This window comes from Intrasporangium sp. Soil_C_50 (assembly GCF_057656595.1).
In genome coordinates, this window is the sequence record NZ_JBDGKB010000014.1 from 1 (window position 1) to 54,650 (window position 54,650).

The window sequence follows — 54,650 nt, forward strand, 5'->3', positions numbered from 1 at the left end:
GGGGGGCGGGGCGGGCGGGGGCTGGCGGACCTCAGAGGGTGAAGGCGTCGCGGAAGCGCTTCAGGGCGAGCTCGGGGTCGCCCGACGCCCACGCCTCGAGGCCGACGGTGCCGCGGTAGCCCATGCCGGCGAGGGCCCGCGCGACCGCCGGGTAGGCGATCTCGCCGGTGCCGGGCTCGCAGCGCCCGGGCACGTCGGCGACCTGGATCTCACCGATCCACGGCAGGGCCCGGCGGCACAGCTCGATGAGGTTTCCTTCGCCGATCTGCGCGTGGTAGAGGTCGAGCATGAGCCGCAGGTGCGGGCTGTCGACGGCCTCGACGAGCGCCAGGCAGTCGGCGGCGCGGGCGAACGGCGTACCGGGGTGGTCGACCTCGGTGTTGAGGTTCTCGAGGACGAACTGCACGCCCTCGCGCTCGCCGAGCTCGGCGATGCGTCCCAGGGTGTCTCGTGCCTGCAGCCACATCGCGCCGGTCACCTCGTGGGCCGGGCGCACCGGCAGGCCCTTGTCGTCGAGACCAGTGCCGTGGAGGTTGAGCCTCGGGATGCCGAGACGCTTCGCGACGGGCACCGACTGGGCGGCCGTGGCGAGCAGCTCGTCGGCCCCCTCCGGGTCGGCAAGACGTCCACGGACGTACCCGGTCATGGAGGAGTACACGACGCCCTCGTCGCGGAGAGCCTCCAGCGCGTCGAGGTCGTGACGCGTCCAGTCCCAGATCTCGACGGCGAAGCCGAGCTCGTGGATGCGGCGCACCCGCTCGACGACGGGCAGGTCGAGGAAGACCATCTCCGAGCTGACGGCCAGGGTGAACGGGCTGTCCCCGGGACCCGCACCAGCCCCGACGCCGGTGGGGCCGCTCATGCGACGCCTTCGCGGTCGGCGTCACGTACCCGGACGGTGCCGCCGGTCTCGACGGCCTCGATGCAGGCCAGGGCGATGCGCAGCGCAGCGCGGGCGTCGTGGCCGCCGACGACCGTCGGCGATCCGGCCCGCGCGGCGGTGCAGAAGGCGGCGAGCTCGGCGGCGTAGGCGTCGGAGAAGAGGTCGGTGTCCATGCGGGCCGTCGGCGCCGCGACGCCGTCGGCCGTCCACAGCGACGTGGTCAGGTGCGCCGGGCTGCCCGCCTGCACCATGCCGGCAGAGCCGAAGACCTCCCCCCGGACGTCGTAGCCGTAGGCGGCCGAGAAGCTCGCCTCGGCGACGCCGATGGCGCCGTTGTCGTAGCGGATCGTCACGACGGCGGTGTCGAGCAGGCCGGCCGCCTTGTACGCGGGGGCGACGAGCGCGTCGGCCATGGCGCTCACCTCGACGGCGCGCGCACCGGCGTTGAACCAGTTGAGGGCGTCGAAGTCGTGGATGAGGGTCTGGGTGAAGATGGTCCACGGCGGAACGGCGCCCGGGTTCGCCAGACCGGGGTCGCGGGTGACCGAGCGCAGCAGCTGCGGGGTGCCGACGCGTCCGGCGGCGACGGCGTCGTGCGCGGCGGCGAAGTCGCGGGCGAAGCGGCGGTTGAACCCGACCTGCAGCGGGACGCCGGCCTGCTCGACGGCGGCGATGGCACGGTCGGCGTCGGCGAGGGTCATCGCCATCGGCTTCTCGACGAAGACGGCCTTGCCGGCGCGGGCGGCCGCGACGACGAGGTCGGCATGGGCCGTGCTGGCGCAGGTGATGGCGACGGCCTCGACGCGCGGGTCGTCGATGAGGGCCTGGGGGTCGGTGAGCCACTCGACGCCGAGGTCCTCGCCGAGGCGCCGGGCGGACGCCTCGAACGGGTCGGCGACGGCGACGAGCGCGGCCTCGGGAAGGCGACGGGCGAGGGTGGTGGCGTGGTGGGTGCCGATGCGACCGGCACCGATGAGGCCGATGCGGACGGGGTCTGGGGCGGTCATGGGCGAGCTCCTTTGCCTCTCTACTAGAGCGCTCTAGTTCGATGGTGAGGCCGCCGCCCGCTCCGCGTCAAGAGACCGACGCAGAATCCGCTGGAGCGCTCTACACTTCGAACGCATGGCGACCGGACGCGTGACCATGGAGGACGTCGCGGCTCGCGCCGGGGTGTCGCGGGCGCTCGTGTCGATCGTCTTCCGCGGCGTCGCCGGGGCCTCCGACGAGACGCGCGCCCGTGTGCTCGCAGCGGCCGCCGACCTCGACTACCGGCCCGACACGCGCGCCAGCCGCCTCGGCCGGGGCCGGACACGCATGCTCGGCGTGACGTTCGCCGTCGGGCACGCCTTCCACGGCGAGGTGCTCCGCAGCCTCTACAGCGAGGCGGACGCGGTGGGCTACGAAGTGGTCCTCAGCGGCGTCACGCCCGACCGGTCCGACAGCGACGCCGTCGACACCCTGCTCGCCGAACGCTGCGAGGGCCTCGTCCTCGTGGGCAGCGACCTCTCGACGGGCGCCATGGCCCGGCTCGCCGAGCGGCTGCCGGTCGTCAGCGTGCTGCGGCCGGCACGCGCGTCGGGCGTCGGGGTGGTGCGCACCGACGACGCCCTCGGGATGCGCCTCGCGGTCGAGCACCTGCGCAGCCTCGGGCACGGGCGGATCGGCCTGCTCGACGGCGGTCGCGCCCCGGGCGCCGCGGAACGACGCCAGGGCTACCGGCGCGGCATGCGCTCGGCGCCGGGGCTGCACGCGCTCGTGATGCCCGGCGGACTCACCGAGCTCGACGGCGCCGCGGCCGCGCGGGCCTTCCTCGCGATGAACGCGCCTCGCCCGACAGCGGTCGTGGCCTTCAACGACCGCTGCGCGCTGGGGTTCGTCGACGTCGTGCGGCAGGCGGGGGTGCAGGTGCCCGCGGACGTGTCGGTGGTGGGCTTCGACGACATCGAGCAGGCCGGCTACCCGCACGTCGCGTTGACGACGGTGCGCCAGGACGCGGCCCGGCTCGGCGCCGAGGCCGTGCGCGCCGTGACCGGCCGGCTCGACGACGCCGGGGCCGCCAAGGCCGCCGAGGCCGCGGAGACGACCGGCGCGGTCATCGAGCCCGAGCTGGTCGTCCGCTCGAGCACGGCACCTCCGAGCGCTGGCCGCGCGGCCGCCCGACCGAAATCCTGACGCGCCCGACCACAGCCGTCTGGCACTTTGGGACCCATGCCGACCTACACGTCCTACGACGGGACCGAGCTCGCCTACCGCGTCGAGGGGTCGGGCGAGCCCCTCGTCGTGTGGCCGGGCGGTCCGGCCCGCGACGCCGCCTACCTGGGCGACCTCGGCGGGCTCGCAGATGCGGCCGGACGCTCGCTCGTGATCCCCGATCCCCGCGGCACCGGCGCGTCGCCGCGTCCGACCGACCCGACCGGCTACGCCGCCACCCGGCTCGCCGACGACCTCGAGGCCCTGCGGACGCACCTGGGGCTCGACACCATGGACCTGCTCGGACACTCGGCCGGCGGCTCGGTCGCCGAGCTCTTCGCCGCCCGCCAACCCGGACGCCTGCGCCGGCTCGTGCTCGTCACCCCCGGCACCGCCGCGCTGGGGCTCGACATCACGGACGACGAATGGGAGGCGCGGGTCGAGCTGCGCGCCGCAGAGCCGTGGTTCGCCGGCGCGAAGGTCGCGCTCGAGGCCGACGACGGCACGCCCGCCACCCGGCAGGCGATGTCGCCCCTCCTCTACGGCGCATGGACCGACGCAGCGCGCCGCCACGCGGCGTCAGACGAGGGTCAGCGCAACCGCGAGGGCACGCGCGCCTTCTGGTCCGAGCAGCCCGACCCGGAGCAGACGCGCCGGGCCATCGGCGCGGTGACAGCACCGGTGCGCGTCATCGTCGGCGAGCTCGACCTCATGCCGGGGCCGGCGCTCGGCGAGCAGCTCGCGGCGCTCTTCGCCGACGGGCGGTGCCTCGTGCAGCCGGGGGCCGGCCACTTTCCTTGGGTCGACGACCCGGGCCTGTTCGCTCGGCTCGTCGTCGAGGCACTCTCGGACTGAGGGTCAGGCCGTGGGGGCGGGGTCGCGGCCCTGCCACGTGCAGACGCACGCCTCGTTGCCCTCGGGGTCGGCGAGGATCCAGAAGGCGGGGGCGCGCGAGTCCGACACGAGCCGGCCACCCGCGGCAAGGGCTCGCGCGATGCGCCCGGCCGCCTCGTCGTGCGCCACCGTGACGTCGAGGTGGATCCGATTGCGTTGCGGCCGTGGCTCGTCCAACTGCTGGAACCACACGGCGGGTCCGAGCCGGAGCGGGTCCTGAACGTCGTCGCGACGGATGACGTCCCACCCGAGCACGGCATCCCAGAACGGACGGACGGCGTCGATGTCCATGGCGTCGATGGCGATCTCGAGGACGGTCAGCGACCCCGGCTCGGACCTGAGCCCCAGCTCGGCGACGACGGCGTCGACGGCCCGGCCCAGCGTGACGTCGGCGTCGGTGACGCCACCGCCGGGACGCGTCGAGAGGGCAAGATGGACGACCGGGGCGCGCAGGTCGACGTCGAGCTGGCGGTCGTGTGCGGCCGTCAGGGCGCCGACCCGGGCGACGAACTCGTAGGCGGCTGCGACGTCGGCGGCGCGGACCGTCAGGTGCATCCGCTGCAGCAGGAACCGCCACGTGGGCAGGGCGTCGGAGGCGGCCTGCCGGGTCAGCGTGTCGGTCATGCCAGCACGCTAGCGCTGCGCGGGGACCGGACCGCTGGTGCGGCGCACCTCGAGGTGCGGCTCGAGGACGATCTCGACCGCGTCGGACCGCCGCCCGTCGAGGCGCTGCGTGGCCGCCTGTACCGCGGCCACGCCCATCGGCCGGGTGGTCTGGCTGTCGGCGGGTTCAAGGGGTCGGCCGGTAGGCGGTCGGCCGCCCGCCGCGCCACCGGTGCGCCTCTTTCGGCGCACTCCGGCGGCGTCACCGTCGCCGCGTGCGGGCCGGCCGATCCCGATGTTTGGTCGTCAGGTCGCGCCCCGCCGGTGCTACGTCCGTCGGGCGATGGTGAGCCCGTCGAACGCGGTGAGGATCATGGCTTCGACGCGGTCATCGGAGGCCACCAGGTCGTTGAAGGCGCGCAGCGCGGTGGTGTTCGTGTCCGTCGCCTCCGGGTCGGTGATCCGGCCGCTCCAGAGGACGTTGTCGGCCAGGAGCAGACCCCCGGGCCGGACCCGCGGTACGAGCTCTGCCCAGTACTCGGCGTACGCCGGCTTGTCGGCATCGATGAACACGAGGTCGATGTCTGGGGTCGAGGGGAGGGCCCGCAGGGTCTCGAGCGCCGGCGCGATCCTGAGCTCGATCCGGCCAGCGAGGCCGGCCGCGGTCCAGGCCCGTTGCCCGATCTCCGTCCATTCGGCGCTGACGTCGCAGCACAGCAGTGAGCCTCCATCCACCAGGCCCCGAGCGATGCACATGCTCGAGTAGCCGGTGAAGGTGCCCACCTCGACCGCTCGGCGCGCGCCGATCAGCCGGGCGAGCATCGTGAGCAGCTGGCCCTGGTCGTCACCGATCTGCATGCCTGCCACGTCGCCGAGCTCTGCCGTCTCCGCCTGGAGCCCACGCACCACGGAGTCGGGCCGCCGGCTTCCGTGAGTCACGGCATAGGAGCGGATCTCGTCGGTCACCGGGAAGCTGCGCATTCTCGGACGCTACGCCTCGAGCCATGCGCGGCGGGCAGGTTCACGGATCGACTGCCCGGTGCTCCCGAGGAGCGCGCCACGGTCCCGGCTGCCGTGCTGTCCGCGTCGTGCGCTCAGGCGTCGACCCGGGGGTCCGGCAGGACATCGCGCCACGAGTGCCGCGGCGCGTAGCCGAGCAGGTCACGAGCCTTGTCGATGGAGTAGAAGGTCTCGTTGCGCCCCATCGGCCGCCGCAGCGGCACCTCGCCGTAGAAGCGCTGGCGCACCTCGTCGGTCGTCGCCGCGACGGACATGTCCGCGTTGGCGACGTTGAAGACCTCGTAGCCGAGCCCGTCGACCTCCAGACACCGCTGCACCATCCGGCCGAGGTCGCGAGCATCGATGTAGGCGAAGATGTTGCGCCGCCGCAGCGACGGGTCCTCGAGGAACGCTGGGAACAGCTCGGCGTACTCGTGCGGCTCGATGACGTTGTTGATCCGCAGCCCGTAGACGTCGGCGCCGGTACGGGCCTGGAACGAGCGCGCCGTCACCTCGTTCGCGACCTTCGACATCGCGTACGAGTCCTCCGGCACCGTCGGGTGGTCCTCGTCCACCGGCACGTAGAGCGGTCGCCGCTCGCCCTGCGCGAAGCAGATGCCGTAGGTCGTCTCGGACGAGGCGAAGACGACCTTGCGGATCCCGAGCCGGGTCGCCGCCTCGAGCACGTTGTACGTGCTGAGGACGTTCGACGCGTAGGTCTTCGCGTCCGCCGCGAGCAGGATCCGCGGGATCGCGGCGAAGTGCACGACGGCGTCGTAGGGCGGCTTGGTCGCCAGGTCCAGCTCGTCGAAGCGTGCCAGTCCGGCCAGGGCCGAGTACGTCTCGCCGATGTCGGTGAGGTCGACCGTGAGGTCGTCGACGCCCGGGTGCCCGAGCGGGACGAGGTCGGCGTTGGTGACCCGGTGGCCCTGGCCGGCGAGGAATGGCGCAACGTGCCTGCCGGCCTTGCCGCTGCCTCCGGTGAAGAAGATGCGCATGCCCCGATCCAACCACCGCCGTCGTCACGCGCCAGGCGCCCGGCGACCGCCCGACGACCCGCAGGACCCGGTCGCCCCGTGCGAGATGATGTCCCGTATGGAGGGACCTGCGGCCGCGCACCACCCCGACGCAGCCCACACAGCCGCGGTCGGGCCGGCCGCAGACCCCGGCCGCGAGACCGAGACAAGGGCCCTCCTCGCCGAGCTGGGCACCGCCATGATCGCGACCGGCCAGCCGGTGCAGGAGATCGAGGAGGAGCTCGCCGAGGTGAGCGCCCGGCTCGGGTACCCCGAGGTGCAGTCCGCGGTGGGACCCACCGGCCTCATGCTCACCCTCACGCCCGGCGGCCCCACCACCTACCGCTCCGCCCCGGCGGGGCTGCGCCTGCACCAGGCGGCGAGCGTGCGCCTCATCCGCCACCAGCTCCTCCACGACGAGCTGACCATCCCCCGGGCCCGCGCCGACCTCGCCGCCACCGCGAAGCGGCCCGTCCAACAGCCGCCATGGCTCGTCGCGCTCGCCTGGCCAGTGCTCGCCGTCGGCATCGCGCTCATCCTCCAACCCGGATGGGCCAACGTCGCCGCCGCAGCGGTCGGCGCCCTCATCGTGCTCGCGCTCGTCCAGCTCGCCGGGCGCTTCGAGGTGGTCATGGCACTGCTGCCGACCCTCGCCGCCTTCGCCGTGTCGCTCGCCGTCTTCGGTGCCGCGAACGCCGGCCTGCTCGAGGGCCCGCTGCGCACCGTGCTCCCGCCGCTGGCCGTCCTGCTCCCCGGTGCCCTCGTCGTCAACGGCATGTCGGAGCTCGCCGCCGGGCACATGCAGGCCGGCTCCGCCCGACTCGTCTACGGGCTCGCCCAGCTCGGCCTCTTCGCCCTCGGGCTCCTCATGGCCACCGCCCTGCTCCGGGTGCCCACCTCGACCCTCGTCAACCTCCGCGTGGAGGAGATCGGGTGGGTCGGCGCCCCCGTCGGGCTGCTGCTCGTCGGCGCGAGCATCTGTCTCATGGAGGGCGTGCCGCTACGGCTGCAGGGCTGGGTGCTGCTCGTGCTGAGCCTCGCCTTCGGCGCGCAGGTCGCCGGGCAGGAGATCGGCTCAGTCGCCCTCGGCGGCTTCCTCGGTGCCATCGCCGCGAGCCTCGGAGCGAGCGTCGTCGAGCTCCGTCGCCCCCGGCTGCCCCGACTGGTCCTCTTCCTCCCCGCCTTCTGGCTGCTCGTGCCGGGCAGCCTCGGCCTCGTCGGCGTCACCGAGCTCGCAGCCGGCCGCGAGTCCGTCACCGACGTGGCCCTCGGCCTGCTCGGCGTGGCCATCGCGATCTCCCTGGGCCTGCTCGTCGGATCCTCGGTCGGGCGCGCCCTGCGCGGACGCTTCGCCGCCCCCGTCGAGCCTGCGGCCATCCGGCACCCCTGACGCTGCGCAGGCACCGAGCTGAACCGAGGCCAGACGGCTCACGGCAGGTCGCCCGTTCGAGTGCACCGGACCACCGGTGGGTACGCACCTGCCTGTCCTGTCGCACCATGACAGAGCGCCGTCGTCGGCCGAACGTTCCGATCGGACCGCGGGGCGCGCCAGGACCCGCGGCCCGTAGGCTCGTGGGGCCAACTGGCACCTGAACCAGCATGCCGAGGAGGCACCGTGTCTCAGACTTCATCGCGGATCCGGACGATCCTGCCCCCGTCGAGCCGTACGGCCCTGGGAGCGACCGTGGCCGGTGGCCTGCTGACCGCGCTGGCGTCGGCTCCCGAGCGGCTCGGCCGGCTCCTTCGCGACCGCTATCCGATGGTGGCCGTGACAGGCATGACGGGCGTCGGCAAGAGCCAGCTCGTCGACCGGCTGACGCGCCGCGCCACCGACGACGCCCTGGCCGAGGTGGGTTCGGCGGTGATGGAGCGCCGGACGCGCCGCGGCTCCAAGCTCCACGGCTTCCGCTTCCTCGTCGTTCCGGGCGACAACGCGGCCACCCGCCTCGGCGCACTCGACGAGGTCTTCCACGACGAGCCGGTCGACGGAGTCATCCACGTCGTCGCCAACGGCTACGCCACGCCCCGACGCGCTGCGGGCACGACGGGTGCAGCCACCGCGACGCGCGAGGAGCAGCTGGCCGCCGAGCTCGAGGACTGGACGATCACCTCGCACCGGATCGCCTCGATGGCCGTGCGCCGCAACAAGCCGATCTGGCTGGTCATCGCCGTGACGAAGACCGACCTCTACCCCGACGAGCTCGACGAGGTCGTGCGCTACTACTCCCCCGGCAGCGGCTCGCCGTTCGCCGCCAAGATCGACGCGCTGCGCGCCCTCGCCGGCGGCGCCAAGCTGTCGATCGACGTGCTCGCCGTCTCCAGCCAGGGCGGCGACCGCAAGGCGCCGATCTCCGAGAAGCGCGCCACCGCCATGGTCGACGCCCTGGCCGACCGGCTGGGTCGGCTCAGCGGCCACGCCTGAGGACCTCTCCGGGCCCCTGGACATCCGGACCATCGGTCGGCGGTGGGTCAAGATGGGACGGTGGAGCCACCCCATGACCCCATCCGCGTCCTCATCGTCGACGACCACACCCTCTACCGCCGTGGACTGCGGATTGTGCTGGACGTCGAGGACGACATCGAGGTGGTGGGCGAGGCAGCCGACGGCGTCGCGGCGGTAGCCCAGGCGGAGGCATCCTTGCCCGACGTCGTCGTCATGGATGTCGGCATGCCCAAGCGGAACGGCATCGACGCCTGCCGCCTCGTCAAGCAGCGCGTCCCGTCCGCGCGCATCCTCATGCTCACCGGCTCCGACGACGAGGCCGACCTCTTCGAAGCCGTTCGCGCCGGCGCCACCGGATACCTCCTCAAGAGCGTGACCGACGAGATCGCTGACGGCATCCGCGGCATCTTCCACGGCCAGTCCCAGCTGTCACCCGCGATGGCGACCAAGCTGCTCGAGGAGTTCTCTGCGCTGAGCCGACCCCCGTCGGCGTCGAGCGCCGACCTGGGGCTCGAGCAGCCGCGGCTCACCGAGCGGGAGCTGGAGATCCTCGAGCTCGTCGTGCGAGGCCGGCTCAACAGCGAGATCGCCGACGAGCTGAGCATCTCGGTGAACACCGTGCGCAACCACATCCGGAACATCCTCGACAAGCTTCAGATGCACTCGCGTCTGGAAGCGGCGATGTACGCCATACGCCAACGGCTCATCGACCCCGGCGAGTGAGCCCTCGCCCTCGCGGACCAGCCGACGGCGTCGGGTAGCCGTGCCTCTCGCGGCTCGGCCGTCCTCGCGGGGCGACGTGCCGTCCAAGCCCGCGTCCTTCTTGGCGAAGCTCGGTGGGCCCAGCCGCATCACCACGACCGTGCCGACCCGAACCGTCGCCGCATCGGACGCGCTGATGCGAAGGCCGTTCGGATGGGACGCTGGACGTGTCCTTCTCGTTGGTGCAGCACCGGCCGAGCACCGGCTGCCCAGCATCAGCAGTGTCGGGTGCAGGAAGGGGCGCCGTGACCTCGACAGGGTGGGCCCTCGTGACGCTGCTCGCGCTCGCAGTCGGGCTGGCTGTCGCCGCGTCCACGCTGGTGCCCTGGCGGGTGCCACGCCCGAGCGCCGCCGCCCGAGCGGCGGCGCTGAGCGACGTTCCCGCAGACGTGGTCACCAGCGGCCGGGCGCTGCACGCTGCACTGCGCCCGAGCACCTACGGTTCCCTGCTGGCCGGACTGGCGGCGGCACTGCTGCTCGGTCTCACCCCGGCTGGTGCCCACGTCGTCACGTGGGTGGCCCAGCCGTTCGGCGGGCACTGGCTGGCCGAGGCCGTGCTCGGCGGCCTGGTCGTCCTGATGCTGCTGTGGTCGGCCTCCCTACCGTTTACCGCGTGGCGCCACCGCGTGCTGCGCGCCGCCGGACTGTCCACCCAGAACTGGCGCGGCTGGGCGGTGGACCTGCTCAGGAGCGGCGCGGTCGGCATCGTGACCGGCGCGGTCGTGCTCGCCGGGTTCTACGCGGTGACCCGGTGGACGCCGGATTGGTGGTGGGCGTTCGGCGCAGCCGGTGCCGCCGCCCTGGTCGTCCTGCTGTCCTTCGTCTTCCCGGTCCTCTTCGAGCCGGTGTTCAACCACTTCACCCCGATGCCGGCAGGGCCGCTGCGTGACGAGCTGGTCAGACTGGCGGCCCGGGACCACAGGCCGGTGCAAGACGTGCTGGTCGCCGACGCGTCCCGCCGGACCACCGCGCTCAACGCGTACGTGTCAGGCTTCGGCGCCACCCGACGCATCGTCGTCTACGACACCTTGCTGCGCGAGGCGTCTCCCGGTGAGGTGCGCAGCGTCATCGCCCATGAGCTGGGCCATGCCACAGACCGCGACCCTGAGGTGGGCACGCTGCTCGGGGCGCTCGGCGGGGCAGCGTCGGTCGTGGCGCTCTACCTGATGGGCCACTGGGAGGCCTTGCTCCGCCGAGCCGGAGTGGACGACATCGGGTCACCGAGGGCGATCGGCCTGGTCCTCGCCGTGGGGGCGCTGACCGGCCTGGTCACCGGGCCCCTCCAGGGCCTCGTCTCCCGCCGGGTCGAGGCCCGGGCCGACCGGCATGCGCTCCGGCTCACCGACGATCCTGCGGAGTTCGCGGCGATGCAGCTACGCCTCGCCACCGTCAACATCGCCGATGTCCACCCGCCCCGCATCGAGTACGCGCTGTTCGCCACGCATCCCGACACCGTGGAACGCCTGGCCGCAGCACGGGAGGCGACATGAGCCGCGAAGCCCCCGCGTCGGGGGGGGCTTCGCGTGTGCCTCACCTGCCTCTCGCGGTCAGACGATGAGCAGCACCGCAGCGATCACTGCTCCAGCCAGGCTCAGCGCGCCGAGCACGAAGCTCGTCACTGCGCCTGCGGTCCAGTGCCCGGACTGGTCGCGAACGCTGGCTCCGAACATGCCGAAGCCGGCGGTGAGCAGTGCTCCGCCCGCGATCCAGCTGCTGAGGTACCAGGCCTCGCTCAGGTCCGCCAGGATCCAGCTGGCCGGCGCGAAGTACACGTATGCACCGAACGCCGCTACCAGGGCCCCGATGACCAGGAGCGTGTAGTCGACCGTGCGGTTGCGGAACAAGCGGGGAAGAACCTGCTCGGTCTCCGCACGTTGCTTCTCAAGGAGCTGCGACATTGTCGTCACCTCCTTCCTGATCTCACCTTCAGGATGGATATCGGGACGCGCCCCCGTAAGAGGCTTTGGTCCGTGACCCACGCGGCACCCCGCGAACGGCTTGGAACGCAAAGCCGCGGCGCGGCGCCAGGACCCCGCGATACTGGGATGCATGGGGACGGAGACTCCCGGTCTGGATGACCTGAGGCGTCGTGTCGACGAGATCAGCTCAGAGCTGGCCTTGGCCCGTGCCGACATCGCGATGCTGCGGGAGAGCAGCGGGCGAGCCGTCCTTCGCCTCGACGCGGGCGAGGTCGAGGCCGACCGGAGCCGGGGGCAGGCCGATGTGGATCGTGACCGGATCCAGGTTCTCGAGGACCGCGCGGTCATCGACCGTGAGCTCTTGGCAGAGATGAGACGAGAAGGCGTGCTGCTGGAAGGGGAGAACCGGAACCTGCACGAGGCCCTCCAGACGGCGCGCGCCATCGGCGCCGCGGTGGGAATCGTGATGGCGCGACGGGGCATCAACGAGGTCGAGGCCTTCGGGGTGCTGCGGATGGCGAGCCACTCGCGTAACCGCACCCTTCGGGTCATCGCTGAGGAGATCGTCGCAGCCGGAGACGTGAGCTCGTTGCCCGAGCCCTGACCGGCGCCGATTCCAGCTCCTGGCAGCGGGCCGAGGTGGCTCGCGCGCCCACGGGCTCCGGCGGAAGGCTCACGACGATGTCGGAGGAGGGCCCGTCCGCGGTGGTCGCGATCTCCCAACCGAGTGCCGCACGAGTCCGAGCACCGGTCGGTTCTCGGCCAGGACGGTCGCGGTGAAGTGGGTGATGCCCGCGGCGGCCGCGAGCCGGGCGAAGCACCGGCCCGGCCTAGGCGATGGCCGTACCGGCGATGTGGGTGTTGAACGGCAGGAACGGCGAGCGGATCCGGTAGTCGCTGAGGTCGACGCCGGTGAAGCCGGCAGCCCGGATCACACCTTCCAGATCCCTTTCGCAGGAGCAGCCTTCGAAGATCCACGCCCACGGTCGACGCAGGGTCCGCTGGGCCCAGCGCGTGGGCGTGTTCCGCCTCGCCGCGACGTGCTCGGCGAAGCTGAAACGACCACCCGGTCGCAGGATCCGGCGGACCTCGGCGAGGACGGTCTCCGGGTCACGGACGGTGCACAGGACCAGGCTGGAGATGACGGCATCGGCGCTCGCGTCGGGCAGGTCGATCTGCTCGCCGACGACGGTGCGGATCTCGAGGTCGAGGTTCCGGGACCGAGCCGCGCGCCGGAGCCGCGCGTGCATGTGGGGGTTGGGTTCGATGGCGATCAGGTGGCCGCCGGCGGGCAGGTAGCGCAGGTTCGCGCCGACTCCCGCCCCCAGCTCGACCACGGTCGGCGGGAGGTCGGCAAAGGCGATGGACTTGTGGCTGTGCATGAGCCGGTTGATGTAGCCGCCCATGACCCAGAAGAACGCCGAGTTGAACCGTCCGCGTACCGGGTGGTCGTCGAACTCGTGCGGCTTCCCGGGCTGCTCGGAGGCGCGGATGGATGTGGTTGTCAGAGTGGCGTCTTGCCCCGGGTGAGTTGTCATGCATCGAGCGTGCCGGGTGCGCGGAGACGTCGTCAGCAGTGGAAATACCGCAGTTCGGAGGTCAGCCGGTGCCGTTCGACGCGACGTACCAGGCTGCGATCTGTGCACGTGAGCGGAACCCGAGCCGCGCGCGGATCCGTTCGACGTGCGACTCTGCGGAGCGCTCGCTGATCACGAGCTCTTCGGCAATCTGCCGGTTCGACCAGCCGAGCGCCACCAGCCCGGCCACCTGCGTCTGGCGCGCGGTCAACGCCGGCGGCGTCCCGAGGCCGAGGGGCGGCAGTCCCAGGCCGCGACGCATCGCGTTGAGCACGGAGTGCGTGTCGCCGGCGAAGGGGATGTGCGTCCGGCCGGCCAGCACGGTCAGCGTCGCACCGTCGATGCCGCGGGCCAGTCGCTCGCCTTCCGCGATCGGCACCGCCCGATCGTCCTGGCGGTGGATGACCGAGGTGGGTGCCGTGATCCGACGGAGATCGTCGGCGACGTCGATGTCGTAGCACGCTGCCAACAGCCGGTGAGCCCAGGCAGCGGACGCCGAATCTCGTTGGTAGCGCGAGAACATGGCGCGGAACCCGGCGTCCGCATCAGGGGCGAAGATCTCCGTCAGCACCTCCGATGCGAACCCCCAGTGCTGGTCGACCAGGCCGAGCACGTGCTCCCGCACGGCCGGATCCGCCACACCGTCACCGTCGACCCACCCGCCGTAGAGGACGAGGCGAGTCACCGACGTCGGGTGCCGGGCGGCCCACCTCACCGCGAGTGGCGCGCCGAAGGAGGCGCCGACCAGGTCGAAGCGGGTGACACCGACGGCAGTCGCAACGGCGTGCAGGACCTCCAGCTCGAGCTCGACGACGTCCGTGCGGGAGGTCGTCCCGGACAGGCCGCAGCCCGGTCGGTCGTATCGCACGAGCGTCCGACCATCAGCCAGGCCCTCGTAGAACTGGCGCTCGGCCGGCAGCGCCCACCCCAGCTCGAGGTGGGACACCCATCCCGGCACGTAGATCGCCACCGGGCCCCTGCCGGCGACGGCGAACCGTATCGCTGTGCCGTCCTCGAGCGTGGTCGAGCCGAGCCGCTGCTCCACGAGCGACATTCTCCAGCGCGCGGACGAGCGACGGAAGGAGCGCCGCCGGCCCAGGACCACCCGGGGTGTCGACGGGGACGGGACCATCGCGCGCCGAGCCGGAGGCAGGCGGAGGTCCGCGACCGGAGCCGTCTGCAGGGCTGCTACGGGGTGGACTGCCAGGTGGGCGCGACGTCCCGGTGGTACGACCTGCCGGCCAGCCTGCTGAGCAGGAAGGTCACCGGCGCCGGGATCGCCGAGCGAAAGTAGGAACGCTCCGCCTCGGGCATCCCGTCCTGCACCCAGGCCATGAACTGGCCCGACTCGGCAAGGGACGGGGGCCGCAGCTGCTTCTCGACGACCTTCCACTCGGGCGTCTCGAGGTGGGGCAGCAGGAGGGGCTCGAGGTCGTTCTCCTCGTGGTGCAGGTGGCGCTCGACGACCTCGTTCGCCCGCACGATGACTTCCCTGGCGGCATGGGCGTCGCCCGCCGACCCGGTCGAGCCGTAGGTGTCCATCGCGGTCTGCGCAGCGGCGAGTGCATCAGCCATGGCCTGGTGCTCCGTCTCCATGACCTCGACCAGCTCCTGGGCCCCTTCCACCCTGGCCAGGAACGGGAACACGTGCGTGTCCTCGCCCTCGTGGTGGTGCTTGAGCTGGTCGTGCAGGTTGGCGTAGGCCACCTGCAGCTGCTGGGCGCGGACCCGGTCCCCGTCGGGCGCGGTGGCGAGGGCACCCTCGAGGCGGGAGAGGTCGCGCCGCACCGCCGCGTGGATGACGCGGTTCATCGTCATGGGACCTGTCATGTCGAGACGATAACCATCCGAGCCCGGGTCGAGGGCCGGAACCGGCACAGTCGCGGTCGGTCCGGGCCGGGAGCCTGTCGGCTGGGGCGTCAGTCGGCCTATGGCCGCTTGAGCTGGACGGCGAGGGCCCAGACGACCACGGCGTTGATGGCGATGACGAGGATGGCCCGGAGCGGGTCGTATGGCAGCCACATGAACTGTGCCGTGGCCGACAGGATCGCGACGGCCACGGCCAGGATCAGCGACCAGACCTTGCCCACGATCACTGCGATGCCCAGCCCGACCGCGGCGAGACCGAGAACGAGCTGGATCCAACCCCACGTCGTGGTGTCGAACGTGTAGACGTAGGCGCCGGTCAGGACGTACCGCTGGTCGTCGACGAGGGCCACGAGGCCGCTGAGTGCCTGGAACAACCCGGCCGTGATGAGCAGCAAGCCTGCGAAGACCGTCAGGCGCGCAGCCCATTCCAGCTTGGTCGCTGATGCTTGGCTCGGCATCGAGATCGCTCCCTCCGAGGTCGCCTGCCCTGCGGCACGCCTTGTCGACGTGCGTCCACCTCACACGCTAGGTGAGCACCGGCACCACGAACTCATCCTCCGGAGGTGAGACCACGGAGCACCGACATGCGGTGACGCGTCGAGGTTCAGCCCTGCGGCGCCACGGGCTCGGAGGCGAACAGGTTGAGACCGAGCCGCTCGGAGAGGAACTTCGTGACGAGCTGGCCACGCACACTGTTGCCTGCCGGGTCCAGAGGCGGCGAGAACGTGGCCAGGCCACCCTTGCCCGGGGACACGGTGACGATGCCTCCGCTGACGCCGCTCTTGCCGGGCATGCCGATCTCGTACAGCCAGTCACCGGACAGCTCGTACAGGCCGGCGGTCGCCATCACGGCGAGCACCCGCCGGCACACGCCGCGGGCGATGACCCGTTCCTGGGTCTGCGGGTTGACGCCGCCGTCGGAGAGGGTCGCCGCCATCACCGCGAGGTCGTGGACGGTCACCTCGAGCGAACACTGGCGGGTGTAGACCTCCGTCGCCCGGTCGGGGTCGAAGTACAGGCGCCCGTAGCTGTCGAGCAGGTGGGCGATGCCCTGGTTGCGCATGTTCGACTCGGACTCGGAGGCGAACACCTCCTCGCTCATGGTCAGCTCGCGACCTGCGAAGCGCGACAGGCCGGCCCGGATCCCCTCGAACTTCTCCTCCGCGGTCGAGCCCGGCACCAGACTCGTCGTGGCGATCGCTCCGGCGTTGACGAGCGGGTTCATCGTCCGGTGGGCGTTCAGCTCGATGGCCATCAGCGAGTTGAACGGGAACCCGGTGCTGTTGACGCCGAGACGGTGGCGAGCCGTGTCATAGCCGACCGCGTCGCACACGAGGGCGAAGACGAACGGCTTCGAGACGCTCTGGATCGAGAAGCGCGTATCCACGTCGCCGATCTCGAACGAGCGGCCCCGGGCACCGACCACGCTGATCCCGAACCAGTCTGGCGACGCCTCGGCCAGCACCGGGATGTAGTCGGCGACGTGGCCGTCCGTCGTGCCTCGATAGCGCTGGTAGGCCTCGGTGACGAGCTGTTCGACCTCCTCGGGCTGGGGCAGCTCACCGGTCGAGACGCGGGGTGGTGTCGTGGCCTCGTCGAAGGGCAGCTTCTGGTGCATGGAGAGCTGTGTCATGAAGGCCTGCCCTTCGGATCGTCTCGCTGTCGAGACTAGTCCGAGGCCGACCGCGCGGAGCCGGCATCGAGCCAGGTCGACCCCTGGACACCGGGCGCCTCCGCGGCGTTGGCCATGCCCTGATTTGCCGATGTCGCCCAGACCCGGACGCGCGGACCACGACAATGGAGCAGCAGTCCGGACCGCAGCGGGAGGCACAGGCATGGCTTTCACTGAGGGGATCGAGCTGGCGGGGAAGGTCATCGACACCGCCGGCGTCGCCATCCTGGTGGCCGGCGCCGCGCTCGCTGCAGTCAGGGCCGTCCTCAACTGGCGAGCCCACCGGCCCGACACCTACCGGCAGTTCAGGCAGCAGCTCGGACGATCCATCCTGCTCGGCCTGGAGCTGCTGGTCGCTGCCGACATCATCCGCACCGTCGCGATCACACCGACCCTCAACAACGTTCTCGTCCTGGGTCTGATCGTCGTCATCCGCACCTTCCTCAGCTTCTCCCTCGAGCTGGAGATCACGGGTCGTTGGCCGTGGCAGAAGGGTGACGACGAGCCACTGCCCGACAACCGGGGCTGAGACCCGCCGCGGACCCGCCATGCGGGAATGGTCGGCGTGTGCCGCCACAGCCGGGAGAGGGAGGGGGCGGGCGGCACACGCAGGTGAGCCCGGGGGGACGGGCGACCGAGCCGGACCTCTGGGAGGGTGCACCCCCCGATGGACCCACAGCTCACTGTCGAGTTGACCACGCCGTTGGGTGCGAGGGCTACTGCCGCAAGCGAACCATCCAGCCGAGAAGCGAAGTGGATGTCGGTGCCAAGGCCCCCCGGCTCCCGTCACGGTCGCCCTCGGCACCGCGCCATCGTGTCAGGACGCGGGTGCGTCGACAGCACGCGTCGCGTGACGCGCCGGCCGGCGTCAGCGGACCGGGTCGGGATCCGGCACGGGTTCGTCGGTGCTGATGAGGGAGGGCGGCGCCCCGGCGAGGCCTTCCTCCGCGTCGGGCGCGGCCGAGCGGGCGTCGGCGAGGACGTCGGCGGGCACGTGCCGCTCGAGGAAGCGCTTGGCGAGCCGCGTCGACGGGTGGATGCCGATCGTGGCCACGATGATGATCCCGGCGATGAGCAGCCAGCCGCCGGCACCCCAGTTCATGGCGAGGAACGTGTAGAGCGCGGGCGCCCAGACGCGACCCAGCGTGCCGCTGAGCTCGGCGGCGCCCTGGTAGGCGCCGCGCTGACGCGGGTCCATCAGCTCGGCCTCGAACGACCAGCTCGCCGCCGACAGGTACAGCTCGGCACCGGTGACCGTCACGTGCCCGAGCCAGACGAGCGCGATCGTCACCCAGCCGACGGTGTCGTGCGTCGCCAGCGTGATGATGCACGACACGACGAAGAACACCGCCGAGAGGCGGACGGCCTTGAGCGCCGTCGGCACGTCCCTGACCCCGCGCGAGGTGACCATCGGCAGGAAGATGCACATGACGGTGTTCGTGCCGAAGAGGAACGCCAGCAGCACCCGCGGCGCGTCGGTCTTCTCGACGAGCCAGAGCGGGATGACGACGTTGAGCAGCACCTGGTTGGTCCAGAAGACGCCGCCGAAGAACGTGGTGAGCAGCCAGCCGAGGTTGCGCAGCGGGCCGGGGCCGGGGACCTTCACCTTCCGGTCCTCGGGGGTGCGTTCGTCGTGGGCTGCCTTGGGCAGGCGGGTGATCGCGGCCGCGTTGACGAGGAAGGCCACCGAGGTGAACCACGGCAGGGCGTGCAGGACGTCGTTGGAGTGGAACGCGAGGGCGATGCCGCCGAGCATCGAGCCGAGGGTGAAGCCGACGTTGAGCGCGGAGTACATGTACGCGCGCGACCGGACGCGTTCGTCCGGCGGCAGGACGTCGATGGTGTACGCACCGTACGCCGCGCCGCCCAGCGCGCCGATGACCTCCATGCCGACGGCCATCGCGACGTAGCCCTCGAAGCCGTTGATGAGCGGCCACAGCGCGAACATCGCGGCTTGCCCGCCGGCGCTGGCGGCCCACATCCGCTTCGGACCGAAGCGGTCGACGAGCTTGCCCATCGGGAGCGCGGCCAGGAACGCGGCGATGCCGGCGAAGGTCAGGCCGAGACCCACCTGGGCGGCCGAGAGCCCGACGATCTGCGTGAAGAACACCGCCGAACCGGTCATGAAGGTGCCCTCGCCGAGGGCGAAGAGCAGCGACTGGACGGACAGCCGCCCGGCCAGCGGCGACGGCGGGCGGGCGTGGCGCAGGACGGCGGCGAGAATCACGCGAGGATTCTCCAGATCCGTACGGCAGGTGTCACCGCATTTATCCGGTTCGTGCCGGACGAGATCGGGTGCTGCGGCCCCTATCGTGCCCTGAACGCAGCGACGGCCTCGTCGAGCGTCGCGAAGACACGGTTCCGGCCGATCACGTCGACGAGCCCGAACCGGTCGAGCTCGGTGAGGACGTCCGACCTGGCGGCCGCGACGCCGAAGACCACGTTCCGTTGGGACATCTGCTTCGCGAGCTCGACCAGCGCCTGACCGGCCGTGAAGTCGACGTCGTCGATGGCGTCGGCCAGCAGGACGAACCACTGCGACCGCGTCGGCGTGTCCACCAGCGCAAGGGCTTCCGCGCTGAAGCGTGTGACGTTCGCGTAGAAGAGCCCGACGCCGAACCGGTAGACCACCAGCCCGGGCTCGGTCTCGGCGCCGGGCCGGGACGGCACCTCGTGGGGCCTGCCGCGCTCGTCGAAGGTGATGACCGAGTCGTGCGGCAGGTAGTGGCGCCGGACGTGGTCGAGCAGTGACAGGACGATGGCGAGGATGATGCCCTGCTCGACGCCCACGACGAGCACCACGGCGGCCGTCGCCGCCGCGATCCAGAACTCGTCGCGGCGCAGACGCCAGATGGCCCTCATGTTCACGAGGTCGATGAGCTTGACGCCGATGACGAAGACCACGGCGGCCAGCACGGCGTTGGGCATGTACTGCAGGGGCTTGGTCAGGAACAGCAGGACGATCGCGACCGTGACGGCCATGGTGAGCATCGCCACCTGGCTCTTGCTCTTGGCCTCGTCCGCCATCTCGGTCTTCGTGGGACTGCCGTTGACGACGAAGGTGTTGCTGAGACCGGCCGCGACGTTCGCCAGGCTGAGCCCGACGAGGTCGTTGTTCTCCTCGAACCGGTCCTGGTACTTCACCGCGTAGGCGCGGGAGGTCGCCGCGCTCTGGGCCATGATCACCAGGAACATCGACGCGGAGATCCCGAGCAGCGGCACGACGTCGGCCCACGCGATGCCAGTCGGCAGGCCGACCGCGGGCAGCCCGCTCGGCACCGGCCCCAGCACGGACACCCCGTGGCTCTGGAGGTCGAGCGCCCAGCTCAGGACGATCGCACCCACCACGGCGACCAGGCCGCCCGGGATCGCCGTGAACCAGCGGCCGAAGACCACCAGCGTCGCGATCACGCCGAGCGACACCGCCAGCGTCGTCACGGACGTGTCGGGCAGCTCCTTCAGGGTGTCCCAGAACTTGATCAACGTCCCGCTGACCTGGTCCGCGGCCACTGACGGCGAGGGGACACCGAGCATGCCCGCCAGCTGGCCGAGAGCCACCTGGACCCCGACGCCGGTGAGGAAGCCGACGAGGACGCTGCGAGAGATGAAGTCGGCCAGGAAGCCGAGCCTCGCGACGCGCGCGAGCAGCAGCAGCCCGCCGGTGACCAGCGCTGCCAGGCTCGCGTGGGCCAGCCACTGGCTGGTGTCCGGCTGCAGCCCGGCCACCCCGAGCCCGGCGATGCCCGCGTAGAGGATCGCGGCCGTGGCGGAGTCCCCACCCACCACCAGGTGCCGCGAGGAGCCGAAGACGGCGAAGACGACCGCCGGCAGCAGGATCGTGTAGAGCCCCGTGATGACCGGCGTCCCGGCGATCTTCGTGTACCCCATGACCTCGGGGATCGCGAGCGCCGCGAGGGTGACGCCCGCGACGACGTCCCGCGGCAGCTGCGCCCGGTCGTAGGGCCGGATGCCCTGCAGGACAGCGATGACGCCGCCGCGCTCACGCCGCGCGGGAGCGGGAGCGGGTGGGACGGGCCGGGCTCGTTGGCTCATGCGCCCTCCGACCTAGACGTCCATGGTCGCCGCAAGCCGCCCCGACCTGATGGCCCCGACGAACTCCTCGTAGTCGCGGTCGTTCTGGTCGGCGTAGCGCCGGGCGAAGTTGGTCATCGCCCGGTCGAACTCGTCCGACTCGCCGAGGTAGGCGTCGATGGCCACGGGGTCGCCGGACCGCGCGTGCGCCCGAGCCAGGGTCCACCCGCACAGGTGCGCGTAGTACCGCAGTCCGGTCGGGCCCATCTGCTCGACGAGCGCAGACAGCTTCATGTCGCGCAGCTGGCGCCAGTAGTAGTGCCGTGACGCGTCGAGTCCCTTGCTCCACCCCAGGAAGATGTCGCTGGCAGCCTGCATCATCCGCTGGCCCTGGACGACACGTTCGCCGGGCTGGTTGAAGCGGCTGTGGGGCAGGTGGTCCTCGAGCACCGACGTGGTCGCCTCCTTGACCTGCAGGAACAGCGGGTCCTGGTCGTCGCGTCCCTGCAGCAGCACGATGAACGCGCGGGTCCCGACGCTGCCGACCCCCACGACCTTGCGGGCGGCGTCGACGAACTCGAACTTCTCCAGCAGCCGTCGCCGGTCGTCCTGCAGCGTCGCGCGATAGGCACGGAAGATGTCGCGGATGACCGTCTCCTCCTCGTCCCCGGACAGGCCGTACGTCGCCGACAGGTCGCGCATCGGCACGACGGTGGGTGGCTGGCTGATGATCCGATAGCTGCCGTCCACCTTCTCCGCCAGCTTGGACAGTGCCTGGAGGCTGTCGCGGGTCCGGGCCTTGTCGATGTTCCTCTCGCTGCGCTTGAGCTCCTTCTCCTCCTCCTTCGTCCGGGCGATCGCCTTCGCGCCGGCCACGACGTCCTCCTCAGCGAGGCGGGCGTACCACACGTCAAGCGTCCGCATCTGCGCGAAGCTCGCCATCGCCTCGCGGTAGGCCGAGACGCTGGCAAGGGTCACGTCCTTCACGTCGCCCTTCGCGAAGCCGTTGCTGCGCGCCGCGATGGTGAAGCTCGCCGCCATCCGCATCACGTCGTACTCGAACGGGCCGGGGAGCGTCTCGTCGAAGTCGTTGAGGTCCAGGAGCAGAGTCCGCTCCGGCGACGCGAAACCCCCGAAGTTGGACAGGTGCGCGTCCCCGCACAGCTGGACGATGAGGCCGGCGCGGGGCGTCGTCCTCAGGTCGGCAGCCATGATCCTGGCGGCACCGCGGTAGAAGGTGAAGGCCGACGCTGACATCCGGCCGTGCCGCACGGGCACGAGGTCCGCGTCGCGGGTGGCGTTCTGCTCCTCCAACAGGGCGACCGGATCGGGACGAGCGGGATCGGGTGTCCAGCCGCGGTGGCTCGAGACCGGCGTCCGCTCAGCGGCTTGTTGTCCGCGCGCCCGGCGCTCGTCGAGGCTCAGGTGTTGCACGTTGGTCGGCATCGACGCCCGCCTCTCCGGGCCCGACGGCGAGATCACCAACCTCGAGCCAGCTGTCACGCACGGTGGCGACTCGAGGCCAGGCCCGCGTCGACCAGAGCGAATACCTTTGTGCGCCCAACGATATCCGGGGCAGGTCGCGCCCGGACGGGTTTCGGCTGTCGTCGGCGGACGTGGCCACGGTGCCGATCCGGCGGAAGTCGGTACGGAAAGGGCGACATGATCCGGGGGCTCGCGCGTCACACAGGTGGCGCCTGTTGCTCGCAACCGGACGCCGAGGGCCCCGGGTCGGCTTCGTGGAGGGACCTGCCCGGGGCCCGCACGGCCGAGGGATCGGGGCTCCTTCTCGCGGCTTCGAACGGTCTTCGACCGTTCATCGTCCCGCGCGGGCCGACGTGGCATGGCCAGGGCTCGGACGACTGGCCATCGGGCCGGGCTTCGGGTTCGCTCCCCACGAATGGGCGTGGGTGCGTGGCGCGTCGCCCCCGTCGGGCGTTGCCGCCCCCGGCTCAGCCGGGAGCAGCAGCGCCGAGCCTCGAAGGGCGCCTCAGGGTCGTCTGCTGGGATCACTACGCTCGGAGCCGCCCACACTGGGTGGACGAACCGCGGTGGGTCGGCGGGCCGCTGCCGACGACCGAGCAACGAGGAGAACTGTGCTGGCCAAGTTTCCGGGACGCTGCACGCGCTGCCAGGGCCCGATCCGAGCAGGGGACGAGATCGTCGGTGCCGGTGGCAAGGCCACCGCATGGGTGCACGCGTCCTGCCGCACCGAGCTCGCCCTCCCGGGGCTCAGCTCGCCACAGCCGACGCTGTCAGCAGGGTCGCGCGGCGGGACCGTGGGCAGGGCCCGGACCCCGAAGGCGCCCAAGGCGCCCAAGGCGCCGATGGCCGCCCCCGACGGCGCGACGTTCGTCTACACCGACGGGGCCTGCTCGGGGAACCCCGGCCCGGGCGGGTGGGCGTGGGCGATCGACCTGGACCGCTTCGCGTCCGGCTCGGAGCGACCGAGCACGAACCAGCGGATGGAGATCCGTGCGGCCCTCGAGGCCGTCACCGCGCTCGAGGGCCCGCTCGTCGTCGTCAGCGACTCGACGTACGTCGTCAACTGCTTCCGTGACCGGTGGTGGGACGGCTGGCTCCAGCGCGGCTGGACCACGTCGGCGAAGAAGCCGGTCGCCAACCGCGACCTGTGGGAGCCGCTCGTGACCGCCGTCAACGAGCGCGGCGACGTCGCCTTCCAGTGGGTCAAGGGCCACTCGGGCCACGAGATGAACGACCTCGTCGACGAGCTGGCCGTGGCAGCCAGCCTCGGCCGCGACTAGAACGCTCTCACCCGGACTCGGGTGGCCTCGGTGCCGGAGGCAACCTCGCCCCACGGTGGATCTCGTGCACCCGCGCGTCCCCCGGCTCGTCGGGGTCGTCGCGGATCGGCTCGTCCGCCATGAACTGGCGAATGACGTTCGCGAGCTCGCCCGGGTGGCTGAAGTTGATGGCGTGCGCAGCGCCGTGGATCACCACGAGCAGGACCTCGTTGTCGATCCGGCTCGCGATCTGCTGGATCCGGCGCGGATCCGGCATCAGGGGATCAGCGCTCCCGACCACGACGAGGGTGGGGACCCTGAGCGCGAGCAGGCGCTCGAGCGCGGGGTAGCGGGTCAGGGCCTGGAACATCCGGATCGTGCTGGGCACCCCGTACCTCAGGTAGTCCGGCACCGCGACCGGCAGCAGCCCGACGGGTTCCCGGACGCCGTCCCGCGCCAGCTGACGGACGGCCCGGTGCAGCGGCTGGTTGTGCAGTCCCCCGGCGGGCGCGACGAGCACGGCCCGCTCCAGCCGGTCGGGGTGGCGGTGCGCGAACTCGCAGATCACCGCGCAGCCCATCGAGTTGCCGACGAGGCTCACCCGGTCCAGGGCCCGGTCGTCGAGGAAGGCTGCTGCGGCGTCGGCGAGCTCCGGCACACCCGGGGCCGCGCGCGGTCTGCCGCTGCGCCCGAACCCGGGCAGGTCGGGCACGAGCGTGTGGAACTCGCCCGCCAGTCGTTGCGCCGTCGGGAGCAGGTAGCGGCCCGAGAGGCCGAAGCCGTGCAGGTGCACCATGGGCGTGCTCGGTCGACGCGGGCCGGCTGACTCCCGGTAGAACACCTTGACGCCGTCGATCACCGTCCAGCGCTCGCTCATCGCCCCCACTTGGCGCGCCCCGGATCGGGTGCTGGGTCGGCTCGGCACTCCACCACCCTCCCGCCCGGCCCAGCGCTTCGCGTCATCCCCGAGGAGTGAGTCGTGGCCCGCCGGCGTCAGGGGCCGGCGGGTCAGCGACCGCTCGGACGCTCGCAGGTGGGCCGGCGCTCACCGTGGGAGGGACATCGGCATCGGGCTCGGCGTCGGGACGGTGAGGCCAGGCATGACCTGCGGTTCGGCGAGCACGAGCATGCCGAGGCCGAGCAGGACGATAGCGGTGCCGTAGGTGGCGGTCCGGCGCCAGGGCAGCACCTTCTCAACGGCGATGAGCCCGGCAACCACCGCCATCCACACGGGACTCATCACCCCCAGCGCGAACAGCGACGCCATGAGCGCCCAGCAACCACCGACGCACCAGGCGCAGTTCCGCATCCCCATCCGAAGCGCACCGGTGACGAAGGCCATGGGCCCCAACGGAGTCCGACTCATCCGGGAGTAGAGCGCCACCGTCGGGGCCACCGTCGGGAACATCATCGCGGTCATCATGACGTCCCACACCGTGATGAACCAGCCGAGGGTCCGCCCGTCCACCGAGCAATGTCAACGACGTGGGCGTGGGCCTCGGACCCCGGCGGTATCGTCGGCGCATGGTGCACTTCCTGCTGCTCCACGGCGCCTGCCACGGCGGCTGGTGCTGGGACGAAGTGGCGTCGATCCTCGCCGCCGCCGGGCACGGGACGTCGGCTCCCGACCTTCCCTGCGAGAGCCTGGACGCGGGCCTCACCGCGAACGCCGACGCCGCGGTCTCGGCATTGCCCGACGACGCCGGGGAGGTTGTGGTCGTGGGGCATTCGCTGGGCGCGCTCCTCGCACCACTCGTGGCCCACCGGGTGCCGACGCGTCGGATGGTCATGCTCGCCGGGGTGGTGGGAGCTCCCGGCCGGAGCCTGGAGTCGCTGGCCACCGAGGACGAGGACCGCGACCTTCCGCTGAACGACGCGGACCTCGAGTTCGACGCCGCGGGACGGTTCCGCTTCACCGACGCGGGTGCCCGGCGCGTGCTCTACCCCGACTGCCCGCCCGAGGTCGCCGACGCGTCCGTCGCACGGCTGCGGTTCCAGCGTTCGATGTGGCGAGAGGTCGCCCCCTTCGACGCGTGGCCGCAGGTCGAGACCCTCTCGGTCGTCTGCGCCGAGGACCGGGTCGTGAGCCCCGACTGGTCACGCCGGATCGCCCGTGACCGTCTCGGCGTCGAGCCGATCGACCTGCCGGGTGGCCACTCCCCGTTCCTGACGCGACCGGCCGACGTCGCCGAACTCCTCATGGCCGGCCTCTGACGCAGCCCCGGGCCCACCGTCGCTGTTCCGGCATTGCGCTATCGGAGGCGTCCGAGCAGGAGCATCCTGACGCCATGGCAACAGACACGACGACGTCGAGGAGCATGGCCGTGCCCCTGGCCGGGTTCGCCGCCGGCGCGGTCGTCGCGCTGCTCGTCGGAGTCTTCGGCAAGACGCACGACCCGACGCTCGCCGGCACGACGACGCTCGGCTTCCGCACCGTCATCGACATGAAGGTCGTGCTGTCCGTGGCCATCGGGGCGCTCGCCGTGCTCCAGGTCATCGGCGCCCTCTGGCTCTACGGCAAGCTCGGTGTCAGCGCGCCCTCGTGGCTCGGTACCGCACACCGCGTCAGTGGAGTGGTCACCCTGCTGCTCACGGCCGTCGTCGCCTACCACTGCCTCTGGGCGCTGGGCCTCGAGACGGGGAGGTTCGCCGACGGGGAGCCCGTACCGGCGCGGACCGTCGTTCACGGCGTCCTCGGTTGCGCTGTCATCGGCGCGGTCGTCGTCAAGGTCGTCGCCGTGCGGTCACGACGCGCACCCGGGTGGTTCCTACCCGTGGCCGGCGGCCTGCTCTTCGCGCTCCTGGTGTCCGTGGTGCTGACGTCGGCCGTCTGGTACATCAGCGCCCACGGCTGGCCAGGCGCGGGCGGATACGGCTGAGCTGCAAGGATTTTCGTCGCGGAAGCCAGCGCAGGAGGGCCAGACGTCTCTGACCAGGCGCCAGCCACATCGCCTCGATTCGCCGAAACCCTCTTATCACCAAAGAAATTGCGCGAATTCGTCGGGGCAGTCTTTGTACGCATTGGTGCGTCATTCATCACTCATGCGCCCACCATCCAGACCTTGCGCTCAAATGTGGTGGACGCGCCGGGAAATCTTGACGCGCCTTCTTCCGGGCCCCGAACCTGAAGGGTCGGGGTTCTCCGACGGCTCACAAGAGGAGGAGATCGCAATGGACGAGCACGTGATGAATCGGCGTCGCGTTCTGGTGGGGGCCGGCGCCGCGAGCGCGGTGGCGATCGGGGGCGTGGCGAGCGCCTCCTCGGCTTCGGCCGGGGAGAACGGCGGTGGTTCCAGCCTCAACGGCAGCTGGATCGTCAGCCGCAAGGACGACCCGCCCGCCGACCAGACGAAGGTCTCGACCGTCCTCAGCTTCGCGGGTGGGAACGTCTTCATCAGCCACGACATCGCCGCGCCCGGTCCACCCTTCACCGGAACCTGGGCTCGTCGCAGCGGCGGCGGCTTCAAGGCGACGTTCTGGACGGGCCAGGCCGGCGGAGGTCCCAACATGCCGGCGGCGACCGTGCGCGTCCGTGCCTGGGGCAGCGTCCACCACGAGAGGATCAGCGGCAAGTACGACTTCGCGGTCTTCGATCCCTCCGGCACCAAGGTCGACTCGGGGACCGGCTCGTTCAGCGGCCGCCGCATCGACGCGTGAGACACCGACCCGGGGCCCGCTGACCGTGTGGTCGGCGGGCCCCGGCTTGACGAGGTCGGCAGGCGGGCGACCATCCGGGCCGGCCGCTGGCCACGCCGCACCGTAGGGCGCACGATGGACTGGTGGAGACGTGGGACGCCCTGCGGGCGCGACGAAATGTCCGACAGTTCACCGAGCAGGCGGTCCCCGACGAGGACCTCGACCGGATCCTCGACGCGGGCCGCCGCGCCCCGTCCGCCGGCAACTGGCAGCCGTGGGACTTCGTGATCGTCACCGACCGGGCACAGCTCATCGAGCTGTCGAAGGTCTGGCAGGGCGCCAGACACGTCGCCGGTGCGGCGGCCGCCATCGCGATCGTCGCTCCGGTGCCCAAGGACGACCGGCAGTCCGCCCTCCTCCAGTACGACCTCGGCCAGGCGACGTACGCGATGACGGTGGCCGCAGCCGACCTCGGTGTCGGGACCGGCCACGCCGCCGCGGCGGACCAGGACCAGGCCCGGGCCATCCTGGGCTTTCCCGAGGGACGCTTCCTCGCCTACCTGCTCTCCGTCGGCTACCCGTCGGACCGCCCACTGGCGGTCATCGAGCGGCTCGACCGGCGCCCGTTCGACGAGGTCGTGCACCGCGGACGCTGGTGACCCGAGCGACTCGTCGAGGCAGGGGCCACGCCTCCGGCCTACGGCCAGGGTGCCGTGAGGTAGGCGACCACCAGCACCAGCAGGGCGAGACCGGCCAGCACCGCCCCGACCTGCGCCTGGCGGCCGCGCCGTGCGGACACGTCCTCCCCCGACGGCCCCGGACCCGTCATCGAGCCCCACACGATGAGCCCGATGCCGAGCACGAGGATGACGCCGATGCCGACCCAGAAGTACGTCATCGCGTCACGCGTCGATCCTGTTGCACCTCAGCCTGGTTCAGCACTCGTCGCCGTTCGTCAGCCGCTGGGTGCCTTCCAGCCGGACCGCGTCGAGGAGGCTCTCCTTGAGCCCGAGGGCACGAAGGACGGTCGGCGCCACCTGGCGCAGGGAGACAGGGCAGCTGAGGGTCCGGCCACCCTTGCGACCGGGCTCGATGATGACCAACGGGACGTGGGTGTCCTCCGCGCTGCCGCTCCCGTGGTCGACCAGCTTCGCGTTCGGTGCCGCGTAGACGACCCCGTTCGCCGGCTGCACGACGATGTCGGGGATCCGGCCGGCGTTGCCCCCGAGCTGGCCCTCGAAGAGCTGCCCCACGGCGGCGCCGCTCGTGACGGTGCCGGCGCCGATCGTCGCGGCGTTCGCCTCGAGCACAGCGGCCGCGTCGGCTGCGCGGCTGCGGTCCTTGAGCCAGATGAGCGCCATCGTGTCCGCGGTCACCTGTGCGGTCAGCCCTGGCTGGACGCTGTTGACGAGCGGCGCGAAGCCGGCTGGGTCGACCCAGCGCAGCGTCGTGCGGTCGACCGGGCTGTTGGCGTGCTTCGCGGTCAGGATGACCATCGTGTCGTCGGTCAGGCCGTCGGCCTCGATCCGGCTCAGCATCCGGCCGACCGCGCCGTCGACGTAGTCGAGCGCCTGCGCCAGGCCGGGGGCGTTGCCGGTGAGCGGCCCCAGCGTCGTGACGGTCTGCGGCGTCGTGCCTGCAGCGTCGACGTAGCCGGAGAACTTCTGCCCGATGTTCGGCGACTGGAAGTTCATGCCGAAGATTGCCGGTACGCCGACGGCCGCTGCGCGGTCGTGGGTGTAGCCGTCGATCTGGTTGAGGACGGCGCCGACCTTGAGCTCGTCGTTCGCCATGATCTTGGCGATGTCGGACTTGGCCGCGTTGAACTCGGGGGCGTAGAAGTCGTCGATGCCCGTGCCGGAGGGACCGGCGAGGATCTCGTAGCTCGGGTGCTTGTCGGCGACCGCGGTGCGGAGCCCGGCCGCGTGCGCCACCTCGTAGATGGTGTTGACCTTGAGGAACTGGTGCGGGTAGACGACGCCGCAGCCGTGGTCGGGGTCGCGGGGCAGCTTGGCCGGGTTGATGTCGGCGACGCTGTCGCCCGCGTTCGGGTTGAGGTTGATCGTCTGGTTGTACGCGACGAGCGCTCCCCGGGTGCTGCAGTCCGAGCCGGCCGGCGACAGGTCGTTGTCCCAGGACACGTCGTAGTAGACGCCGGTGGACCGTGGTGAGCCACCGGTCGTCATCGCCAGGGTGGCAGGGAAGGAGTCGGACGGAGTCTGGGCCGAGGCGTTGGAGTACCGGCGTCCGCGAGCCAGCACCGAGGCCAGCGCGGACGCGGGATGCGCGGCGACGTAGTTCGTGAGGTCGGCGTCGTGGAACCCGTCGAGGCTGAGCAGCAGCACGTGCTCCACCTTCGGGTTCAGCTGCGTCGACGCCGAACCGGCCGGTGCGCAGACCACCGCTGCGGCGATCGGCGCCATGACCATCACAGGAACTCGCCACCAGACAGTGCTCACAACTCCCCCTTGCAGCTGCAGACTCCTCGACCTCACCACGCTACGCCGGGGCCACCCGGTTCGACCCCTTTTCACCGATTCGAGCGACCGCCCGGGGCGGTGAGTGGCGGAACGCCAAGGGCCGACTCCCGGCATCGGTTCCCCTAGGCTGCAAGGGCCCACCAGCCCGAGCGCGCAGTGCAGTCGACGACCCAGGAGGGCGCGGATGTCGCTCACACGGATCCACAACTTCTCCATCTCCCTCGACGGGTTCGGCACCGGCGAGCCGCAGAGCCTCGAGGCCCCGTTCGGCCATGCGGGGCAGCGCCTGCACCAGTGGATGATGGCCACCCGGTCCTGGGACGCGGGCGGCACCGCCGGCGTCGATAACGCCTTCGCCGAGCGCCACGACCACGGCTTCGGCGCCGAGATCATGGGCTCCAACAAGTTCGGCCCGCCCGGCTGGCAGGACGACCCGGACTGGACGGGCTGGTGGGGGCCGAACCCGCCGTTCCACACCCCGACCTTCGTCCTCACCCATCGCCCGCGGTCCTCGATCGAGATGGAGGGCGGCACGACGTTCCACTTCCTCGACGCCACTCCCGCCGAGGCGCTGGAGACGGCTCGTGAGGCGGCCGGCGGCAAGGACGTGCGGATCGGCGGCGGCGTCACCGTCGTGCGCGACTTCCTGCTCGCCGGGCTCGTCGACGAGATGCACCTCGTGCAGGTCCCGATCCTGCTCGGCCGCGGGGTCCGCCTGTGGGACGGCCTCGAGGCCCTCGACGACGACTACGACGTCGAGGCGGTCTCCTCCCCCACCGGCGTCACCCATCTCAGCTTCACGCGCAGGGGTGTCCGACCCGGGGCGGCCTCTTCGTAGCAGGAGTGAAGGCCCTCCCGCGTGGGGGCGAGACCTCTGGAAGGAACTGCCGTGTCCGAAGTGATCGCCATCATGTCCATGTCGCTCGACGGCTTCGTCGCCGGCCCCGACGGCGACGTGATGAAGGTGTTCGACTGGTACGTCAGCTCGGGCGTCGGCGTGACGCACCTGCGCTTCCCGGTGCTCGACGCCAAGCCATGACGCGACCTTTCCGGTTCGGCGTCGTCGCGCCGCTGCTCACCGACGTGCCCGCGTGGCGGGACCAGGTACGGCGCATCGCCGACAGCGGCTACTCGACGGTGCTCGTGCCCGACGTGCCTCAGTGGCAGCCGGCGCCGGCGCCCGCCCTCGCGATGGCGGCGGCGCAGACCGAGCTGCGCGTCGGCACGTGGGTCTCTGCCGCTCCGCTGCACCCGGTCTGGAGCCTTGCGTGGGAGGCTCATTCGATGACGGTGCTCACCGAGGGTCGCTTCGACCTGGGCATCGGCACCGGGCGTCCCGGGATCGAGGACGAGCTGCGCGACCTCGGCCTGCCCGTCACGTCGCCGAGACAGCGCCTGGGCCAGGTGCGCGACACCGTCGCGCGGCTGCGAGAGCTGGACGGCCCCGACGTCCGCACCCCCGTCGTCATGGCGGTCCGCGGGCCGCGCGCCCGCGCCCTCGCGGCCGAGGTCGCCGACATCGTGACCTTCGCGATGATGCCGGGTGACAGCCGGGTCGACGTCGAGCAGATGGCACGGGACCTGCGCGCCGTGCGGGATGTCGAGCTGGCGCTCCACGTGCCCGTCGTCGGCGATGAGATCGCCCCGTTCATGGCGTCCGCCCGGGACACCGACCCGGCAGCGATGCGGGCGGCGGACTCGTTGGCCGTCCTCCCGAGCGACCCGGCGGCCGCCGTCGACGAGCTCCACCGGCGGCGCGAGGAGGTGGGCTTCTCCTACGTCGTCGTCGGCGCCGGGTCGAGCGAGATGCTGGCCCCCGTGGTCGCGCAGCTGGCCGGACGGTAGCGGTGCGCGGCCGAGGACCCGCCCGGCAGGCCTCGATACCGGTGCGCCCGGGCGGCCCGGGCTGTTAGCGTTCAGGCGATCGTGAGACGTCGGCAGGAGGTGAGACCCATGTACGCAGTGTCCGCAGTGGGTGCTCCCCCGCAGTCCACGATCACGCGACCGAGGTAGTCGCCACCGGGAGCCCCGACAGCCATCCGCGAAAGGCGCCTCCCATGAACACCATCTCCTCCTCGACCCCACGCATCGACCCCGACACACGGGCTCTCGTCCTCGCCGGCGGCGGAGCGGCCGGCAACGCCTGGCAGCTCGGACTCATCGCCGGCCTCGCCGACGCCGGGGTCGACGTCACCGACGCCGACCTCGTCGTCGGCACCTCCGCCGGATCCACCGTGGCGGCCCAGGTCACCGGCGGTCCGACGCCGGGCGAGCTGTACGACGCCGTCCTCGCCGAGGTGCTCCCGCCCCGCCCCGGCTCCGGTGGACCCGGCACCGGCCAGCGACGTCGTCCGAAGATCTCCGGGCCGAGCTACCTCGAGTGGTCGGACGCGATCATCGCCTCCGCCCACGACGCACCCGACATGCGCCGCCGGATGGGCGCCGCGGCGCTCGAGCGGGACGCGTCGGACGGCTCCGACGCACGGCGCTGGCACGACATCGTCGCTTCCCGCTTGCCGGGCCGGCGGTGGCCGCTGCAGCGAGTGCTCATCACGGCCGTCGACGCCCGCACCGGCGAGCCGGTCGTCTTCGACCGGGAGAGCGGCATCGACCTCGTGGACGCCGTCGCCGCCAGCACCTCGGCGATGACGCCGTATCGCATCGGCGAGCACCGCTACCTCAACGGCGGGTACCGACGCAGCGAGAACGCAGACCTGGCAAGCGGATTCGGACGCGTGCTCGTCATGTCACCGTTCGGCGGCAGGACCCGGATGCCGCTCGAGTGGGGGATGGACCTCGCAACCCAGGTGGCCGAGCTGCGAGCCGGCGGCAGCCGTGTCGAGTGCGTCTTCCCCGACGCGGGCGCTGGGGAGGTCTTCGACGCGAACGCGCTCGACCCGGCCACGCGTCGGCCGGCCGCACGAGGTGGCTACGAGCAGGGCCGCGTCCTCGCGGAACGCCTCGCCGACCTGTGGCACTGACGCGAAGCCACCTGTACGGCGACGGCGGCGGTCGGGGCGGTTGACGCCTGGTGGGTGGTTGGGCCGCCAGCTCGACGGGTAGGGCTCGGGGGATCACGCAACCGAGCGAAGGAGTGAACATGTCGGACGACGCCAAGGCTGCCAAGGAGCTCGTCGAGACGCTGAAGGACGGCGAGCGCGGGTTCGCGCAGGCCGCCGAGAAGCTGCGCGGCGACGACCGCCCGGAGTGGGCGGCGACGCTGCAGCAGCTGTCCGAGGAGCGTGCCGGCTTCCGGCGCGAGATCGTCGGGATGGGCCACGCCTACGGCGAGGACGTCGACGAGAGCGGCTCGATCACGTCGGCCGTGCACCGTGGCTGGATCTCGCTCAAGGACGCGCTGACGGGGGACGACGCGGGCAGCGTGCTCGGTGCCGCCGTCACGGGTGAGAACCACGCGGTGTCGGAGTACGAGAAGGCCCTCGGGCAGGACCTCAGCGCGGGCTTCCGCGAGGTCGTGACGCGTCAGCACGCCGCGGTCGTCACCGCGCGCGACGCCGTCAAGGCGCTGCAGGTCGCCGACTGACCCGACACATGCGTCTCTGAAGACGACGCGCCAGCAGGCACCGGGCCGGTCGGCTCCCGAGGGAACCGACCGGCCCTGCGCGTCAGGAAACGACTCGGGCCCATCACCGCGTCATCGCTTCACGCGCTCCCGGGCGACGCGGGAACTTTGTTCACACGAAATCCACGAAACCCGGACATATCCGGCGAAGCATCGGACACTTCCCTAGCAGGCCAGAAAGCGTTAGGGGAGAACGACCATGAGCAACAACAGCCAGCAGTACCCGGCACCGGAAGGCTCGGGGCCGCCGGCTCCGGTCTGGGGACCGCCGCAGGGCGCACCGCAGCCGGTCGCCGGCCCGGACGGCCCCGGGAAGAAGATGGGCAAGGGCAAGAAGATCGGCCTGTGGACCGGTGGCGTCGTCGTGGCCCTGGCGATCTTCGGGTCGATGGGCAACGACCCCAAGACCTCACCCACGGCCGCGACCGACGTGGTCACAAGCACGACGAGCGAGTCCCCCACGCCTGCTGAACCCACGACCACGGCGGGTGACCAGGGGGCTGGGGCTGCGGACAAGGCCGCCGCCGACAAGGCCGCCGCCGACAAGGCCGCCGCCGACAAGGCCGCCGCCGACAAGGCCGCCGCCGACAAGGCCGCCGCAGCGAAGGCGGCTGCCGCCAAGGCCGCCGCAGCGAAGGCGGCTGCCGCCAAGGCCGCCGCAGCGAAGGCAGCCGCGGAGAAGGCGGCCAATGCCATGACCGTCTCGCAGGAGCAGGCGGTCAACCAGGCTGAGTCCTACCTCGAGATGACAGCCTTCTCCCGCAAGGGGCTGATCAAGCAGCTGGAATTCGAGGAGTACTCCAAGGCCGACGCGACGTACGCCGTGGACCACATCTCGGTCAACTGGAACGAGCAGGCAGCCAAGCAGGCCCGGTCCTACCTCGACATGACGTCGTTCTCGCACGGCGGACTGATGCGTCAGCTCACGTTCGAGGGCTTCACGACGTCCCAGGCGGCCTACGGGGTCAAGTCCGTCGGCCTCTGATCCATCGGGTTTAGGACGACCGAGGGCGGCCTCGGGGCTCAGGCCTCGGGGCCGCCCTCGCCCAGCTGCTGGGCGAGGTACTGCTGGACGCCGATCCGCTCGATCGCGTCGAGCTGGCTCTCGAACCAGTCGGCGTGCTTCTCCTCGTCGCGGACCATGTCCTCGAAGACCGCAGCGCTGCCGTGGTCGCCGAGCTCGTGGCACTCCTTGGCGCCGGCGTTGAACTGCGCCACCGCCGCCTTCTCGCTCTCGAAGGCGAGTTTGAGCATCTCGTGCGCGTCCTCGCCGATGCTGATGGCCCCGAGCTTCTGCACGTTGGGGTGGCCGTCGAAGAGCAGGATGCGGTTGATGAGGTCGTCGGCGTCGCGCATCTCGTCGATGGACAGGTCGTAGAAGACCTTGCCGAGCTTGGTGAACCCCCAGCTGTCGAGCATGCGCGCGTGGAGGAAGTACGTGTTGGTGACCGTCAGCTCGAAGGTCAGGGCGTCGTTGAGGAGCTCGACGACTCGGGGGTTAGCTGGCTTCACCTTCCACCACCTCCAGCGGCGTGGGCATCGGACCGGACACGAGGTCGCGCGTCGGGTCCGACAGCGACCGGGTGACTGAGGAGGCCTCATGCTCGCACAGGAGCCGCTTGAGGGAGAAGACGCAGGATCCGCAGTCGGTGCCCGCCCCGGTGGTGCGGCACGCCTGCCCGAGGCTGCGCGCGCCGGCGTCCCAGGCGTCGGTGACGTCGCGGTCGGTCACCACGGCGCAGTGGCAGACGATCACGGGTCCTCCGGTGGCGGGCCGGGTCGCAGGGGCGACGGCGTACTAAGGTCAGGCTTACCTAAGCAGATGAACCTGGGATTCCCAAGTCCGTCCCGCCCATCGGTCCTACGCTCGAATGGTCCACGATGACGACCCGGGGTGGTGGCGAGGATGCGCACACGACGCGAGGGTGCGCTGGCCGTGGCGTCGGCGCTGGCCCTCTTGAGCGCCGGACCGGCCGCAGCGGCGGGCTTCACGCCCGGCGCCCCAGGTGGAGGCGACCCGTACTTCCCCGACGCGGGCAACGGCGGCTACGACGTCTCCCACTACTCGCTGAGCCTCGGTTACGAGCCGGGTACGCGGCAGCTGACCGGCACGGCGGTCATCACGGCCATCGCGACCCAGGACCTCTCACGCTTCGACCTCGACCTGCGCGGCTTCACGATCTCCGCGCTGCAGGTCGACGGCGCTCCTGCCGGCTACGTGCGCTCGGGCGACCAGGAGCTCGTCATCACGCCCCGCCACGGACTGCGCGCCGGGGACACGTTCACGGTGCTCGTCGGCTACTCGGGTGAGCCGCACCCGGTGACCGACCCCGACGGGTCGACCGAGGGCTGGGTGCCGACCGACGACGGCGCCTTCGTCGTCGGAGAGCCGCAGGGCTCACCCGGCTGGTACCCAGTCAACGACGACCCCCGGGACAAGGCGACCTACGACATCTCGGTCACCGTCCCCGAAGGCCTCACGGCCATGTCCAACGGCGTGCTCGTCTCGAACGTGTCGTCCGCGGGGCGCACGACGTGGGCCTGGCGCGAGAGCGACCCGATGGCGCCCTACCTCGCCACGGCGACCCTCGGGCGTTTCGACCTCACGGTCTCCCAGGTCGGCACCATCCCCTCCTACGTCGCCGTCGACCCGACGCTCCCCTCCGGGAACGTCCTCCGGAAGCTGCCGGAGATCGTGCGGTTCTACGCGTCGATCTACGGGCCCTACCCGTTCGACGCGGTGGGCGCGATCGCGGACGACGCCCCGGAGGTGGGCTACTCGCTCGAGACGCAGACGAAGCCGGTCTTCGACCGGATGCCCGACGAGACGACACTCGCCCACGAGCTGTCCCACCAGTGGCTCGGCGACTCGGTCACCCTCGGCCGCTGGCAGGACATCTGGCTCCACGAGGGGTTCGCGACGTGGTCCGAGTGGATCTGGAGCGAGCACAACGGCCGGCGGAGCGCCCAGGGCTACTTCGACCAGCTCTACAACACGCCCGCCTCGAAGACGTCGTTCTGGACGCCACCCCCGGGCGACCCCGGCGGTCCGGCCCGGCTCTTCGACGGGACGGTCTACGCCCGAGGCGCGATGACGGTGCAGGCCCTGCGCCAGAAGGTCGGGGACGACGCGTTCTTCCGGATCATGCGGGCGTGGCTCGCGGACAACCGCTACGGCAACGTCACGACCGCCCAGTTCATCGCGCTCGCAGAGCGCATCTCGGGGACCGACCTGACCCACTTCTTCCACGTCTGGCTCTTCCAGCCGGAGAAACCCACGTCGTGGTGAACGTGCCTCGGGACCCGGCCGGACGGGCCGACCGGGCCTCGAGAGGACCTGGGGATCAGGCGTAGAAGTCCGGCTTGGCGATCATCTCGACCGTGACGACGCCGTCGTCGGTCAACGCCTTGACGCCGGCGTCGCAGACGCACGCCGCGGCGTAGCCGTCCCACGACGTCGAACCGGTGTGCTCGCCCGCAGCGACGGCGTTGATCCACTCCTGCACCTCGGTGACGAACGCGCCCCAGAACCGGTCGTTGTGGTCGCGGGTGATCGCGTTGCGGTGGCCCGAGGTGTCACGTACCTCGACGGCGTTCTGGTCGGCCAGCGTCACGGTGCCCTTCTCGGCGACGGCCTCGCAGCGGATGTCGTAGCCGAACTGGCAGTTGACGAAGATCTCGTCGTCGACGCGGACGCCCGACTCGGTCTCGAGCACGAGCACGAGCGGGTCCTGGAGGTGCTCGAACCGCAGTGACGTCTTCTTCGGCTTGTCGACGCGGGCCGACACGAACTCCTCGCCGAGCAGCCAGCGCATCGTGTCGATCTCGTGGATCGCGGTGTCGTTGATCGCCATGTCCCACGTGTAGTGCTCGGGCACCGTCGGGTTGCGGTGCGCGCAGTGCACCATGAGCGTCTCGCCGAGCTCTCCCGAGTCGAGCAGCTCCTTCATCTGGCGGTAGCTGCGGTCGAACCGGCGCATGAACCCGACCGTGACGAGGCGTCGGCCGCCGGCCTGCTCGGCCTCCATGATGCGCAGGGCGGCGTCGGCGGTCGGCGTCAGCGGCTTCTCGCAGAACACCGGCTTGCCGGCGGCGATCGCGGCGAGCACGTCGACCTCGTGGGCCGGCCCGTAGCTGCAGATCATCACGGCGTCGACCTCGTCGGCGGCGACGAGCTCGGCCGAGGACGCGTAGGCGGTGCCGCCGACGCGGTCGGCGACCTCCTTGGCGCGCACCTCGTCGACGTCGCTGACGGCGACGACGCGGCCGCCGGCGATGACGGTGTGGATGCGGTCGATGTGGGCCTGGCCCATGCCCCCGGGGCCGATCATCCCGATGCGGACGGTCATGTCATGACTCCTTCGTCACTGTGAGGAGAGCCCGCGGGCTCAGAGCAGGCCGAGGCCGATGGAGGCCAGGTACTCGCGGGTCTGGATGGCGTTGGGCAGCGGGTACGACGGGTCGCACGGGTACATGTCCTGCTCGCACACGACGTAGAGCTCCTTGTCGAGGTCGGCGAGGGCCTCGATGAGCGAGGGCATGTCTGGGGCACCGGCCGGCGGCCGCACCGAGCAGCCCTTGGCGACGGCGAGGCCGAACGGCCAGTCCTCGTCGTGGGCCTGCTTGACGAGGTCCTCGTCCATCGCCTTGATGTGGACGTAGGAGATGCGCTCGGGGTACTTGCGGCACAGCTCCATCGGGTCGCCGCCGCCGTAGACGATGTGCCCGGTGTCGAGGCAGAAGCCGACGTACTCGGGGTCGGTGGCCTGGAAGATCCGGTCGATGTCGGCCGGGGTCTCGATGTGGCTGTCGCCGTGCGGGTGCAGCACCATCTGGAGGCCGTAGTCCTCCTTCATGATCCGCCCGAGCCGGTCGGCATTGGCGATGTAGGTGTTCCACGCCTCGGTCGACAGCACCCGGTCGTCCGTGTAGTCCCACGTCTTCTCGTCGCGGAACATCGGGGGCAGGTGCACGACGTACTCCGCGCCGACGGCGGCGTGGGTCTCGGCGATCTCACGGAAGGTCTTCTCCGTGTCGGCCCAGGCCTCGGGCTTGTGGAGGATGCCCCAGCCGGTGCCGGCCACCACCTGGAAGCCGCGCTGGTCCATCTCCTCCTGGAGGCGCTTCGGATCCTTGGGGAAGTAGCCGAACGGCCCGGTCTCCATGACCGAGAAGCCGGCCTCGGCCATCTCGTCGAGCGCTGTCTCCCAACGGATCTGCTTGTCGTCCTCGGGGAACCAGACGCCCCACTGGTCGGGACACACGCCGATCGTCAGCTTGCTGTAGCGCTCGTCGGTGTTGCGGGCCCTGGACTCGGCCATGGTGCTTCCTCTCGCTTCCTCGGGTTGCGGCTTCGTCGCCGTCGGGTCACCCGGTGGTCTGGTGGTGGGCGGTGAGCCGCCCGGCTGCGACGGCGCGCGCTGCTGCCGCCGCCTCGTGATGGAGCCCGTCGTGGGCGATGCGCGGCTCGTCGTACCGCAGCTCGCGGCCGTCGTGCGCGCGCAGGGTGAACCCGCCCGGCTGGTAGAACGGCCCGTCGATCCGGAGCGTCGCGGCCGAGCCGACGACCGTCGCGGTGGTCGGGGTGTCACCGAGGATCGTCGCGAACAGCGAGGCGAGCCCGCCGGACGCCGACCGTGCCGACACGGCGATCTGCCCCTCGACGCCGTCCGGGCTCAGCGACGCCGGGGCCGGCGTCACGACCTCGGTGACCTCCTCGAGGTCGCCGAGCACCCACCGCGCGAACCACAGCGGGTAGGTGAGCAGGTCGTACCGCGGCCCGCCGAAGAGGTCGGCGCGCATGATGCGGTGCTCCGGCCCGAAGTGCTCACCGAGGTCGGCCTGCACCGAGTGGATGGTGCCGAGCGCGCCGTCGTCGAGCAGCTGGCGGACGACGTCGAACTTCGGCAGGTACGCCGACCACAGCGCCTCCATGAGGAACAGCCCGCGCGTCGATGCCAGGCCCTCGAGCTCGGCGACCTCGGCCGCCGACAGGCCCATCGGCTTCTCGACGACGGTCGCCTTGCCCGCCTCGAGCGCGAGCCGCGCGTGCGGCAGGTGCAGGTGGTGCGGCGTCGCGACGTAGACGACGTCGACGTCGGGGTCGGCGACGAGCGCCTCGTAGGAGCCGTACGTCACCGGGCGCTCGGGGCTCCCGGCACCCCCGACGCCAGGGTTACGGGCGACGAAGGCGTCGGCGAACGCGTCGGCGCCCTGACGCGTCCGCGATCCGACGGCGAGCACGCGCTGGCGCGTGTGCCGGGCCATCGCGTCGCAGAACCGTTGCGCGATCCAGCCCGTCCCGAGGACGCCCCACCGCAGTGGCGGGGCGTCCATCGGGTCGGGCGTGCGCGGCGCGGGCAGCGCCGTGGGGAACGTCATCGGTCCGTGTTTCCTTGCTGCTCAGTCGTTCTGGGGGAAGCCGAGGTTGAGGCCGCCGTGGCTCGGGTCGAGCCAGCGCGACGTCACGACCTTGCCGCGGGTGAAGAAGTGGACGCCCTCGATGCCGTGCGCGTGCGTGTCGCCGAACAGCGAGCTCTTCCAGCCGCCGAAGGAGTAGTACGACACCGGCACCGGGATCGGCACGTTGACACCGACCATGCCGACCTCGACATTGCGCTGGAACTTCCGCGCGGCGCCGCCGTCGTTGGTGAAGATCGCCGTGCCGTTGCCGTACGGGTTGCTGTTGATGAGCTCGAGGCCCTCGTCGTAGGAGTGGACGCGCACCACCGACAGCACCGGGCCGAAGATCTCGTCGTCGTACACCGACATCCCCGGCTTGACGTTGTCGAAGAGCGTCGGGGCGAGGAAGTAGCCCTCGCCGTCGGAGTCGAAGTCGCTCTCACGACCGTCGACGACGAGCGTCGCGCCGTCGGCCACACCGGAGTCGAGGTAGCCGGCGACCTTGTCGCGGTGCTGCTTCGTGACGAGTGGGCCCATGTCGCAGCCGCGCGTGCCGTCGCCGGTGACGAGCTTGCCCATGCGGTCCTTGATCTTGCTGATCAGCTCGTCGGCGATCGGCTCGACGGCCACGAGGGCGCTGATCGCCATGCAGCGCTCGCCCGCCGAGCCGAAGCCGGCGTTGACCGCCGCGTCGGCTGCGAGGTCGAGGTCGGCGTCGGGCAGCACCAGCATGTGGTTCTTCGCGCCGCCGAGGGCCTGCACGCGCTTGCCGTGCGCGGTGCCCGTCTCGTACACGTACTTCGCGATGGGGGTCGAGCCGACGAACGACACCGACTTGACGTCAGGGTGGGTCAGCAGCGCGTCGACGGCCTCCTTGTCGCCGTTGACGACCTGCATGATGCCGTCGGGCAGGCCGGCCTCCTTCCACAGGGCGGCGATCGCCAGGGCGGCCGACGGGTCCTTCTCCGACGGCTTGAGCACGACGGCGTTGCCGCACGCGATGGCGATCGGGATGAACCACAGCGGCACCATGGCCGGGAAGTTGAACGGCGAGATGACCGCGACGACACCGACGGCCTGGCGGATCGAGTAGACGTCGACGTTGGTCGAGGCGTTCTCGCTGAAGCCGCCCTTGAGCAGGTGCGGGATGCCGCAGGCGAACTCGGCGACCTCGAGGCCGCGCGTCACCTCGCCGACGGCGTCGGACAGCACCTTGCCGTGCTCGGCGGTGATGAGGGCCCCGATCTCGTCCTTGCGGGCGTTGAGCAGCTCGCGGAAGGCGAAGAGCACCTGGGCGCGCTTGGCGAGCGATGCGTCGGCCCACTCCTCCCAGGCGGCCTTGGCGCTCTTGACGGCGTCGTCGACGAGGGCCGCCGACGCGAGGTCGAGGACGCCCGTCTGCTCGCCGGTGGCCGGGTTGAACACCGGCGACGTGCGCTCGGCGGTGCCGGCCCACGGCCGGCCGTCGATGAGGTGGGTGATGCGGGTCGGGGTGCTCATGGTGCTTGTCCTTCGGTGGAACGGGCTGCGCAGCAGCGGAACTCGGGAAAGGGGTTCGGCTCAGCGGCCGTACGGGGAGACGAGGGTGGGCGGGGTGGACCACTTGTCGAGGTAGGAGCGGATCGTGTCGCGCATGTACTCGCTCGACTCCCGGGCGCGGTCCTCCCAGGCGAAGACGCAGGAGGTGACGATGCCGTCGAAGCCGATGCGCTCGAGGCCGCGGAAGAACTCGTCGAAGTCGACCTCGCCCTGGCCGATGTCGAGGTGCTGGTGCACGGTGACCTGCGAGCCGGGCGGGTTGACGATGTAGCGCAGCCCGGACGACGCGGTGTGGTCGTAGGCGTCGGCGACGTGGACCATCGTCAGCAGGTCGCCGGCCCTGTCCATGATCGCGTCGCAGTCGTTGCCCTGGTGGAACGTGTGTGGCGCGCAGTAGAGGAAGGAGACGTTCGGGCTGTTGATCCCCCGGACGATGTCGACGGCGCGCTTGCCGTCCTCCTCCCAGTCGTCCGGGTGCGGCTCGAGGACGAGGCGGATGCCCTCCTTCTCGAACTCGGGCAGCAGCTCCTCCAGGGAGCGCCAGAACATCCGCTCGCACGTCGCCGCCTCGCGAGGGTTGCCGTTGAGCTCGGAGTTCATCGTGTCGACGCCGAGGAGCGAGGCGATCCGGATGGCGCGCTTCCAGTAGCGCACCGCCGCCTGACGGTCCTCCTCGTCGGGCCCGGACCACCGGAAGAGCGGCAGCACCGAGGAGACCCCGACCCCGGCCGAGCGCAGCGCCGTGCGGAACGTCGCCACACCGGCGTCGTCGACGCGGGGGTGGTTGAAGAACGGGATGAAGTCGTCGCGGGGCGACAGCTCGATCCACTCGTAGCCGAGATCGGCCACGACAGAGGGCAGCTCGAGCAGCGGTGTCGTGCGGAACATGTACGGGTCGAGGGCGAGCTTCATGACGCGGACTCCGGTGTCGTGGTCGAGGGGCTGGAGGCGGGGGCGACGAGGGGCCGCTGGGTGGCCTTGTGCTCCTCGTACTCGCGGAAGGCGTGCTGCGTGCTGGCGAGGTCGCTGACCTGCGAGACCGGCACGTCCCACCAGGAGTCGCTGTCGGGGGCGTAGACGGTCGGGTCGGTCTCGACGTGGATGACGACCGGGCCACCGTCGGAGGGCCACGCCTTGGCCTCCTTGAGCGCCTGGTGCAGCTCGTCGCGCGAGTGCACCTCGATGACGTGCGCACCGAGCGACCGCGCGTTGGCGGCGAGGTCGACGGGCAGGACGTCGCCGTCGAGGCGGCCCGAGGACGCGCCGCGGTACCGGTACTTCGTGCCGAACCGCTGCGACCCGAGCGACTCCGAGAGGGACCCGATCGAGTGGAAGCCGTGGTTCTGCACGAGCACGACGACGACCTTGACCCGCTCCTGCACCGCCGTGACGAGCTCGGTCGGCATCATGAGGTACCCACCGTCACCGACCATCGCGAACACGTCCCGCGACTCGTCGGCGAGGCGGATGCCGATCGACGCCGGCACCTCGTAGCCCATGCAGGAGTAGCCGTACTCGACGTGGTAGGCCTTGCGGTCGCGCACCCGCCACAGCTTGTGGATGTCGCCGGGCATCGAGCCGGCCGCGCAGAGCACGACGTCGCGGGGGTCGGTCAGCTCGTTGACGGCACCGAGCACCTCGCCCTGCGTGAGCAGGCCTGCGGCGAGCCGGTCGGTGACCTCGGCGGGCGGGTTGAAGGCCGCCTCGACCGACGCGTCCCACGCGCTCCACAGGTCGGCCTGGCGCGAGCGGTACGCGTCGTCGACGGACCAGCCCTCGAGTGCGGCCGTCAGCGCGGTCAACGCCTCGCGGGCGTCGGCCACGACCGACAGGCCGGAGTGCTTTCCGGCGTCGAACCTCGCGACATTGACGTTGACGAAGCGGACACCGTTGTCCTGGAAGGCGGTTCGCGAGGCCGTTGTGAAGTCGCTCCACCGGGTGCCGATGCCGATGACGACGTCGGCCTCGGCGGCGAGGGCGTTCGCCGCCGTGGTGCCGGTCGAGCCGACAGCGCCCATCTCCTGCGGGTGGCCGTGCGGCAGCGATCCCTTGCCGGCCTGCGACTCGCCGACGGGGATGCCCGTCGCCTCGCAGAACGCCCGCAGCGCCGCCTCGGCACCGGAGTAGTGCACGCCGCCGCCGGCCACGACCAGCGGACGCTTCGCCGAGCGGATCACCGCAGCTGCGTCAGCGACGTCGACGGCCTCGGGCAGCGGCCGGGCCACGCGCCACACCCGCGGCGCGAAAAGCTCGACGGGCCAGTCGTGCGCCTCGGCCTGCACGTCCTGCGGCAGTGCGATCGTCACGGCGCCGGTGTCGACCGGGTCGGTGAGCACCCTCATCGCACCGAGCAGGGCCGACGGCAGCTGCTCCAGCCGGCTGACCCGGTCGAAGAACCGCGAGAGCGGGCGGAAGGCGTCGTTGACCGTCACGTCGGCGGCGTACGGCAGCTCGAGCTCCTGGAGCACCGGCGCGCTGACCCGCGTCGCGAACGTGCCGGAGGGCAGGAGCAGGACGGGGATCCGGTTGATCGTCGCGAGTGCCGCGCCCGTCAGCATGTTCGTCGAGCCGGGCCCGACCGACGCCGTGCACGCCCAGGTCTGGAGGCGGTCCTTCTGCCGGGCGTAGGCCACCGAGGTGTGCACCATCGCCTGCTCGTTGCGGGCCAGGACGTACGGGAGGTGCTCCTCGCCGTCGGCCAGCTCGTTCTGCAGCAACGCCTGGCCGAGCCCGGCGACGTTGCCGTGGCCGAAGATGCCGAAGCAGCCGGCGAAGAGCTTCTGCCGTTCGCCGTCGCGCTCGCTCCACTGGTTCGCGAGGAACCGCACGAGGGCCTGCGCCACCGTGAGGCGCACGGTCGAACCGGCGTCGGGCTGGGCGTCACGCGTCATCGGGTGCCTCCAAGCGGGAGTCGGGGGTCGACCTGCTGGGTCGACCACGTGTCACGGACCCAGCCGTGTGCCGGGTCGTCGCAGATGAGCCAGGCCCGTTCCTGCCCGGGGCCGGCCATGACGTTGAGGTAGTAGAGGTCGTAGCCGGGCGGGGCCATCGCCGGCCCGTGCCAGCCATGTGGCACGAGCACGACGTCGCCGCTGCGCACCTCGGCCAGGACGTCGATCGGTCGTTCGTCGGTGCCGTAGACCCGCTGGTAGCCAACGGGATCCGCGCCGTTCGCGGCAGCAGCCCCGCCCTCGTGCTGCACCTCGAAGTAGTAGATCTCCTCGAGCTGCGTCTCGACGCCCGGCCGCTCCTCGTCGTGCTTGTGGGGCGGGTAGGAGCTCCAGTTGCCGGCGGGCGTCACCACCTCGCAGGCGATGATCGAGTCGGCGTCGAGGACGCCGGGGGTGCCGAAGTTGCGCACCTCGCGGCTCGCCACCCCGGCGCCCCGCAGCTCGACCGGCACGTCTGCGGCGGCCACGTGGCGGAACGGCGGCGTGTGCCGAACCGCCGCGCGGGCGCCGCAGACCGCCACCCGGGCCGGGCCCTCGTGCGCCGTCACCGTCACGGCGGTGTCGCGCGCCGCGTACGCGACGTCGGTCGCACCCGAGAAGACCGACGCGCGTCCGGCGAGCACGACGTCGCCGACGACGCCGTCGGACGGGTCCGCGGCGACCGCGAGCACCTCGACCGAGCCGGACAGGGGCACGACGACGTGCTCCCACTCCTCAGCGTGCACGGTGCGGGACTCTCCCGCATCGAGGGCGACGACGCGCAGGCTCGTGTGTGCCCAGCCGTCGAGGCCGTCGTCGATGACGACGTCCCACCCGTCGGCCGACGCCGACCCGAGCGGACGCGTCCAGCGCGCGGTGTCGCTCACGCCGGGCCCCCCTCGCTGTCGAGACCGGCCCCGTGGACCAGCTCGGCGGCGATGTCGACCGCCGCCCCGACGTCGCCGTCGGGCGGGTAGAGCAGTGCACGCCCGACGACGAGGCCGCGCACCGCGGGCAGGTCGAGCGCCCGGCCCCACGAGGCGTACGTGTCGTGGGGGTCGCCCTGCGGGTCGCCGCCGAGGAGCAGCGTCGGCAGCGTCGTCGCGTCCATCACGCGGTCGAGCTCGTCGACGACGGGCAGCTTGAGCCACGTGTAGGCGCTCGAGGCGCCGAGGCCCTGGGCGATGTGGATCGACGTGATCGTCGAGTCGGGATCGAGCTGGTTGACGACGCGGCCGCCCTCGCGGGTGGACAGGAACGGCTCGACCATCGCCATGAGGCGGCGCTGCGCGAGCGCGGTGACGGCGTCGGCACTGGCCTCCAGCGTCGCGACGGTGCCGGGGTCGTCCAGGCAGATGCGCGTCAACATCTTGCCGCCGTCGAGACCACGGTCGTCGATCTCGGCCGCGGAGTACGCCGTGAACCGGTCGTCGAGCTCGAAGCTCGCGCCCTGCAGACCGCCGCGGTTCATCGACCCGATCGCGAGCTTGTCGTCGAGGGCACCGAGCAGCAGGAGGTCGTCGAGGATGTCGGGCGTGCCGAGCACGCCGTCGACGCCGGGCCGGCCGAGGGCCGTGACGAGCCGTTCGAGCAGGTCGCTCCGGCTCGCCATCGCCGCGCCCGCACCGCGCACGCCGAGGGCACCCCGGGCCGGGTGGTCGGCTGCGACGACGAGGAGGCGTCCGTCGTCACCGACGAGTGGGCGCCGGCGGCGCGAGGCCCAGGCGTCGGCGATGCTCTGCGGCTCGCGGACGCGGATCTCGGTCAGCTCGGACACCGCGACGCGTCCGGCGGGCCCGCGGGTCGACGGGCTGGTGGGGCCGGTCGTGGTGGTCATCGTGCCTCCTCGGCAACAGGTTCGGCGACGGGTGTGGACGACCGGGACGAGCCGAGCCGCTCGTCGACCTCTGTGGTCGTGGGCATGGCGGTGGAGCACTCGAGCTTGCCGGCGACGATGGCGCCCGCGACGTTCGCGAACTCGAGGATGCGGCGCAGGTCCCACCCCGACAGCAGTCCGTGGCACAGCGCCCCGCCGAACGCGTCGCCGGCGCCGAGGCCGTTGACGACGTCGACCGGGAACGGCCGCACCTCGACGCGCTCGTCACGCGTCGCCGCGAGGACGCCCTTGGGGCCCTGCTTGACGACCGCCAGCTCGACGCCGCGCTCGAGCAGGGCGTCCGCGGCGCGCTGCGGCTCGGTCTCGCCGACCGCCACCTCGCACTCCTCGCGGTTGCCGACGGCGACGGTGACGTGCTCGAGGGCGGCGCCGACCTGGGCGCCGGCCTCGGCGGGGCTGCCCCAGAACATCGGCCGATAGTCGAGGTCGAGGACCGTGTGCCGCGCCCGGCCCCGAGCGGCCCACGCGGCGAAGTGCGCCGCGCGGCTCGGCTCCTGGCTCAGCCCCGTGACCGTCGACCAGTAGAGGCCCGCCGAGCGGATCGCGTCGAGCGGCAGCTCGTCGGCCTCGATGAGCAGGTCGGGCGCGATCGGGTAGCGGTAGAAGTAGAGGGGGAAGTCGTCGGGCGGGAAGACCTCGCAGAAGGTCACCGGTGTCGGCGGCCCGTCGACGGCGGTGACGAACCGGTCGTCCACACCGAAGTCGCGCAGCGCCTCGTGCACGTACCGGCCGAACGCGTCCTTGCCGACGCGGGTCAGCAGGGCGACGCGTCGACCGTGCCGCGCGGCGGCGACGGAGACGTTCGTCGCGCTGCCACCGAGGAACTTCTCGAAGGTGCGGACCTTCTCGAGGCCGACGCCGTGCTGCAGCGGATAGATGTCGACGCCGGTGCGGCCGATGGCGACGACGTCGTAGGGCTCGGCCGTCGTCGGGGCGCCACCCTCGTGGGTGGGGAGCGTGCTCACAGCGTCTCGACCTCCTCGAGCCGCACGACGCGTCCCTCGTGACGCGACAGCTCGCACGCCTCGGCGACCCGGAAGGCGGCAAGGGCGTCGTCGACGGTGCACGGCGAGGGGCGCACGCCACGCGCGACCGCGGCGAAAGCGGTGAGCTCGGCGCGGTAGGCCGGCAGGAAGCGCTCCATGAACGACCAGTGCCGCGGCCCGCTCGGGTAGGTGGCCCCCGGCTCGGCGGACGTGACGGCGAGCGAGTCGTCGTACCCGACGCCGAGCGTGCCCTCGCTGCCGAGAACCTCCATGCGTACATCGTGACCCCCGCCGTTGTACCGGGTGGCCGTCACCGACACCAGCGTGTCGTCGTCGAGGGTCAGGATCGCGGCAGCGGTGTCGACGTCGCCGGCCTCGCTGAAGAAGTCGGCGCCCTTGTTCGCGCCCGTCGCGTAGACCGAGACGACCTCGCGGCCGGTGACGAACCGGATGATGTCGAAGTCGTGGATCGAGCAGTCGCGGAACAGGCCCCCGCTCGTCGGGATGTAGGCCGCGTGCGGCGGCGCCTGGTCGTGGGTCATCGCGCGCACCGAGTGGAGGAAGCCGAGCTCGCCGGCCGCTACGGCCTCCTGCGCCCGCTGGTAGCCGCAGTCGAAGCGACGCTGGAAACCGACGTGGACCGGCACGTCCGAGCCGCGCACGAGCTTGGCCAGCTCCATCGTCTCGGCGAGCGTCGAGGCCACCGGCTTCTCGCAGAAGGTCGGCACGCCGGCCTCGAGGCCGAGCCGCAGCAGGGGCGCATGCCCCGGCGTCGCCGTCGCGATCACGAAGCCGTCGACGCCGTCGGCGAGCAGCTGCTCGGGCGAGGGCGAGAAGCCGACCCCGAGGCGCTCGGCGACCGCGCGGGCCGCGTCCGGCAGGGCGTCGGTGACGACGACCTCGTCGACGTCGCGCAGGTCGCGCAACGTCTCAGCGTGGAAGGCCCCGATCCGGCCGACGCCGGCAAGTCCGATTCGCACAACACACTCCCTTGGGTGGTACCGCTCGTTCGGGTTCGATCGTCCTCGTCGGCGTCGAGCCATGTCAAGCAAATGTAAGAACATTCTGATGTTTGGTCAATTGCTTGACATGCTTTGCAGAGGTGTTGCATCCTCCCAATTGCCGGCACCGACGCCGGGGTCGACGGACAACCCCGACAACGACGACGGGACCGACAGAGCGGCGGGTCACCACGGTGGCCCGCAACGGTCGAGGCGACACCACGCCGCCCTCCACGTCCGACCCGGACGCACACACAGCCAGATCTGAATAGGCACCGGCGGGGCGCGGCACAGCCCCCCGCCAGACGAAGCGCAGGCAGGGTGCACGAGCCCGTCAGGGGATCTCGTGGACCACGGACCGGACCGAGGGGGCCGGCCCTCCCCGCCTGCACCCGTCACCCTCACGTCGCGCCGAGTCAGGCTGACCGGAGACCCGCGACACGACGAAAGGAATCAACGATGATCCCGTCCCGGACTCGCAAGAGTTTGACCACCGCCGTCGGCATCGCCGCGGCGGCGTCCCTGGCCCTCGCCGCGTGCAGCAGCGGTGGCGCGCCCAGCACCACGTCGACGGGTGGGGGCGGCGGTGGCGGCGGCAACAGCGGCTACACCTTCGCGATGATCACCCACGAGACGCCGGGTGACACGTTCTGGGACCGCATCAAGGCCGGCGCGCAGCAGGCCGCCAAGGACACCGGGGCCACCCTGAAGTACTCCTCGGACCCGGACGCCACCAAGCAGGCCGTGCTGATCCAGAACGCCATCGACTCCAAGGTCGACGGCATCGCCACGACGCTGGTCACCCCGGACGCGCTCATCCCGACGATCAAGAAGGCCGTCGCGGCCGGCATCCCCGTCGACACCTTCAACTCGGGCATCGACTACTTCCAGCAGGCCGGCGCGCTGACGCACTTCGCCTCCAACGAGAAGCTCGGCGGGCAGCAGGCCGGCAAGAAGGCCGCGGCCGCCGGTGCCACGAAGATCCTCTGCACCATCCAGCAGACCGGGTCGGTGGCCCTCGAGGACCGTTGTGCCGGCGTCAAGGAGTCCTTCCCGAACACCGAGAACCTGCAGGTCAACGGCTCGGACGACGCCGCCGTCACCACCGCCATCCAGGCCAAGCTGACCGAGGACAAGTCGATCAACTGGGTCATCACCCTCGGCGCACCGCAGGCCCTCGACACCATCAGGGCCGCCCAGGGGGCCGGGGCCACCGTGAAGATCGGGACGTTCGACACCAACCCCGACGCCGCCCAGGCGGTCCAGGACGGCAAGATCGAGTGGTTCATCGACCAGCAGCCGTACCTGCAGGGCTACATGGCCATCACCCAGCTGTACCTGTACAAGAAGAACGGCAACATCCTCGGTGGCGGCCAGGCCGTGCTGACCGGCCCCTCCTTCGTCGACAAGTCGAACATCGCCCAGGTCCTCCCCTTCATCAAGGCGAACACTCGCTAACCGCCTCCAGGGGGCCGGGCCGTCGAGACAGACCAGGCAGCCCGGCCCCCGCCCAACAGCACTGGAGCTGTCATGAGTAGTACTCCCGTCAAGACGGACCCGTCGCCGTCGGCCCCGGCCGAGGCGTCCAACCGGGTCACCCTGGGCTGGTCCAACCGGCTGCTGGCCCGGCCCGAGATCGGCGCCCTGGTCGCGGCGATCGTCATCTTCGTCTTCTTCCTCATCGTCGCGCCCGCCTTCCGCACCCCGGCCTCGTTCTTCACCGTGCTCTACCAGTCCTCGACGATCGGCATCGTCGCGGTCGGGGTCGGCATGCTGATGATCGGCGGCGAGTTCGATCTCTCCGCCGGGGTCACCGTCACCACGGCCGGGCTGTTCAACGCGATGTTCTGCTACCAGCTCGGCATCAACCTGTGGGTCGGCGCGATCCTGTCGCTGGTGCTCTGCCTGGCGATCGGGTTCCTCAACGGCTACCTCGTCATGAGAACCGGGATCCCGAGCTTCCTCATCACCCTGGGCACCTTCTTCGTGCTGCAGGGCGCCAACCTCGGCGTGACCAAGCTCGTCACCGGCTCGGTGTCCAGCCCGAACATCAACCAGATGGCCGGCTACTCCTCGCTGAACTGGATCTTCGCCAACGAGTGGCAGATCGGCTCGGTCACCCTCTCCATCACGGTCGTCTGGTGGTTCCTATTCGTCGCGCTCTCCGCGTACGTGCTGCAGCGCACCAAGGTCGGCAACTGGATCTACGCGGTCGGCGGCAACGCCGCCTCGGCCCGAGCCGTGGGCGTTCCGGTCACCCGGGTCAAGGTCGGTCTCTTCATGACCGTGTCCTTTCTCGCCTGGTTCGCCGGCATGCACTACCTCTACAACTTCAACACCCTCCAGGCCGGCAACGGCGTGGGCAACGAGTTCCTCTACATCATCGCCGCGGTCGTCGGCGGCACCCTCCTGACCGGCGGCTACGGCAACGCGATCGGCGTGGCCATCGGCGCCTTCATCTTCGGCATGACCAGCCTGTGCATCGTCTACGCCGGGTGGGACCCGAACTGGTTCAAGGCCTTCCTCGGCGTCATGCTCCTGCTCGCCGTGATGGTCAACCTCTACGTCAAGCGACTCTCGAGCGCCCGAAAGGTGGGTTGACATGACCGACACCCTGCACGAGCACGCCGATCCGGAGCTGCACAAGGGCGAGCCGCTCGTCGAGATGATCGACATCGGCAAGACCTACGGCGCGATCCGCGCCCTCAAGGGGATCAACCTGACCGTCAACGCCGGGGAGGTCACCTGCGTCCTCGGTGACAACGGCGCCGGCAAGTCCACCCTCATCAAGATCATCTCGGGGCTGCACCCGCACAACGAGGGAACGATGAAGGTCGACGGCAAGGAGGTCAGCTTCACCAGCCCGCGCGACTCGCTCGCCCACGGGATCGCGACCGTCTACCAGGACCTCGCGGTCGTCGGCCTCATGGAGGTCTGGCGCAACTTCTTCCTCGGCTCCGAGATGGTCTCGGGTCGGGTGCCCTTCGCCCCGCTGAAGATCAGCGAGATGAGGGAGATCGCCGACCAGGAGCTGCGCAAGATGGGGATCGTCGTCAAGGACATCAACCAGCCCATCGGCAACCTCTCCGGTGGCCAGCGCCAGTGCGTCGCCATCGCGCGCGCCGTCTACTTCGGCGCCCGCGTCCTCATCCTCGACGAGCCGACCGCGGCCCTGGGCGTCAAGCAGTCCGGCGTCGTGCTCAAGTACACCGCGGCGGCGCGCGATGCCGGCCTCGGCGTCGTGTTCATCACCCACAACCCGCACCACGCCCACCTCGTCGGCAACCACTTCGTCATCCTCAAGCTCGGCCAGGCGGTGCTCGACAAGAAGCGCTCCGAGGTGACGCTCGACGAGCTGACACGTCAGATGGCCGGGGGCGACGAGCTCGCCGAGCTGTCGCACGAGCTGCAGCGCTGAGCGAGGAGGAGAGCACCATGACTGTCGCAGTGGCACACCAGGTGCGGTCCTCCAGCGACCTCGTGCTCCAGGAGGCGGCCCGCCAGGCGGGCTACCGGGGCACGGGACTCGTCGTCGTCCACGTCGTCGAGGCCCTCGACAACGACGTCGCCGAGGCGACGCGGGCCGGCATCTCCGACGCCGTCGACCACGCGCTCGACTCGGCGGGGCTGGGCGCGGTGGACGTCCGCGTCCACCTCGTCGCGGGCGGCCACGACATCGGCGACGTGTCCGAGGCGATCCTCGGCGCGACGCGCGAGCTCAAGCCCGAGCTTCTCGTCATCGGCGCACGGCGTCGCTCCCCCATGGGCAAGGCGTTCCTCGGCAGCGTCGCGCAGAACGTCATCCTCGACGCGGAGGTGCCGGTCCTGGTGGTCAAGGCACCGCGATGACGACGCGGCCGCGTCGGGACACGCCGAGGTGTCAGGTTGTGAGCACCTGCGAACATGCAGGAGCCCAGTGGCTAGTCTGCGGCCATGGCCAAGACCGTTGACGTCCGCATCGACCGCGAGACGCCGGTACCGCTCTACCACCAGCTGGCGCAGCAGCTGAGCGGGGCCATCTCGCGCGGTGACCTCCAGCCGGGCGACCCGTTCGAGAACGAGGTGGCGATGGCGGACCGCCTCGGGCTCTCGCGCCCGACGGTCCGCCGCGCCATCCAGGAGCTCGTCGCCCAGGGCCTGGTGCTGCGCCGACGCGGCCTCGGCACCACCGTGGCCGGGCGCCAGATCCACCGGCGCGCCGAGCTGACCAGCCTCTACGACGACCTGCGGAGCGAGGGCGGCGCCGACCCGCGCACCGAGGTGCTCAAGCACGAGGTCGTCGAGGACGCCGTCGCCGCGTCGGCCCTCGGGATACCGGTCGACACTCCGCTGCTGCACGTCGTGCGGCTGCGCAGCAACGGCGACCGGCCGCTCGCGATCCTGCAGAACTGGCTGCCGCCGCGCTACTCCGACATCTCCCGGGAGGAGCTGCAGCGCGACGGCCTCTACGCGCTGCTCCGGGCCCGCGGCGGCAAGCCGGTCGTCGCCCACCAGCGCATCGGCGCCCGCACCCCGACGGCGTCGGAGCGGCGTCACCTCGGGCTACGCCCGTCGCAGCCGGTGCTGACGATGTCGCGCACCGCCTTCGACGCGGTCGGCGACCCCGTCGAGTACGGCGACCACTGCTACCACGCCGAGGACTACAGCATCGAGGTCATGCTCGACGAGCGCTGACCTCGACTGCCCCCTCGACGCGGTTCGAGGGCGTCAGGACGTCGAGGCCGAGGAAGGGGCGCAGGGCCTCGGGGACCACGACCGAGCCGTCGGGCTGCTGGTGGTTCTCGAGGATGGCGACGAGCCAGCGCGTCGTGCCGAGGGTGCCGTTGAGCGTCGCCACGGCGCGGGTGCCCGAGCCGTTCGGGTCGCGCTCGCGGGTGTTGAGCCGGCGCGCCTGGTACGTCGTGCAGTTCGACGTCGAGGACAGCTCGCGGTACTTGCCCTGCGTCGGCACCCAGGCCTCGCAGTCGAACTTGCGCGCGGCCGGCCCGCCGAGGTCGCCTGCGGCCGTGTCGATGACGCGGTAGGGCACCTCGATCTTGGCGAGCATCTCGCGCTCCCAGCCGAGCAGGCGCTGGTGCTCGGCCTCGGCGTCCTCCGGCCGGCAGTAGCTGAACATCTCGACCTTGTGGAACTGGTGCACCCGGATGATGCCGCGGGTGTCCTTGCCGTGCGAGCCGGCCTCGCGCCGGTAGCAGGCCGACCAGCCGGCGTAGCGCTTCGGGCCGTTGCTCAGGTCGATGATCTCGTCGGCGTGGTAGCCGGCGAGGGCCACCTCGGAGGTACCGGTGAGGTACAGCTCGTCGTCCTTGAGCTTGTAGACCTCCTCGTCGTGCGCGTCGATGAAGCCGGCCCCGGCCATGATCTCGGTGCGCGCGAGCGTCGGCGTGATCATCGGCGTGAACCCCGAGGCGGTGGCCTGGGCGATCGCCATGTTGAGCAGGGCGAGCTCGAGCTGGGCCCCGACGCCGGTGAGGTAGTAGAAGCGCGCGCCGCCGACCTTCGCGCCGCGCTCCATGTCGATGGCGCCGAGCTTCTCGCCGAGGGCGAGGTGGTCGAGCGGCTCGAAGCCCTCGGCCGCGAAGTCGCGCGGGGCGCCGACGGTCTCGAGCACGACGTAGTCGTCCTCGCCGCCGGTGGGCACGCCGTCGATGATGACGTTGCCGACGCGTCGGAGCAGGCGGTCGAGCTCGGCGGCGGCCTCGCCGGCCTCCTCCTCGAGGCCCTTGACGCGGTCGCTCAGCGTGGCGGCGTGCGAACGCGCCTCGTGCGCCTTCTTCTCGAGGTGCTCGGCGTCGGCGTCGCCGGCCTTCTTCGCCTTCTGGAACGCGCCCATGGCCGCGCCGACCGCCTTGCTGACGGTCTTCTGCTCGGCGCGGAGACGCTCGAAGTCGGTGAGGGAGGATCGACGGCGCTCGTCGGCAGCGAGGATCGCGTCCACGATCCCCGGGTCCTCTCCACGGGCCAGTTGCGAGGCGCGGACCCGGTCGGGTTCGTCGCGCACGAGCTTGATGTCGATCACGCGGGCCAGCCTAACGGCGCCGGCGGGACGCGCTCGACCGAGTTCGCGGCGTCGCCCCAGAGCCGTCACTCGCGCCGGATGACGGCGTAGGCGGCGACGGCGTCGGCGGGCAGGCCGCGCACGTCGATCTGCACCGGACCGGCCGGCAGCCCGAGGTCGACGGTGCGCTGCACGGTGCCGTCGCACGCGAACGCCCGCGAGTACAGCGGCTCGCCGTGCCCCCACGTGCCCGGCGCGGCGTCGTAGATGGCGTACGTGGTGCCGTTCGTGTCGGTCGTGTCCGTCGTCGGACGGCCTGCGGCACAGGCGACCTCGACCGTGTAGGTGCGCCCCGCCGCGGCGGCCTCCCCCGGCACGTTGCGGAACGCCTTGCCGGGGCCGTTGCGCGTCACGACGACCCGGGCCACCTCGCCGGTACGACGTGGTGGCACCGTGATCGTCGGCGCCGGGCCGGGGTCGACCGGGGTGAACGTCACGCCCGGTGGGACGACGGCACCCGACGCCGGACGCGTCGACTCCCGGAGCCCCGGGTCGGCGGTCGTGCAGCCACCCACGGCAGCGGCGAGGGCCGCGC

At 71.3% G+C, this 54,650-nt stretch carries 58 protein-coding genes (1 of these 58 running past the window's edge); 25 read left to right on the forward strand and 33 right to left on the reverse strand.

Translation table 11 applies throughout. The features are described from left to right. Positions 1 to 31: 31 nt before the first annotated feature. Together AC3A5R_RS19635 and AC3A5R_RS19640 are read right to left on the reverse strand one after the other, a co-directional pair. Positions 32 to 862, reverse strand: a complete 831-nt coding sequence (locus AC3A5R_RS19635) for a TIM barrel protein (RefSeq protein ID WP_487622458.1) — start codon at positions 860 to 862, stop codon at positions 32 to 34. Then, a complete protein-coding gene (locus AC3A5R_RS19640) occupies positions 859 to 1,890 on the reverse strand; it encodes a Gfo/Idh/MocA family oxidoreductase (RefSeq protein WP_487622459.1) in 1,032 nt (343 codons plus the stop codon). Before AC3A5R_RS19640 ends, AC3A5R_RS19635 begins: the two co-directional genes overlap by 4 nt. 115 nt (positions 1,891 to 2,005) lie before the next feature. Between AC3A5R_RS19640 and AC3A5R_RS19645 the strand changes: the two genes are divergently transcribed. Then, on the forward strand, positions 2,006 to 3,055 hold the full coding sequence (locus tag AC3A5R_RS19645; RefSeq protein WP_487622460.1) for a LacI family DNA-binding transcriptional regulator: 1,050 nt from the start codon (positions 2,006 to 2,008) through the stop codon (positions 3,053 to 3,055). 36 nt (positions 3,056 to 3,091) lie between these two features. Next, complete coding sequence (locus AC3A5R_RS19650) at positions 3,092 to 3,928, forward strand: alpha/beta fold hydrolase (RefSeq protein WP_487622461.1); 837 nt, start codon at positions 3,092 to 3,094, stop codon at positions 3,926 to 3,928. A 3-nt stretch (positions 3,929 to 3,931) separates the two neighbouring features. On the opposite strand, the gene AC3A5R_RS19655 is transcribed toward AC3A5R_RS19650, so the two are convergent. From AC3A5R_RS19655 to AC3A5R_RS19670, 4 genes are all read right to left on the reverse strand, one after another. Beyond that, positions 3,932 to 4,591, reverse strand: a complete 660-nt coding sequence (locus tag AC3A5R_RS19655) for a VOC family protein (RefSeq protein WP_487622462.1) — start codon at positions 4,589 to 4,591, stop codon at positions 3,932 to 3,934. Between the two features lie 9 nt (positions 4,592 to 4,600). Continuing rightward, a complete protein-coding gene (locus tag AC3A5R_RS19660; RefSeq protein ID WP_487622463.1) occupies positions 4,601 to 4,723 on the reverse strand; it encodes a hypothetical protein in 123 nt (40 codons plus the stop codon). Between the two features lie 174 nt (positions 4,724 to 4,897). Continuing rightward, positions 4,898 to 5,551 carry an O-methyltransferase gene (locus AC3A5R_RS19665; protein ID WP_487622464.1) on the reverse strand — a complete coding sequence of 218 codons (654 nt, stop codon included), beginning with the start codon at positions 5,549 to 5,551 and terminating at the stop codon, positions 4,898 to 4,900. A 113-nt stretch (positions 5,552 to 5,664) separates the two neighbouring features. Beyond that, positions 5,665 to 6,567 (reverse strand): NAD-dependent epimerase/dehydratase family protein, encoded by a 903-nt coding sequence (locus AC3A5R_RS19670; RefSeq protein ID WP_487622465.1) that lies wholly within the window; start codon positions 6,565 to 6,567, stop codon positions 5,665 to 5,667. 97 nt (positions 6,568 to 6,664) lie between these two features. Between AC3A5R_RS19670 and AC3A5R_RS19675 the strand changes: the two genes are divergently transcribed. From AC3A5R_RS19675 to AC3A5R_RS19690, 4 genes are all read left to right on the forward strand, one after another. Beyond that, positions 6,665 to 7,975 carry a threonine/serine exporter family protein gene (locus tag AC3A5R_RS19675; protein WP_487622466.1) on the forward strand — a complete coding sequence of 437 codons (1,311 nt, stop codon included), beginning with the start codon at positions 6,665 to 6,667 and terminating at the stop codon, positions 7,973 to 7,975. Between the two features lie 225 nt (positions 7,976 to 8,200). Beyond that, positions 8,201 to 9,007 carry a hypothetical protein gene (locus AC3A5R_RS19680; protein WP_487622467.1) on the forward strand — a complete coding sequence of 269 codons (807 nt, stop codon included), beginning with the start codon at positions 8,201 to 8,203 and terminating at the stop codon, positions 9,005 to 9,007. Positions 9,008 to 9,067: 60 nt separating this feature from the next. After that, entirely contained in the window at positions 9,068 to 9,751 is a 684-nt protein-coding gene (locus tag AC3A5R_RS19685; RefSeq protein ID WP_487622468.1) for a response regulator, read from the forward strand. Positions 9,752 to 10,035: 284 nt separating this feature from the next. Then, positions 10,036 to 11,280, forward strand: a complete 1,245-nt coding sequence (locus tag AC3A5R_RS19690) for a M48 family metallopeptidase (RefSeq protein ID WP_487622469.1) — start codon at positions 10,036 to 10,038, stop codon at positions 11,278 to 11,280. 57 nt (positions 11,281 to 11,337) lie between these two features. Here the strand turns inward: AC3A5R_RS19690 and AC3A5R_RS19695 are convergent, their stop codons facing one another. Beyond that, a complete protein-coding gene (locus AC3A5R_RS19695; RefSeq protein ID WP_487622470.1) occupies positions 11,338 to 11,688 on the reverse strand; it encodes a hypothetical protein in 351 nt (116 codons plus the stop codon). Positions 11,689 to 11,788: 100 nt separating this feature from the next. On the opposite strand from AC3A5R_RS19695, the gene AC3A5R_RS19700 reads away from it, so the two are divergent. Beyond that, positions 11,789 to 12,313, forward strand: coding sequence for an ANTAR domain-containing protein (locus tag AC3A5R_RS19700; RefSeq protein WP_487622471.1), 525 nt, complete (start codon positions 11,789 to 11,791; stop codon positions 12,311 to 12,313). A 226-nt stretch (positions 12,314 to 12,539) separates the two neighbouring features. On the opposite strand, the gene AC3A5R_RS19705 is transcribed toward AC3A5R_RS19700, so the two are convergent. The 5 genes from AC3A5R_RS19705 to glsA form a co-directional block, all read right to left on the reverse strand. Further along, positions 12,540 to 13,247 (reverse strand): class I SAM-dependent methyltransferase, encoded by a 708-nt coding sequence (locus tag AC3A5R_RS19705; RefSeq protein ID WP_487622472.1) that lies wholly within the window; start codon positions 13,245 to 13,247, stop codon positions 12,540 to 12,542. 61 nt (positions 13,248 to 13,308) lie between these two features. After that, positions 13,309 to 14,340: an alpha/beta fold hydrolase gene (locus tag AC3A5R_RS19710; protein WP_487622473.1), complete on the reverse strand. Its 1,032-nt coding sequence runs from the start codon at positions 14,338 to 14,340 to the stop codon at positions 13,309 to 13,311. A 134-nt stretch (positions 14,341 to 14,474) separates the two neighbouring features. Further along, complete coding sequence (locus tag AC3A5R_RS19715; protein ID WP_487622474.1) at positions 14,475 to 15,116, reverse strand: hemerythrin domain-containing protein; 642 nt, start codon at positions 15,114 to 15,116, stop codon at positions 14,475 to 14,477. Positions 15,117 to 15,214: 98 nt separating this feature from the next. Next, positions 15,215 to 15,613 (reverse strand): DUF7144 family membrane protein, encoded by a 399-nt coding sequence (locus AC3A5R_RS19720; RefSeq protein ID WP_487622475.1) that lies wholly within the window; start codon positions 15,611 to 15,613, stop codon positions 15,215 to 15,217. Between the two features lie 146 nt (positions 15,614 to 15,759). Beyond that, positions 15,760 to 16,788, reverse strand: a complete 1,029-nt coding sequence (gene glsA, locus AC3A5R_RS19725) for a glutaminase A (RefSeq protein WP_487622476.1) — start codon at positions 16,786 to 16,788, stop codon at positions 15,760 to 15,762. Positions 16,789 to 16,990: 202 nt separating this feature from the next. Here glsA and AC3A5R_RS19730 point away from each other — a divergent pair, with 202 nt between their 5' ends. After that, a complete protein-coding gene (locus AC3A5R_RS19730; protein WP_487622477.1) occupies positions 16,991 to 17,356 on the forward strand; it encodes a DUF1622 domain-containing protein in 366 nt (121 codons plus the stop codon). Positions 17,357 to 17,695: 339 nt separating this feature from the next. Here the strand turns inward: AC3A5R_RS19730 and AC3A5R_RS19735 are convergent, their stop codons facing one another. The 3 genes from AC3A5R_RS19735 to AC3A5R_RS19745 form a co-directional block, all read right to left on the reverse strand. Then, positions 17,696 to 19,054, reverse strand: a complete 1,359-nt coding sequence (locus AC3A5R_RS19735; protein ID WP_487622478.1) for an MFS transporter — start codon at positions 19,052 to 19,054, stop codon at positions 17,696 to 17,698. Positions 19,055 to 19,134: 80 nt separating this feature from the next. Beyond that, positions 19,135 to 20,880 (reverse strand): SulP family inorganic anion transporter, encoded by a 1,746-nt coding sequence (locus AC3A5R_RS19740; RefSeq protein ID WP_487622479.1) that lies wholly within the window; start codon positions 20,878 to 20,880, stop codon positions 19,135 to 19,137. 12 nt (positions 20,881 to 20,892) lie between these two features. Further along, a complete protein-coding gene (locus AC3A5R_RS19745; RefSeq protein ID WP_487622480.1) occupies positions 20,893 to 22,305 on the reverse strand; it encodes a DUF2252 domain-containing protein in 1,413 nt (470 codons plus the stop codon). A 650-nt stretch (positions 22,306 to 22,955) separates the two neighbouring features. On the opposite strand from AC3A5R_RS19745, the gene AC3A5R_RS19750 reads away from it, so the two are divergent. Beyond that, entirely contained in the window at positions 22,956 to 23,624 is a 669-nt protein-coding gene (locus tag AC3A5R_RS19750) for a ribonuclease H family protein (RefSeq protein WP_487622481.1), read from the forward strand. Between the two features lie 7 nt (positions 23,625 to 23,631). Here AC3A5R_RS19750 and AC3A5R_RS19755 read toward each other — a convergent pair whose 3' ends face one another. After that, positions 23,632 to 24,480: an alpha/beta fold hydrolase gene (locus AC3A5R_RS19755; protein ID WP_487622482.1), complete on the reverse strand. Its 849-nt coding sequence runs from the start codon at positions 24,478 to 24,480 to the stop codon at positions 23,632 to 23,634. Positions 24,481 to 24,648: 168 nt separating this feature from the next. Then, a complete protein-coding gene (locus AC3A5R_RS19760; protein ID WP_487622483.1) occupies positions 24,649 to 25,071 on the reverse strand; it encodes a copper chaperone in 423 nt (140 codons plus the stop codon). 56 nt (positions 25,072 to 25,127) lie between these two features. Here AC3A5R_RS19760 and AC3A5R_RS19765 point away from each other — a divergent pair, with 56 nt between their 5' ends. From AC3A5R_RS19765 to AC3A5R_RS19780, 4 genes are all read left to right on the forward strand, one after another. Further along, positions 25,128 to 25,817, forward strand: a complete 690-nt coding sequence (locus AC3A5R_RS19765; protein WP_487622484.1) for an alpha/beta fold hydrolase — start codon at positions 25,128 to 25,130, stop codon at positions 25,815 to 25,817. A gap of 74 nt (positions 25,818 to 25,891) precedes the next feature. After that, entirely contained in the window at positions 25,892 to 26,482 is a 591-nt protein-coding gene (locus tag AC3A5R_RS19770; RefSeq protein WP_487622485.1) for a DUF6529 family protein, read from the forward strand. A gap of 292 nt (positions 26,483 to 26,774) precedes the next feature. Then, positions 26,775 to 27,260: a hypothetical protein gene (locus AC3A5R_RS19775; protein ID WP_487622486.1), complete on the forward strand. Its 486-nt coding sequence runs from the start codon at positions 26,775 to 26,777 to the stop codon at positions 27,258 to 27,260. Between the two features lie 122 nt (positions 27,261 to 27,382). After that, entirely contained in the window at positions 27,383 to 27,898 is a 516-nt protein-coding gene (locus tag AC3A5R_RS19780) for a nitroreductase family protein (protein ID WP_487622487.1), read from the forward strand. Between the two features lie 38 nt (positions 27,899 to 27,936). On the opposite strand, the gene AC3A5R_RS19785 is transcribed toward AC3A5R_RS19780, so the two are convergent. Both AC3A5R_RS19785 and AC3A5R_RS19790 read right to left on the reverse strand, forming a co-directional pair. Beyond that, positions 27,937 to 28,137 carry a hypothetical protein gene (locus tag AC3A5R_RS19785; RefSeq protein WP_487622488.1) on the reverse strand — a complete coding sequence of 67 codons (201 nt, stop codon included), beginning with the start codon at positions 28,135 to 28,137 and terminating at the stop codon, positions 27,937 to 27,939. 37 nt (positions 28,138 to 28,174) lie between these two features. Next, positions 28,175 to 29,698: an alkaline phosphatase family protein gene (locus AC3A5R_RS19790; RefSeq protein WP_487622489.1), complete on the reverse strand. Its 1,524-nt coding sequence runs from the start codon at positions 29,696 to 29,698 to the stop codon at positions 28,175 to 28,177. A 205-nt stretch (positions 29,699 to 29,903) separates the two neighbouring features. Here AC3A5R_RS19790 and AC3A5R_RS19795 point away from each other — a divergent pair, with 205 nt between their 5' ends. From AC3A5R_RS19795 to AC3A5R_RS19820, 6 genes are all read left to right on the forward strand, one after another. After that, positions 29,904 to 30,557 carry a dihydrofolate reductase family protein gene (locus tag AC3A5R_RS19795; protein WP_487622490.1) on the forward strand — a complete coding sequence of 218 codons (654 nt, stop codon included), beginning with the start codon at positions 29,904 to 29,906 and terminating at the stop codon, positions 30,555 to 30,557. Positions 30,558 to 30,608: 51 nt separating this feature from the next. Beyond that, the gene (locus AC3A5R_RS19800; protein WP_487622491.1) at positions 30,609 to 30,758 is read left to right on the forward strand and encodes a hypothetical protein; all 150 of its coding nucleotides are present in this window, start codon (positions 30,609 to 30,611) and stop codon (positions 30,756 to 30,758) included. Further along, positions 30,755 to 31,564, forward strand: coding sequence for an LLM class flavin-dependent oxidoreductase (locus tag AC3A5R_RS19805; protein ID WP_487622492.1), 810 nt, complete (start codon positions 30,755 to 30,757; stop codon positions 31,562 to 31,564). The genes AC3A5R_RS19800 and AC3A5R_RS19805 overlap by 4 nt, the downstream gene beginning before the upstream one ends. A 212-nt stretch (positions 31,565 to 31,776) precedes the next feature. Further along, the gene (locus AC3A5R_RS19810) at positions 31,777 to 32,700 is read left to right on the forward strand and encodes a patatin-like phospholipase family protein (RefSeq protein WP_487622493.1); all 924 of its coding nucleotides are present in this window, start codon (positions 31,777 to 31,779) and stop codon (positions 32,698 to 32,700) included. A 119-nt stretch (positions 32,701 to 32,819) separates the two neighbouring features. Continuing rightward, a complete protein-coding gene (locus AC3A5R_RS19815) occupies positions 32,820 to 33,263 on the forward strand; it encodes a ferritin-like domain-containing protein (protein ID WP_487622494.1) in 444 nt (147 codons plus the stop codon). A gap of 238 nt (positions 33,264 to 33,501) precedes the next feature. Next, positions 33,502 to 34,287, forward strand: coding sequence for an Ltp family lipoprotein (locus AC3A5R_RS19820; protein ID WP_487622495.1), 786 nt, complete (start codon positions 33,502 to 33,504; stop codon positions 34,285 to 34,287). Positions 34,288 to 34,325: 38 nt separating this feature from the next. On the opposite strand, the gene bfr is transcribed toward AC3A5R_RS19820, so the two are convergent. Then, entirely contained in the window at positions 34,326 to 34,814 is a 489-nt protein-coding gene (gene bfr, locus AC3A5R_RS19825; RefSeq protein ID WP_487622496.1) for a bacterioferritin, read from the reverse strand. Further along, positions 34,801 to 35,058, reverse strand: a complete 258-nt coding sequence (locus AC3A5R_RS19830; RefSeq protein ID WP_487622497.1) for a (2Fe-2S)-binding protein — start codon at positions 35,056 to 35,058, stop codon at positions 34,801 to 34,803. Before AC3A5R_RS19830 ends, bfr begins: the two co-directional genes overlap by 14 nt. 150 nt (positions 35,059 to 35,208) lie before the next feature. On the opposite strand from AC3A5R_RS19830, the gene AC3A5R_RS19835 reads away from it, so the two are divergent. Beyond that, positions 35,209 to 36,591: a M1 family metallopeptidase gene (locus tag AC3A5R_RS19835; protein ID WP_487622498.1), complete on the forward strand. Its 1,383-nt coding sequence runs from the start codon at positions 35,209 to 35,211 to the stop codon at positions 36,589 to 36,591. A 55-nt stretch (positions 36,592 to 36,646) separates the two neighbouring features. Here AC3A5R_RS19835 and AC3A5R_RS19840 read toward each other — a convergent pair whose 3' ends face one another. The 10 genes from AC3A5R_RS19840 to AC3A5R_RS19885 are packed head-to-tail and all read right to left on the reverse strand — an operon-like array spanning position 36,647 to position 48,036. Further along, a complete protein-coding gene (locus tag AC3A5R_RS19840) occupies positions 36,647 to 37,651 on the reverse strand; it encodes a Gfo/Idh/MocA family protein (protein ID WP_487622499.1) in 1,005 nt (334 codons plus the stop codon). A gap of 39 nt (positions 37,652 to 37,690) precedes the next feature. Then, positions 37,691 to 38,623: a TIM barrel protein gene (locus AC3A5R_RS19845; RefSeq protein ID WP_487622500.1), complete on the reverse strand. Its 933-nt coding sequence runs from the start codon at positions 38,621 to 38,623 to the stop codon at positions 37,691 to 37,693. A 46-nt stretch (positions 38,624 to 38,669) separates the two neighbouring features. Then, positions 38,670 to 39,683, reverse strand: coding sequence for a Gfo/Idh/MocA family protein (locus tag AC3A5R_RS19850; RefSeq protein ID WP_487622501.1), 1,014 nt, complete (start codon positions 39,681 to 39,683; stop codon positions 38,670 to 38,672). Positions 39,684 to 39,704: 21 nt separating this feature from the next. Next, positions 39,705 to 41,204, reverse strand: a complete 1,500-nt coding sequence (locus AC3A5R_RS19855) for a CoA-acylating methylmalonate-semialdehyde dehydrogenase (protein WP_487622502.1) — start codon at positions 41,202 to 41,204, stop codon at positions 39,705 to 39,707. 60 nt (positions 41,205 to 41,264) lie between these two features. Next, complete coding sequence (locus AC3A5R_RS19860; RefSeq protein WP_487622503.1) at positions 41,265 to 42,155, reverse strand: sugar phosphate isomerase/epimerase family protein; 891 nt, start codon at positions 42,153 to 42,155, stop codon at positions 41,265 to 41,267. Next, positions 42,152 to 44,134 (reverse strand): 3D-(3,5/4)-trihydroxycyclohexane-1,2-dione acylhydrolase (decyclizing), encoded by a 1,983-nt coding sequence (gene iolD / locus AC3A5R_RS19865; protein WP_487622504.1) that lies wholly within the window; start codon positions 44,132 to 44,134, stop codon positions 42,152 to 42,154. Before iolD ends, AC3A5R_RS19860 begins: the two co-directional genes overlap by 4 nt. After that, a complete protein-coding gene (gene iolB / locus AC3A5R_RS19870; RefSeq protein WP_487622505.1) occupies positions 44,131 to 45,060 on the reverse strand; it encodes a 5-deoxy-glucuronate isomerase in 930 nt (309 codons plus the stop codon). Before iolB ends, iolD begins: the two co-directional genes overlap by 4 nt. Next, positions 45,057 to 46,010: a Cgl0159 family (beta/alpha)8-fold protein gene (locus AC3A5R_RS19875; protein WP_487622506.1), complete on the reverse strand. Its 954-nt coding sequence runs from the start codon at positions 46,008 to 46,010 to the stop codon at positions 45,057 to 45,059. Before AC3A5R_RS19875 ends, iolB begins: the two co-directional genes overlap by 4 nt. Then, positions 46,007 to 47,035 carry a 5-dehydro-2-deoxygluconokinase gene (iolC, locus tag AC3A5R_RS19880; RefSeq protein ID WP_487622507.1) on the reverse strand — a complete coding sequence of 343 codons (1,029 nt, stop codon included), beginning with the start codon at positions 47,033 to 47,035 and terminating at the stop codon, positions 46,007 to 46,009. Before iolC ends, AC3A5R_RS19875 begins: the two co-directional genes overlap by 4 nt. Further along, complete coding sequence (locus AC3A5R_RS19885) at positions 47,032 to 48,036, reverse strand: Gfo/Idh/MocA family protein (RefSeq protein WP_487622508.1); 1,005 nt, start codon at positions 48,034 to 48,036, stop codon at positions 47,032 to 47,034. Before AC3A5R_RS19885 ends, iolC begins: the two co-directional genes overlap by 4 nt. Positions 48,037 to 48,516: 480 nt before the next feature. Between AC3A5R_RS19885 and AC3A5R_RS19890 the strand changes: the two genes are divergently transcribed. The 5 genes from AC3A5R_RS19890 to AC3A5R_RS19910 all read left to right on the forward strand — a co-directional run bounded on the left by AC3A5R_RS19890 (position 48,517) and on the right by AC3A5R_RS19910 (position 52,731). Further along, positions 48,517 to 49,515, forward strand: a complete 999-nt coding sequence (locus tag AC3A5R_RS19890) for a substrate-binding domain-containing protein (protein ID WP_487622509.1) — start codon at positions 48,517 to 48,519, stop codon at positions 49,513 to 49,515. Positions 49,516 to 49,587: 72 nt separating this feature from the next. Further along, on the forward strand, positions 49,588 to 50,658 hold the full coding sequence (locus tag AC3A5R_RS19895; RefSeq protein WP_487622510.1) for an ABC transporter permease: 1,071 nt from the start codon (positions 49,588 to 49,590) through the stop codon (positions 50,656 to 50,658). Between the two features lies 1 nt (position 50,659). After that, positions 50,660 to 51,475 (forward strand): ATP-binding cassette domain-containing protein, encoded by an 816-nt coding sequence (locus AC3A5R_RS19900; RefSeq protein ID WP_487622511.1) that lies wholly within the window; start codon positions 50,660 to 50,662, stop codon positions 51,473 to 51,475. A gap of 17 nt (positions 51,476 to 51,492) precedes the next feature. Further along, a complete protein-coding gene (locus AC3A5R_RS19905) occupies positions 51,493 to 51,906 on the forward strand; it encodes a universal stress protein (RefSeq protein WP_487622512.1) in 414 nt (137 codons plus the stop codon). Between the two features lie 84 nt (positions 51,907 to 51,990). Then, entirely contained in the window at positions 51,991 to 52,731 is a 741-nt protein-coding gene (locus AC3A5R_RS19910) for a GntR family transcriptional regulator (protein WP_487622513.1), read from the forward strand. On the opposite strand, the gene serS is transcribed toward AC3A5R_RS19910, so the two are convergent. Both serS and AC3A5R_RS19920 read right to left on the reverse strand, forming a co-directional pair. Continuing rightward, a complete protein-coding gene (serS, locus tag AC3A5R_RS19915) occupies positions 52,712 to 54,076 on the reverse strand; it encodes a serine--tRNA ligase (RefSeq protein ID WP_487622514.1) in 1,365 nt (454 codons plus the stop codon). The genes AC3A5R_RS19910 and serS overlap by 20 nt on opposite strands. 65 nt (positions 54,077 to 54,141) lie before the next feature. After that, positions 54,142 to 54,650 carry the 3' portion of a hypothetical protein gene (locus AC3A5R_RS19920; protein ID WP_487622515.1) on the reverse strand. Its footprint extends 52 nt past the window's final position, so the window shows 509 of its 561 coding nt (coding positions 53–561); its start codon lies off the right edge, out of view; its stop codon occupies positions 54,142 to 54,144.

What these genes read in the sequence shown, in the direction of transcription:
- AC3A5R_RS19635 (WP_487622458.1), bottom strand. Translation starts at nt 862, where the DNA reads ATGAGCGGCCCCACCGGCGTCGGGGCTGGTGCGGGTCCCGGGGACAGC.
- AC3A5R_RS19640 (WP_487622459.1), bottom strand. Translation starts at nt 1,890, where the DNA reads ATGACCGCCCCAGACCCCGTCCGCATCGGCCTCATCGGTGCCGGTCGC.
- AC3A5R_RS19645 (WP_487622460.1), top strand. Translation starts at nt 2,006, where the DNA reads ATGGCGACCGGACGCGTGACCATGGAGGACGTCGCGGCTCGCGCCGGG.
- AC3A5R_RS19650 (WP_487622461.1), top strand. Translation starts at nt 3,092, where the DNA reads ATGCCGACCTACACGTCCTACGACGGGACCGAGCTCGCCTACCGCGTC.
- AC3A5R_RS19655 (WP_487622462.1), bottom strand. Translation starts at nt 4,591, where the DNA reads ATGACCGACACGCTGACCCGGCAGGCCGCCTCCGACGCCCTGCCCACG.
- AC3A5R_RS19665 (WP_487622464.1), bottom strand. Translation starts at nt 5,551, where the DNA reads ATGCGCAGCTTCCCGGTGACCGACGAGATCCGCTCCTATGCCGTGACT.
- AC3A5R_RS19670 (WP_487622465.1), bottom strand. Translation starts at nt 6,567, where the DNA reads ATGCGCATCTTCTTCACCGGAGGCAGCGGCAAGGCCGGCAGGCACGTT.
- AC3A5R_RS19675 (WP_487622466.1), top strand. Translation starts at nt 6,665, where the DNA reads ATGGAGGGACCTGCGGCCGCGCACCACCCCGACGCAGCCCACACAGCC.
- AC3A5R_RS19695 (WP_487622470.1), bottom strand. Translation starts at nt 11,688, where the DNA reads ATGTCGCAGCTCCTTGAGAAGCAACGTGCGGAGACCGAGCAGGTTCTT.
- AC3A5R_RS19705 (WP_487622472.1), bottom strand. Translation starts at nt 13,247, where the DNA reads ATGACAACTCACCCGGGGCAAGACGCCACTCTGACAACCACATCCATC.
- AC3A5R_RS19710 (WP_487622473.1), bottom strand. Translation starts at nt 14,340, where the DNA reads ATGTCGCTCGTGGAGCAGCGGCTCGGCTCGACCACGCTCGAGGACGGC.
- AC3A5R_RS19715 (WP_487622474.1), bottom strand. Translation starts at nt 15,116, where the DNA reads ATGACAGGTCCCATGACGATGAACCGCGTCATCCACGCGGCGGTGCGG.
- AC3A5R_RS19720 (WP_487622475.1), bottom strand. Translation starts at nt 15,613, where the DNA reads ATGCCGAGCCAAGCATCAGCGACCAAGCTGGAATGGGCTGCGCGCCTG.
- glsA (WP_487622476.1), bottom strand. Translation starts at nt 16,788, where the DNA reads ATGACACAGCTCTCCATGCACCAGAAGCTGCCCTTCGACGAGGCCACG.
- AC3A5R_RS19730 (WP_487622477.1), top strand. Translation starts at nt 16,991, where the DNA reads ATGGCTTTCACTGAGGGGATCGAGCTGGCGGGGAAGGTCATCGACACC.
- AC3A5R_RS19740 (WP_487622479.1), bottom strand. Translation starts at nt 20,880, where the DNA reads ATGAGCCAACGAGCCCGGCCCGTCCCACCCGCTCCCGCTCCCGCGCGG.
- AC3A5R_RS19745 (WP_487622480.1), bottom strand. Translation starts at nt 22,305, where the DNA reads ATGCCGACCAACGTGCAACACCTGAGCCTCGACGAGCGCCGGGCGCGC.
- AC3A5R_RS19755 (WP_487622482.1), bottom strand. Translation starts at nt 24,480, where the DNA reads ATGAGCGAGCGCTGGACGGTGATCGACGGCGTCAAGGTGTTCTACCGG.
- AC3A5R_RS19765 (WP_487622484.1), top strand. Translation starts at nt 25,128, where the DNA reads ATGGTGCACTTCCTGCTGCTCCACGGCGCCTGCCACGGCGGCTGGTGC.
- AC3A5R_RS19770 (WP_487622485.1), top strand. Translation starts at nt 25,892, where the DNA reads ATGGCAACAGACACGACGACGTCGAGGAGCATGGCCGTGCCCCTGGCC.
- AC3A5R_RS19775 (WP_487622486.1), top strand. Translation starts at nt 26,775, where the DNA reads ATGGACGAGCACGTGATGAATCGGCGTCGCGTTCTGGTGGGGGCCGGC.
- AC3A5R_RS19785 (WP_487622488.1), bottom strand. Translation starts at nt 28,137, where the DNA reads ATGACGTACTTCTGGGTCGGCATCGGCGTCATCCTCGTGCTCGGCATC.
- AC3A5R_RS19795 (WP_487622490.1), top strand. Translation starts at nt 29,904, where the DNA reads ATGTCGCTCACACGGATCCACAACTTCTCCATCTCCCTCGACGGGTTC.
- AC3A5R_RS19805 (WP_487622492.1), top strand. Translation starts at nt 30,755, where the DNA reads ATGACGCGACCTTTCCGGTTCGGCGTCGTCGCGCCGCTGCTCACCGAC.
- AC3A5R_RS19810 (WP_487622493.1), top strand. Translation starts at nt 31,777, where the DNA reads ATGAACACCATCTCCTCCTCGACCCCACGCATCGACCCCGACACACGG.
- AC3A5R_RS19815 (WP_487622494.1), top strand. Translation starts at nt 32,820, where the DNA reads ATGTCGGACGACGCCAAGGCTGCCAAGGAGCTCGTCGAGACGCTGAAG.
- AC3A5R_RS19820 (WP_487622495.1), top strand. Translation starts at nt 33,502, where the DNA reads ATGAGCAACAACAGCCAGCAGTACCCGGCACCGGAAGGCTCGGGGCCG.
- AC3A5R_RS19835 (WP_487622498.1), top strand. Translation starts at nt 35,209, where the DNA reads ATGCGCACACGACGCGAGGGTGCGCTGGCCGTGGCGTCGGCGCTGGCC.
- AC3A5R_RS19840 (WP_487622499.1), bottom strand. Translation starts at nt 37,651, where the DNA reads ATGACCGTCCGCATCGGGATGATCGGCCCCGGGGGCATGGGCCAGGCC.
- AC3A5R_RS19845 (WP_487622500.1), bottom strand. Translation starts at nt 38,623, where the DNA reads ATGGCCGAGTCCAGGGCCCGCAACACCGACGAGCGCTACAGCAAGCTG.
- AC3A5R_RS19850 (WP_487622501.1), bottom strand. Translation starts at nt 39,683, where the DNA reads ATGACGTTCCCCACGGCGCTGCCCGCGCCGCGCACGCCCGACCCGATG.
- AC3A5R_RS19855 (WP_487622502.1), bottom strand. Translation starts at nt 41,204, where the DNA reads ATGAGCACCCCGACCCGCATCACCCACCTCATCGACGGCCGGCCGTGG.
- AC3A5R_RS19860 (WP_487622503.1), bottom strand. Translation starts at nt 42,155, where the DNA reads ATGAAGCTCGCCCTCGACCCGTACATGTTCCGCACGACACCGCTGCTC.
- iolD (WP_487622504.1), bottom strand. Translation starts at nt 44,134, where the DNA reads ATGACGCGTGACGCCCAGCCCGACGCCGGTTCGACCGTGCGCCTCACG.
- AC3A5R_RS19875 (WP_487622506.1), bottom strand. Translation starts at nt 46,010, where the DNA reads ATGACCACCACGACCGGCCCCACCAGCCCGTCGACCCGCGGGCCCGCC.
- AC3A5R_RS19890 (WP_487622509.1), top strand. Translation starts at nt 48,517, where the DNA reads ATGATCCCGTCCCGGACTCGCAAGAGTTTGACCACCGCCGTCGGCATC.
- AC3A5R_RS19895 (WP_487622510.1), top strand. Translation starts at nt 49,588, where the DNA reads ATGAGTAGTACTCCCGTCAAGACGGACCCGTCGCCGTCGGCCCCGGCC.
- AC3A5R_RS19900 (WP_487622511.1), top strand. Translation starts at nt 50,660, where the DNA reads ATGACCGACACCCTGCACGAGCACGCCGATCCGGAGCTGCACAAGGGC.
- AC3A5R_RS19905 (WP_487622512.1), top strand. Translation starts at nt 51,493, where the DNA reads ATGACTGTCGCAGTGGCACACCAGGTGCGGTCCTCCAGCGACCTCGTG.
- AC3A5R_RS19910 (WP_487622513.1), top strand. Translation starts at nt 51,991, where the DNA reads ATGGCCAAGACCGTTGACGTCCGCATCGACCGCGAGACGCCGGTACCG.